Below are 53,781 nucleotides of genomic sequence, written 5' to 3' on the forward strand. Positions count from 1 at the left end.
GGGCAGGGATATGAGCGTCATACCCTCCGATTCCAGTCAGCTGGTCCATTTGCTCGTTGCCGCGTGCCCGTGAGCCAGCGAGAATTGGAGCCGCGACAGCGAGCCGGGTCGCTGCGCTCCCCGGCCGCTCCCGCTCCGCGTGAGCGGATGCGGCTCGCTCCGCTCACCGCCAGGCGGCACGCGCTCCGCGCCCGCCACCTAACCGCAGGGCAGGCGGCCCGCGTTGCGGGCCGGGGCCGGCCTCCGGCCGACCCGTGGCCTCCGCTGCGCTCCAGCCACACCAGGCGCACCCCGCTCCCCCGTGCGGGCCAGGCGTGCCACGCTCCGCGCGGCCCACCCACGGGCCTGCGGCCCGAGCAGCAGCAAGAGGAAGGGGAGGTGACAGGCAGTCGGGCGGGTGACGAGCCGAACAGAGGTAGGAGAGGGCGGAGGTGGGCGATCCGGGCGCGTGCTTCAAAGATACCAGCTAGCTTAAGACTGGAATGGTCCCGCACCACCCTTGACCAGGAAAAAGGGGGCGTGAATTACCTGAGATGTACAGGTCGCGAGTAATAGAGAAAGGCTGCTCGAATAGTGAATAGCGGTTGCGGACCCGAGCCACAGAACGGTACCTCAGAAATCGGAAAGGCTGAATTCAGGCATGCGGAGGTGCCGGAGCCGAATGGCCCCCAGGGCCAGGCGGCGGAACCGCCCACCGGCACCGCCCACGCTTCCATGCTTTTGAGCGTCACGGCCGGCACCACCCGAGACTCAGAGCCGCTGCTGCTGTCCACGACTCGCAGGGGGCCAACGTTGCCGCACGCGAAGCCGCGCGCGTCACGACGGGGCCCGGCCGGCGGGCTCTGGTGCTGCTGCTGGTGGGTCGATCCCACGGCGTGGCGGTGCTTGATCACGGCAGAGGGAACCGGTATCACGCGCGCGCACGCTCTAGAGGCAAGAGCCGCGCGTTTCCGCAGGTCAGAGAGTCAAGTTGAGAAAGATATGTCAGCCCTGGACTGACATATCTCGGTCGCGACGTCAGCCGGTCCTGACCGAGCAACATCGTTTCGTGGCACTACTGCCACGAAACGATGCGCGGTGCGTCAGCGGGAGCCTCGGACCCGATTCGGAAGGGAAGGTCAGCCAGGGCTGACGTACGGGTGACTTTCGTGTCGGCGCTGCCGCGTTTTCGTGGCACTACTGCCACGGTTCTCCGCTAGGGTTCTGACACCACAACGATCAAGGAGGCAGCGACCCCATGAGCTCAGGGCCCCTGGACGGCAGCGCAGCGCCGAAGCTGCCCGGCGCCCCGTCCCGTCGTCGGCGCCGCCCGAAGCCGCCGCCCACCGCCTACAACCGGTCCTCCGGCTCCACCATCGAGCTGCCCGCTGGCCATGCTGCCCAGGTCTTCCCGGTCGGCTCCAGCACGGGGTTCATCGGCGAGGCGTTCTCCATGGACAGCCTGGAGTTCATGCGCTGGGCTGCCGTTCGCTACGACGCCGACCGGTTCGTGCTGGTGGTGCTGTTCCACCTGATGGGCTCGCAGAAGCCCGGTGGCCTGATCGAGGCCAAGCACGAGGACGTTGCCGTGGCCCTCGGGTACAGCCGGCCTCACATCAGCCGCGTCTTCAACGTCCTGGAGGCCGACGGCGCGCTGCGCAGGCTCCAGCGGGGCCTCTACCAGCTCAACCCGGCCGCGTCGCTCAGGGGCGGGCTCAGGGAGCCGCAGAAGGGCGAGAAGAAGCGCTCCAAGACGGGTATGAGCGACAGGGTGGAGCAGCTGGACCTGCTGCGCGAGATCATGGAGGACCCGGACGCGCCCGACGCGTTCCGGGCGATGGCCGCTCCCGGCGCGAAACTGGAAGTGCGCAAGGAGTCGGATGGGGAAGGGAAGGCCACGTCATGACGTCCGCTGCCGAGGAATGGGTTCCGCGCCGCAACGTGCTGTGGGGCAGCTTCAACGGTCTCGCGTACGTACCGCGGCTGCCTCCCACCGCCTACACCCTGCTGCTGCACATGATGACCGAGCAGGAGCAGGGCGGCCTGGTCGTCGCCACGCATGACGAACTCGCGGCCGGCCTCGCGATGGAGCGCGGCATGATCAGCCGCGCCATGCAGCATCTGGTCGCCGCCCGGCTCGTCACCGTGGTCCGTCGCGGACGGTTCCAGCTCCACCCGATGATCGCCGCGTTCAACGACCCCCGTGAGCAGCAGCGAGCCGTCAAGGCGCTGCCCCGGGACATGCGACTGGACGACGGCGACTTCGAAGACGAGTACGAGCGCCGCTTCCAGCTCCACCTGGACGAGAAGGCCCGCAAGGCCGAAGCCAAGGCCAAGGGCAACGTCACGCCCATCACCAAGACGACCCACCTGAAGCGCGTCCACTGACCCGGCCGCCCGGCCGGCCGGGCAACACGGCGCTGCACCTCACGGTGCGGCGCCGTTTCTGCGTGCACGGGGGCTGCTGCGGGGCCCCGTGAACATCGTTCCCCTGGAGGGGAAGCTGGGCCCCGGGCCGGAAGCTGGCCAGCGTCCCGCACGCGGGACGCGTATGTCAGATACGCGCACACGGTTCCCGCAGGCGGGAAACGCGCAGGTCGCAACCCCGCAAAAGAATCATGAGCGACCCCCTTGCGCCCCCTCCCTTGTATGAACTTCAATACATGTATTGAAGTTCATACAGGCCGAGAAGGAGCCCACCGTGTTAGTCACCCTCGTCACCGCCGCCCTCGCCATCGTCGGCACGCTGCTCGGCTCGATCGTCAGCGGGCGCTTCCAGGAGCGGGCCGCCGAACGGTCCGTCCGCGTCAGCCACGGCGAGGCGATCCGCCGCGACCGCCTGGAGGCCGTCACCGCGCTCGCCTGCGCCGTCAGTGACCACCGCCGGGCGATGTGGATGCGCGGCGACGAAACCCTCAAGGGCGCCAGCACCGAGCGGATCGAGGCCCTGCGCGGCGAGAGCCACATGACCCGGTCCGCCGTCACCCGCCCGCTGGTCGCGCTGCGGGTGCTCATCGAGGACCAGGCGGTGCGCGCCGCGGCCGACGAGATGGTCACGCTGACGTACGCGCTGCGCGACGCCTACGCCACCACCGAGGCCCTGACCGCCGCCCGCGAGGCCGCGAAGGTCGCCCACGACGCCTTCGTCGACGTCGCCGCCGGCTACCTCAGCCGGACCGCCTGAACCCCGCCAGCCGAGACAGGAGTCCCGTCATGGAGCGCACGTCCACGGAGATCGTGAAGGCCGCCGAGATCACCGCCATCGAGACCCGCGCCGACCGGGGCGCCGTCGACAGCGAGCTGGCGTACCTGGCCCCGGCGGCGGCCGCCGCGCTGGGGCTGCTCGCCGACGCCATCAAGCGGGGCACCGCCGACCGCAAGTCCGTCGTGCAGGCCCTGAAGGAGGCGGCCGTCCACGAGCGGTTCGCCGACGTCCTGGCGGCCGCGTCCGAGGACGTCATGGAGGAGACGGAGGACCCGTTCGACTTCGACGCGCGCCTGGACGCCGACAACCTCTCGGGCGCGGCCTCCCAGGTTCGCGACCTCTTCCGCTGGCTGTAGACCACCCGCCCGCCGACTCCGGCGCCCGCATCCACGAGGGAGACACCGTGTTCAACGGAACCGCCGAAGAACTCCGCGCCCGCCAGGCGCAGGCCCGCGAGCTCGCGGAGCAGGCCGCCGCGCTGCTGGACCAGATCGACGCGCTGGGCCTGGGCGCGGGCGGCGGGCAGCTCCACACTCCCGGCGGCATCATCCGTATCCGGCCCGGCGAGGGCTGGACCGTCGCCGACCGCTGACCGACCCACCCGAGGAAGGAGACCGCGGTGAGCACCGACCCCGCGTCCGACAACCACCGCCAGGAGCAGCTCCTGGTCCCGCTCGCCGCCGAGGACGTCGCCGCGCTCGGCAGCGACGGCGAGCAGCTGGCCGCGCTGTTCGCCGCCGCGCTGCACGGCCTGGCACTGCTGCGTACGGGCGGTGCGAGCGCCGCGGAGCTCGCGGCCGCCATCGAGGGCACCACCGGGCTGCTGGAGCGCCTGGAGGCCGTACGGGACGCCTCGCTGCGCCAGCCCGCCGCCAAGGACGTCTCGCACGCCGACCTGGCGAAGGCGATGCACCTGGAGAGCCGCGCGACCGCGCAGTCCCGCCGTCGCACCCTGCTGAAGAAGGCGGTGAGCGACCTGGAGCGGTGGGCCACCGGCACCACCGGCTGAGGGTCGCAGCACGCCGTGCAGCAGCCGAACGACCGTTTGCTGCACGGCGTGCTACCCCCGGGGCAGCACGGCCTGCTACCCGAGCAGCACCCTTGCGGCGCCCGGGGCCGGCCTTCGGAATGTCATCACTCTCCGGCACCCCCAACCACCACCAGCAGCAACCGAGCAGCAGACACAGCAGCGCCCCGGACCCAAGCGGATCCGGGGCGCTGCTACATGTCGATCAGGCTTCGACGTACGCGACGATCGTGATCTGTCGAAGGGCCGTGACGTAGTAGATGACGCGGACCCCGTCGACGTCGTCGACGTAGTCGCGCAGCAGGGTGTCGGGCACCGGGGTGCCCAGCTCGGGGTTGACGCTGATCGCGACGATCGCGCGGTCCAGGCGGTGCGTCTCGCTGGCCGTGAGCTTCGCCAGCTGGCTCAGCGCGGGCTCCACCAGGACGACCTGGGAGCGGCGCGGGGCGTGGTCAGGCGACACGGGGCTGCTCACCGGCGAGGCGGTCCAGGTGGGCGTCGCGGGCTTCCTCCCACAGCACGCCCGTCTCCGGGGACGGGTAGCCGTTGGCGGCGATGTCCTCCAGCACCGAGGCGAGGACGTCGACTCGCGCGCGCTGGTCGGCCGCGTAGGCGCGGGCGGAAGCGGCGGCGTGCTCATCGAGGGGCTGGCGGTCGGGCACGAGGGCCGGCTGCTCGCTCATCCGGGGGCTCCTGGCTGTCATCTGGCGTGTGTCACCACGGTAGCGCCGGGGCGGGGCGCGGGAGCCGGGTACGGACGAACCGGCCCTTTGGTCAGTGCCCGTGCTCCCCGCTGTCACCAGTGCCCAGTCCGGGGTCGTCGGACATGGCACGCAGAATCGCGGCGGTCTGGGCATCGGTAAGCGCGGTACCGGTGGACCGGCGGCGCGCGTCATCGGCGAGGCCGAGTTCGGCTTCGAGCGCGAGCATCGCAGCGGGTGTATCGGTGGAGGGTGTGCCGTCGGGTTTGTGGCCGAGGCAGAGGAGCGGCTCCGGCAGGTCACCGCAGCGAGGGCAGCGCAGATCGTCGGGGATGGGCTCGGACATCGCGTCTCCTTGGCCTGCGGTGCTCAACCTTCGCCGACACTAACTCGCACTCGTCAGGCTTCGTTGGCAAACAGAGTGTGATCACCCGCCGGAGGGGTGTCACGCTGTCGCGCTCCTGTCACGCGGAAACGGCCCGGAGAGGGGTATCCGGGCCGTTTCCACGCCCGTATGTCCGAATTGAAAGATTTTCGAGCGTGGGCTGTCACGCGGTCTTCCGGCAACGTGACAGCGGGCGTGACAGGGGGCGTGACAACCGATTGTCACCCTCGGTGAGCGTGACAATCGGTTGTCAGGTCTGGAGTGGGGGCCAGACGTGCGGGCCGGTGCACTGCCCGCAGGCGGCGCAGCCGGCGCACTCCAGGCAGAACTGGCGCGGGATGCGCGGGCAGTCGCAGATCGGGTTGTAGTCGGGGTCGTCGTCGCCGGGGTAGAGGCTCTCGCCGAACGGCGGCTCGGTCCAGGCGATGACCGAGCCGCCGGCGAGCAGGTCCTCGTAGTGGTGCCCGATCTCGCTGTGCTCGCTCCAGGTGGCCACCACCACCTCGTCCGCCGCGCTCACGCCGGGCCGCCCTTCACTGCGGCTGCGGTCTCCAGCCACGCGGCGAGCGCGTTCGTGGCGTCCGGGTCGGCCTGGGCGAGACGCCCGACGAACTCGAGGTCGCCGTCGACCGGGGCGCCGGTGCGGGCGAGGGCGGCGAGCAGCGCGGCACGGGCGCGTACCGGAACGGGCAGGGAGCCGACGGCGGCCGCGCGGGCGGCCGGGTCGGCGTAGTGCCCGGACTGGTCGGCGAGTGCGTGGGCGAGCCAGGCGTCGACCTTCGGGGCGCGGTAGTCGCGGTTCTCGTCCAGGAGGTCGCGGGCGGCTTCGTCCCCGGCCTGGCTCGGCACGCTGCGATCGAGTCGGCCGGCCCCGCCCAGCCGGGCGAGTTCTTCGGCGCGGTCGGCTACCCGCTGCTGCTCCTGGCGGCGCTGCTGCTCGGCTTCCTCGCGGCGCCGGTCTTCGGCGAGCTCCTCCTGGACGACCGCGTCGGCGTCCGGGTCGTAGGGGCCGCCGGTCGCGGCGAGCAGCTGCACGACGCGCTGCCACTCCGCGAGCTCGGCTTCACGGCGGCCGCCGTCGTCGGCCGCGGCTTCGTCGCGGCGGTCCAGGTGTGCCTGCTGCTCCGCCCCTTCGAGCGCGGCCACCGCCTCGCTGTGCGTCATGCCCCGCGCCCGTCGCCGTACCGAGGACCGGCCGACCTTCGCGTAGTCGAACGGCGTGCGCGGGGCGCCGACGCGGCCGCGGGCCTCGGGGACACGGCGCGGCCGCCACCCGTCGGACGTGTTCATCAGGACTCGCTTTCAGCTCGGATACGGAAGTGAGGGCCCGGCCGGTAATGCGACTCGGTGGGCCGGTCACACAGGTCTACCGCACGCCCGAATTACGCGCTGCTAAAACGCTATGTTCAACCACTCCACGTCCGCGAATTTCACCTCCAGGCCCGCGCGACCGCCACCGCCTTGACGGAAATAGGCGTCCGCGATGGCCTCCGCGACCGCGTCATGCAGATCGCTCTCCGTCGCACCCTCCTCCCGCGCGGCGATGATGGCGGCCGCGTGGGAGGGGCTGACGGCCACGCTGATGTCCCGTACGCGGCCCGCGTCCGAGGTGCCGTCCGGACCGAGTCCGAAGTACGCCCGGCAGGAGATGACCAGCCCGCCCGAGGACGCCGCGCGCTGCCTCGCCTGCGCTCTGACCTGCGGTTGCCACTCCGACTCGGTCTCTTGCACCAGCGCCTCCTGGAGGCGCTTGTTCGGCTTGGTGGAGGCCCCCGAGAGGTAGCGCTGCACCGTCTTGCGGGAGACGCCCAGCCGCTTCGCCAGGGACTTGGTGGAGCCCTTCTCCCGCGTGCGAAGGAATTTCATCTGGGCTCGCGCGGATTTCGGCGCGGGCCGGGTGAACAGGACCCGCTCCGCGCGGGCGAAGGCGTCCAGGATCTTGGCGCGGGTCTTGGCCGCGCGCGTCACGTCGTCAGCAGTCATGTGATCATCAGGCCCGATCGGGCCTGTGGACAGAGGCCGGCGCCCGGCGGACCGCCGGGTCGCGGCCGGGTCTGCCTACCGTGGTCGGCATGACGACGACGCCCTCGGACGGCCCGGCCGCCCCCGTGCCGGTGCTGGTGGTCCTGCCGGACGGCCAGGAGCTCACCGCCCGGCTGTGGGCCCGACGCGAGACGCCGCGCGGCTGGCTGTACGAGGTGGGGCTGCCCGCGTACCGCAACACCGCCGACGGCGACGTCCAGGCCGCGGAGTACCGGGTGTGGGTGCGCGCCCCCGAGCACGTCCGGCCGGTCGACGGCGTCTCCTACGACGCCGTGCCCACCGAGCGGCTGCCGCCGCCGTCGACGGTGCGCGAGGTGCTGGGGCCCCGCCGGCCTTCGGGCTGGGTGCTGCAGAAGACGGGCGGCGGCCGCGGGCCCGGCCGCGCCGTACTGCACGCCGTCGACTGCGCCGAGGCCCCGCAGGGCGCGCCGCTGCTGCCCTTGGAGCGGGCGCTGAACGTCGCGGAGCAGCTCGGCACCCGCCTGTGCTCCCTGTGCGGCGCAGCGCAGGAGCTGGACCCCGTGCTGCGCGGCTTCGACCACATCGAAGGCGGCTGATCTCCACCCCTTCGAGTGAGGGCGCCCTGGTGGGCGAGGCCGGCCCACCAGTACGTTCCCCCTGACTTGATGACCGAGGGGGGAGACGTGGGGATGGGCGAGCAGCGGGGCGCGTTACGAGGGCTGCGCATCTTGATGTGGGTGGTGATCGCCGTCGAAGTGCCGGTGTACCTGGTGTGGCTGGTCCAGGTCGGCTACCAGGCCGGGCAGCAGCTGCCCCGCGGCGACGTCGCCCGGTGGGCGCCGCCCGTGCTGCTGCCGCCGGCGGCCGTGCTGTTCTGCGTGGCGGCGGGATGGGTGTGGTGGGGCGCGGTGGTGGCCGGCACCCGCTCGCCGCTGAAGGATCGGTGGATCCTCGCCTCACTGGCGTTCGTGGCCGCCAGCTCGGTGTTCTGCGGAGTGGCCTCGGTCGAGGACCCGTCGGTGTCGGTGGGCCTGCTGAGCGCCACCGTGACCGCGCTCGGCATGACTGGGCTGTTCTTCATCCCGGCCGCCGCCTCCCGCCAGCTGCCCGACGTCATCCGCCGGCGCTCCCGCCGAACGGCGGCCGCGCCCGGCGAGGCGGACCCCCAGTAGTCCGGCCGTCCGATTGCCCGGGGCGCCGCGCGGCAGGCATGCTGCGCGTTCTGCGAGGAGAAGGGGAGAGCGTGTCCGAACATGACGACGCAACGGCGGCGGAAGCGGCGCTCAGGAAGGCCGTGGAGCAGCTGAGCGGCGACGGGCCGGGCGACGGCAGCGAAGCCGTCCAGGAGGCCGTCCAGGCGCTTGCTGACGGCTCTGGGAAGGCATGGACGCCCGAGCAGGAGACGCAGATCAGGGCCATGGTGGAGCAGATCCGCAAGCTGCGGGATCTGAACCGGCCGGGCGGGAGCTGGTGGCGTCGGCGCCGGGAGTGGAGGGCCCGGGAGCGGCTGGTCGACATGATGGAGGCCGGCGGTCCGGAGCTGCTGAACGAGGCGGAACTGCGCACCTGGAAGAGCCACGCGATGGTGGAGCTGTTCCTGAAGTTCATGGACACCGCGATGAAGCAGGACGACATGGTGGAGACCCTCGCCCGGATCGAGGCGCTGAACGCCGTGACGTACGAGGACTACCAGCAGGCCAAGAAGGCGCTCGCCGAAGAGAAGGCCGCCGCCGGCTGACCCGGCGGCGGCATATGGAAGGGGCCCCGAACCGGCGCGGCGAATTCGGGGCCCCTTGCCGTGGACGGGCGTTCACAGCTCGATGTCGAGCCGCTCCACGTCGGTGAACTCCACGCCCAGGCCGTGGGCGCGGGAGTTGTTCGCGCGGAAGTACATCCGGGCCAGGCCGTCGGCGGCGATCTGCCGGAGCTGGTCCTCGCTTTGGCCCTGCTCCCGTGCGCTGAACAGCTTGTCGGCGTACTCGGGCGGCAGGGCCTGGGTGATGTCCCGGATCCGAGCATCGTCGGTCGTGCCCCCGGAGGCTTCGAACCCGAAGCGGGCGCGGGTGGAGACGACGATGCCGCCGGTGGTCGCGGCCTTCTTCTTCGCCTTCGCCCTCACCTGGGGCTGCCACCTCTTCTTGACCTCGCGCTCCAGGCGGGCGCGCAGCTCCTGCCGGGGCCGCTTGAGCTTGCCCGTCACGTACCGCTCCACGGTGCGCTGGGAGATCCCGAGCGCCTGGGCGGCGGCCTTGGTGCCCTTGAGCTGCTTGACCAGGTACTTCATCTGCGCCTGAGCGGACTGCGGGATGCGGCGGGTGAACGCCCCCTCCAGCGCGCGGTCCAGGCTGTCCCCGAGCGAATCGACCATGACCTGCTACTCCCCTTCTCCAGCGCTCTGGTCGGTCTTGATGAGGTTGGAGATGTTGAAGACACCGCCGCGCTCCTCGAACTGCTGCTCCGCCCACAGGACGGTCTGGGTGCCCTGATGCTTCACCATCCCCGGTGAGACCCCGAGCCGGAAGCCGCCCGGCACCGGCTTGCCCTCGGGCGTGGTCGGCAGGACGTCCAGCGGGGACGGACCCGGCGAGGGGTAGACGATCGCGTCGGTGCCGATCGCGACCGGGTACAGGTCGGCGGCGGCCGCCGTCTTCATCAGCTTGCGGTGCAGGCCGGTCCGCTGGTTCGCGAGCACGGCGGCCCGGATGTCCGGGCGCCACGTCCACCGGTCCAGCGCCGGGTACGGCTCGTAGTACGGCACCTGGCCCCGGCTGCGCTGGCGCAGCTTCCCGATCGCGCCCTTCGCCGTCGCCTTGATCGCGGTCTCCAGCAGCTTCATGGTCGGGTCGACCTGCTTGCGCCGGGCCATCGCCTCGAGGAACTCCTGGCCCTGGAGGTCGGTGGTGACGCCCATGTCGGCCATCGTCTCCACGTACGCGTCGCGCAGCCGCTTGTACCAGGAGTCGAGGTAGCGGCCGGTCTGGGTGCGCACGTACGCCTCGATCGGCGCGACGTCGAACCCGAGCTCCACCGCGTACTGCACGGTGGGCGTGGCGTACCAGGCCGGGCCTTCGGGGTGGTCGCCCTTCGGCGTGAACGGGGACGGCAGCCGGGAGCCGTCGACCGTGCGGCCGTTGACCCGCACACGGGACAGGTCGACGTGGCTCAGGTCGACCAGCCACGAGCCGGGCAGCGCCGGATCGAACGTCGGGTAGTTCTCCAGATGGGTCGGCCCGTTCAGCCCGACCGTGAGACCGTTCGCGGCCGCGGCGAACGACATGTTGATGTCGACGACGACCAGGTACGGGTTGACGCACTCCTCATCGGTCAGCGGCCGGCACCAGTCGTAGGGCTCCTCCATCAGCATCTCTGCCGGGGTGCGCATGTGGTGCCGCTCGAACTTGCCCTTCAGCTTCGGGTGTTCGTCGGGGACCTCGCACGGGACGACGTCGTACTTGGCGGTGATCGCGTCGTCGTTGAACGCGGGCTCGAACGCGCCGGTCGCCGGGTTCTTCTCCGCGCGGGTCGGCGGGCGCAGCGCGGTCATCAGCTCCAGGCCGGTCGTCGCGGTGCTGCCGCGCGGCGTGATCACCCGCGCCGCGTACAGACCGAGGTACTGGACGAGGTCGGCCGGGTGCATCGTCGGCAGCTGCGGGTTGTCCTTCTCGTCCCACTCGCGGGCCTCCAGGGCGTTCCAGGGCAGGATGCACAGCTGGACGCAGCGCCGCTTCGAGCCCTCGGGGTCGCGGAAGACCCGGGCCCACGGGCCGAAGCCACGCTGGCTCATCTTGAGCCCGGCCTTCTCGATCTGCTTGACCACCTTGTGGCCGGAGGGGAGTCGGCCCGCGTGCCGCTCCTGCTCCGACAGGGCGACCGGCAGGCCGAAGCGCTCCAGCGCGGACGCGGTGAGGACGAGGATCGGGTCGGCGTCGCGGCCGTTGCGGTGCAGCCGGGCCTGCCCGAGGCGGCCCTCAGTCAGCGTCCAGTCGACCAGCGCCGGGATCGTCTTGGCGGGCACGTCCAGGACCAGGCCGCCGACGCAGTACGCCGACACCTGCCCGTCGGCGTCGGCGTCGATGACCGCGAGCGGACCGTTCTCGAAGCGCGGGTCGACGGCGGCCGCCGACGCCGTGGTCTTCTTCGCCACCGCCTTCTTCGCACCCGGGCGCCGCGACGACGCGGGGGGTTTCGCGGCGGGCGCCGGTCGTACGGCAGCAGCCGGGGGCGCCAGCGCTTCGGCCGCCGGGGCGGGAACGGGCGCGGGACCGGTGAACGACTCCGGGACCACGGGCGCCGGGGTAGTGGTGGGCGCGTCGTCGGCCGGGGCGGGAAAGCGGGCGGCGAGGCCCTCCAGCAGCCGGGCGTACGCGGCGCGCTTCGGCGGCCGCGGCTCGGTCTTGCCGGTCTCCCAGTTCCCCACGGCTTCCCGGCGGGCGTCCAGCGCCGTGGCGATCTGCGCCTGGCTCAGGCCCGCCGCCTCCCGCAGACGCTTGCGCTCCGCGGGGACTGGCAGGTCGTCCTGCGCGACTTGCTCCAGCAGCGCATCGACGGCGCTGAACAGCTCGTTCTCAGTGGACACAGAGGTCACCTCCAATAGACATCATAGCGGATCGCGCATTGATTCGCGCATCCAATCGCGCATTAATCGCGCGATGGGCAGGATTGCAACACGGGGGCGGGTAAGCAACGCAACGGGCGTTCTTGCAGGTCAGGGCTGCAACACGGGGTGTGTTGCAGCCCTCTGTTGCACCGCGTGTTGCACCTTCAGCGGCGGAAGGTACCGAGACGGCATGGCGACGTTGCAGAACGGGAGCCGGCTGCCAGGCTGAGTGCGTCCGGCCCGCAGGGTGATTGGGAGATCTACCGTGTCCGTCCCGTTCCGCATCAGGTGCTGCCGGTGCGGCAAGAACATCCCGCTCGCGCAGGACATGTACGAGCTGGACGCGGAGTGGCAGCGCCGCTTCCCCGACATGGTGGGAACCCTCGCCTGCCACAAGTGCGCCCTGCGCACGTACTGGAGCTGCACCGGCCGCAACGGCGCCTACGTCGACGGACACATCCCCGCCAACATCCCCGTTCAGTGCATCGACGCCTGGAGCCACGCCTCGCATCCCGGAACCCACCGGTACTGGGTTGGGTGGTGAAGAGCCCGCGCTCGGGGCTGCTCCAGGGAGCCGAGACGTACCTGCGCAGCGTCGCCACCCGCAAGAGCACCCACCCCGAGATCGCCGCCATGCTGCGCACCGTGATCCAGGAGTGGGACGAGCAGCACAGCACCGTCGGTGCCCCTCAGACCACCGGCTGAGACCGCTGCCATCCTCTCCGGCCACCCCGTCGGGAGCTGGCTGATCATCCCGCTGACACGGCCTCAACCCCCGTGGCAGGGTGCGGTGATCGGATCACCAGACGGCAGGGGGCTCCCGTGGAAGCACGGATGTGGAACGGACTGGTCGGCGTCGCGAAGGAGACGTACACCGCCTCGCTGGGCGAGGGGACCGTGCCGCAGCCGCTCATGATGCCGCTGGTGCGCGGCGAGCTGGTCGGGCTGATCTGGGTCCGCCCGCTCAAGGTCGGCCAGGACGCGGTCGCCGGTATCGCGGAGCTTGCGAACATCGCTGCGGCGGCCGGCGCGGATGAAGTCGTCCTCGCGTGGGAGACGCACGACGTCGCCACCGCCTGCGAGCTGCCGATCGTCGGCCCGGCGCCGTGCCTGAACATGGTGGTCGCCACCCGGGACGGGCACGTCCTGCACCAGTTCCCCTACAGCGAGCAGCTCCTGTCCCGCAGCCCCGAGGGCTGGGCATCGGTCGCCCCGGACTGGAGGCCGGCCCCCGCGCCGCAGCCCGGCGGTGAACTGGTGCCGCCGATCCAGGCCGCGGTGAACTTCTCCTTCACCCAGATCGAGCTGGACCACCCCGACCCGTTCGGCGTCACCGTCGTGCTGATGGAAGAGGACGGCTACCGCATCAGCCTGACCGAAGCCTTCGCCCGCTGAGCCCGTGGCCCGCGACTTCGACGACGACGCGCCCCGCCGCATGCAGGACGCGGACGACCTGATCAACGCCCGCCAGCGGGACGCCGACGAACGGATCTACGTGGTGACCACCAACCTCGTCATCGACGCCCAGGAGCAGCTCGCCCGGCGCCGGCTGCTGGATCGCATCTGGCGCGCGGGGGCGGCCATCAGCTGGCTGTCCTTACTCGCCGCCGTCATCGGCACGGGCATCGCCTGGGGCACCACGGGTGATCCGGCGCGGTTCGTCGTGGGGGACCTGATCTGCGGCGGCCTGCTCCTGATGTCCTTGCTGACGCTGGTCGGCGTCTACTTCGCCGGACGGGACGTGTCCAGCCTCCAGCGCCTGGAGGCGCATCTCGCCTCGCAGCAAGAGTCACTGTGGAAGCAGAAGGCCAGGAACAACCCGAATGTGGACGACCGGCGCAAGCTCTACCGTGAGGAAGTCACGGCGGCGGTCGAGCAGTACCAGGCTGACAGCCGTAAGTACCGGCGCGTCCACAACGGCCTGCAGACGCTCATCATGATCGGCTCAGCGTCCACGACCACGATTGCGGCCCTGGACACCGGCAAGGAGCTGACCTGGCAGAGCGTCACCCTGACGGCCATCAGCTTCGCGATCACGGTGGCCGCGATGTTCACCGGCTACTACAAGTTCCGCGAGCGCAGCTACTTCCTCCAGCAGACTGCCGACGCCATCGAGGAGGAGGTGAACGCCGTTCGTCTCGGCATCGGCCCGTACAGCGAGTACGGGGCCGGCCAGGAGGACGAGGCGCTGAAGAAGTTCACCCAGCGCGTCGAAGACCACCGCAACGAGCAGCGGCGCCGCCAGCAGCAGCTGGACCAGCCCGCCGACCAGGCGACCCCGTCCAGCCAGCCGCCGGCGGCTTGACCCCCGGCTCACCCCCGGCGCCGGCCTCCTCTGCGCTCGGACCGGGCGGGAAGCGGCGGCACGACGGTCGGCCCCCGCGTCCCGCGCCCCCAAGGGAGGAAGAGGGACAGCGCGGCCAGGACCTGGCCCAGGCCGGGAAGGATGTGCGGTAAGTCCTCGGGCCGCGCCTTCGCCACCACCGCCCGCGCCACGATGGCGACCACGGTGAGCAGCACGACGATGACCGCAAGCGCGGCGAGCAGAACGTAGGCGGGTACGGCGGAAGCGAGTTCCGTCACGGGGACCTCCGGATATACGGAAAGCCCCGGCGGCTGCCGGGGCTCTCGGACACGGGACGAGCAGGGCTTGGTGGGGGCGGGGGCATACAAAGAGACCCGCACCCGGAGAGTCCGGGCGCGGGTGTGCCTTCGAGCGGTGACGCCAGCGAGGGATTTGGTGGAGCTATCAACCTTCGCCTTGGTGCTGAGGGAGTTCGATGGCGCTCTCTGAAACCTCAGACGTGGTGCGGGGCACATCCTACGCGGTCTTCGCGAAGCTCTGGGACACCGTCACGCCGGACGCCACGCCCCACCCGCTCGGTGCGCGCGTCCTCGGGGGGAGTCGGTCCGCCGGACGGGCCGCACGCTCGAACGGACTGAGTCCTGTCAGAGCCTTCGAAGGGGGATTCCCGCGCCAACGGCCAGCTGAACGATGCCGGGTAGCGACGAACCTGGAGTGCAGAAGGCGAGGCAGAGCTGCGGGCCTTGCGCGATCAGCGCTCGGTCGCGGGCCCAGCGGGCGCCTTCGCCGTGCGCGGCCTGGTCGGCCGGGTGGACCGTGACGTACACCGGGGGGCTGGTGCCGACGGTGGCGGCCGTGTGTGCTGCAGCCCAGTGCGCAACGCAGTGGTCGAACGCGGACTCGCCCAGCAGCCGCAGGACGACCTGGTGCTCCGGGCCGAACGCCTCGATGACGTCATGGCAGGTCTCCAACAGGACGTCAGCGACCCTCTGCTGGTCCACGAAGTCATCGCTGCCCACGACCAGGACAACGATCCTGGGGCGTACAGAGCCGATCACACTGGTCAGCCGCGCATCCGGCAAGATCTCGTTGATCCGCGCGAGCGCAGCCTTCTCCACGAGCCGCAACTGCGTGCGGGACGCCGGGCTTTCGCAGAGCACGTGTAGCCGCCCTTGGGTATCGACACCCAGCGGTTCCGCTCGTGCGGCGAATTCCTCGGACCGAAGCGCCGGAATCCACCACGCGGCCTTGTCATCGAACCATTCGGGGCGCGCCAGATCGGGCTGTTGAATCTCACTGCCATCCATCACGACGCCTTCCTCACACCGGCCACGTCAGGGCGGGCATCCCGCATTGTCGCCGTCGATCGACACCGCTGAGCACGATCGGCACGAGCACGGCGCAGAGCGGCAGCCTCGGTCACTGCGGCCTGGCGGCGACGCCCGGCGCGGGCCTGCTCGATCGGGGCCGGCGCATCATCCGGGGCGACGTCGGGGTCGGGGAATGCCCGGCGGGACAGCTCGCGCATCGCGGCGGTCTGCCGTTCCACCGCCTCCGCGATGCCCGGGTCCACCTGGCGCGGCGCGGCGGCCTCCTGGTGCGCGGCGAGCGCGCGGCGGTAGCCCTCGGACGCGGTCTCCCTGGTCTTCGCCGGGCCAGTGGGCGCGGCCGGGGTCGAGTCTGCCGGGACAGCATCGGCCGGGTTGGGTACGGGCGCGGCACCGGGCGGCAGGATCCGCAGGGAGTTCACGACGGTGCGGCCCGCCGCCTTGTTAGCGGCCGCGATGACTCGGGTCTGCTCCAGCCGGGCCTTCGTCGCCCAGGCCGACGACTCCGGGCACACGGTGAGCCGGCCGGAGTCCGGGTCGAACGCCACGGCGGCGACGTGCCCGGCGAGCTCGGGGACTAGGGCGGCCCACCGCTCCGGCAGCGTCGCGCCGGCGGCCGGGAGCTCCCAGGCCCGCTCGGTGACCAGCGCGCCGATCGCCGCTCCGAGGCCCATCGGCTCGCGCCCGTCACGCCGCACCGTACGCACCGGCCGCGGCTTGGACTTCGCCTTCTGGCCGCTGCCGTTCTTCCGGGCCGCCTCCATCGCGGCCCTCAGCGCGACCCGGGCCAGGTCGACGCCGGACGTCTCGCCGCCGCTCATGCCTGCCCCCAGGTGGCGTAGCCGAGGTCCAGGTGCCCGAGCCGGGAGTGGTGCTGCGCCTGGTCGACCAGCTGATTGCTGAACAGGCGCCGGGCCGACGGCTCGCCGTAGCGGTCGATGTGGTCGAACACCACCTGGTGGTCCTTGAGCGCCCGCACCCGCCAGTTGCGCACCTGGTCGGGGGTGAGGTCCTCGAGGACGAGGTCCTGGTCGTCGTCGTCGACGTCGGCGGGCTCCGGCTGCGGAGCAGGCACGATGACGGCGGCCGGGCGCGGCGCGGGCAGCACGACCGGGGCCACCGGCTCGTCCACGACGACGTCGACCGGCTGCCCGGCTGCGGCTTCGGCGCGGGCCTTGGCGGCGGCGGCCTGCTGCTCGCGGACCTGCTCCCACCGGCGGGCCTTGGCCCACGCTTCGGCCGTCACGTCCTGGTGCAGCTGCTGCGCGATGACGGCGCGGCGCTCGCTCTCGGAGGCTCCGGGCATCGCGGCGTCGACGGCGGCCGCGACCGCACGGCGCTGGTCGCGTCGGTCGAGCTGCCGGTCCTCGCAGCGCGGGCAGTCCCGGCCGGAGTCGAGCAGCGCGCCCTCGTCGCACCGGGTCTCCGCGCACAGCTGGCGCTGCGGCAGGCCCCGGCCGATCAGCCAGCCCACCGGGTCCTTGATCGGCCCGGCCAGCCGCATCTGCTCCGCCAGGCGCCGGGCGAGGCGGTCGGCGAGGATCTGCGGCGCGTCCGTACGGCCCGCGAAGCCGACCACCCTGCCCAGCTCGCTACGGGCGGCGGCCTCCACCAGGCGCCGGGCGGCCGGACGCTCCAGCCGGGCCCACACCAGGTCCACCGGGGCCAGGACGGCCCGCAGATCTTCCGGCGGCAGAGGCACCCTCCCCCGCTGCTGCCTGCCCTGACCGGCACCGTCCACGACCCGCACCGAGCCGCCGGCCACCGGCCCGCAGCCGCCCTTGATGCCTTCGATGACCGGGGACTCCTTCGGCTGTTCCCCGCGGAGCGGGCCGCCGTCCTCGCCCGCGCACGCGCGGTCCGGCAGACCGTGGTTCCCACCACGGCCTTCGCCGGAAAAGCCACCAGAGAGCTCAAGAGAACCACCGGGAGTAACCACAGAAGCGTGGAGAGCGTGGTGCTGTGCAGTTGCGGCGAGGTCTGCCGATCCAGCCATCTCGCCCTGCCCCGCCCCCTCGATCCCAGTCGCCCCAAGGGTCTCGCCCGGCTCGCCGGTCTCAAGATCTCCGGATGCAGTACCGGCGAGGTCTGAAAACACGGACTTCGCGACACGGCGGGCCTCCCGCACGGCCAGGCCGTGGGCCTTGGCGACCGGCACCAGTCGCACCCGTGACTGCGCGTTCAGACCCGAGCCGGTCTCCTTGCGCACCACCTCCGCGACGCCGTGCTTCTGGAGCCGCCCCAGCACCTTCGCCCCGGCCGCCGCCGAGCAGCCCAGCAGCCGCGCGATCGTCGCCGCCGGACGACCCCGGGACGTGTCCACCGACCCGGGGCACAGCTGCAGCCAGCCCGCCGACCCCGTCGTCAGCACCATCAGCAGCAGCCCGAGCCGGTCCGTCGCCGCACCCCGGCCCGTACGCCCGGCGAGCAGCCCGGCCGGGATCGGCGCCTTGTCCTTCGGCGCCCACCCCGGACCGAACAGCACCTCGATGAGGCTCAGCAGCACCGCCAGCTCGGAGCGGGACAGCGCCAGGGCGTGCCGCCGGTCGCCGGCCTGCTGGGCCCGGTGCATCGGGATCACCCAGCACTCCAGGCCCGTCGCCCACCCGATGCTGTTGGTCGCGACGTTCGAGTTGAGGAACCCGGCAGCGCGCAGCTCGGGCAGCACGGTGTGCGCGACCGTCGACTGCGACATCCCCAGCCACCGGCCGAGCTCCTCCGCCCAGATCGACGTCTCGAAGTCCTTGCGCGCATCCGCCTTCGCGGTCAGCACCACCGACGCCAGCCGCGTGCTGTCCGACGCCCCGGCCAGCGCCGGAGAGGTCACCAGCGCGCGCACCGCCGCGAGCAGCCGGGCCCGCATCGTCTTCGTCAGCTGGAGCGGGTTGCCCAGCTCCAGCCGCGTGACCGGTCCGGCCTGAGCCGGGACCGACCGCAGTCGACGGCGCGAGGCCCCCCCGACGGGCTTCGTGCGGGGGCGCGGGAGTACGGCGGCCGGTGCCGCCGTGCTGCTCATCGGCCCACCGTCCCGGCCGGGGCGGTGAAGATCGCCTGTGTCGTCATCAGGCTGGTGTACACGCCAAAGCGGACACCCCCCTCAGCAGGCAAAACGCGTGCTTCGTGATCCATCTGACGACCCTGCACGAGTCGGCCTGTGGACAGAGGCCAGCGAGCCCCGATTGCCCCCGGCCCTCCCGCACGGCGGGCAACAACTTCAGATCGCGTCCCGCCACACGGGACGCCGCCCGCGAGGACGCTCCCGTCGACGGAGTTGTGGACGACCTCCGCGAGCGGGTGCACGAGCCGGACGGCCGGCGTCGCGACCCGACCCGGGGAGACCGCTCCGAAAGCCCCGCGCTTGTAGCTTCCTACCGGAAGACCCTCTTCCTGTACGAACAGGAAAAGAGGGGAGGAACCGCACGCCGATCCCGCCACACGGGACGGCCGCCGCGCCTGAACCGGCATGAAACGGACAAGGCCAAGCTGACAGGGGGACACCACTTCGGGCACTATGAGAACGACCTGCCTTCCATGTAGCTGGACGGGCCAGAGCCCCTCGGGGCTGGACCGACCTTCTTGGATGTGTCAGGGGCCGCCCCCTTCGTGAGAAGAGGGCGGACACCGCCCGGGTGGGGGGAGATTTCTCCGTCCCTCCCGGTCCTGCTGAACCGCGTGGCCCCTGTGGTGGGGGCACCGCGGGTGATGCGGATCGGTACTGATCTGGCTGTGGTGGCCGTGGTTAGTGGCCGGTGGTGCAGTGGCCCTGATGAGGGGCCGGGTACAGATGAGCGGCTTGATAAGCCGCAGCTCAGGACCGGCAGCAACCGGGACTTGAGCAGCCGACGCGGGTGGTTAATCCGGTCGGTAGACGGGCCGCGCGAGGCCAGCGGGAGGTTAGTCCGCTTCTTGGCGCGCGCGGCCGATGGCCGTTAGGTCATCCCGATCCCCCTTCGGAGGCCGGCGTCGCGCTGCCCAAATCCAGGACAGCGGCTTGGGGGAAGCGTTTTGCGAGCTGATTGAGCAGGTGGATGTACGCCTGTCGGTGCGGGCGCCGAGGGTTGCTCTTCCCCAGCTCCCAATTCACTACGGAAAGGCGCTTCACGCCCACCGCGTCCGCGATCTCCTGCTGGGTGAGGTTCGCGGCGAGGCGCAGCTGAGCGCGCACCCGCGGCGGCGGCAGGACTTCGTCCAGGCCCTCCAGCAGGGCGTCGACCCGCTTCAAGCGGTCCGGGTCGGACATAGCGCAGGCTCCAATGATCGATTGATCTCCGAAACATACACCATTTGATCTCGGGAACGGTATGCCGCTCGTAGCGGCGACGCGGGAACTTCCGCAGGTACGAGTCAGCAAGGTCACTCCTCCCGTCCGTACAGCGACCACTGGCTAGTCCTGGCACCGAGATGCTCCGGCGGCTGCGCTCGCGCCGGATCGACGGCACTGACTTGGACCATCCGCTCGGGGCAGCCCAGGCAAGGGGCCTCGAGGACAGCGATGTACCGGTTGTCGTACGACACGCCCTCGGAGATCAGGACTGGCGTGCCAAGCCCCGCGTGCGCGCACAGCTCCGGGTCCTTCACCTCCCAGCCGTGCTGGCCGGGGTGCCCATGAAAGAGGCCGCACGGATAAGTGCTGACCTCGTCGCGCGGACCGGACTCAACCGGGCACATGGCCAGCGTCATCAACTCATGCTGGTCCTCATTCCAGCGCAGCCACCAGTGGTCGCCCTCGTAGAGGGACATCACCTCGCTGTGGTGCGGGACGTCGTCATGACCATTCGACAACTCGCACCACTGCACCAACGCGAAGTCATCGACCCCTGAGTCGGCGTACCGCGGGTTCACGCGCCGGAGAAGCTCGACTTGCTCCGCAGTGAGTTCGGTCTTCCCTGCGCAGTGAACGAACCGCTCAGCCATCACCAACCCCTCCCGATCCCGCTCCACGTAATGGACTGACGCACCTCGTGGACACCGGCATGCCGCGCCTCGGTAGGGTCCAGCCCATGCCGCTTGCGCTCTTCGACCTGGACAACAGCCTCGTGGACCGGCAAAGCGCGCTCAACGACGCCATCACCACGTTGTGCCGCACGCACGGATTCGGCGCTGCCATCGAGCAGCAGCTGCGCATTGACCTGGTCGATCGCGCGACAGCTGGCGACTTCACCCGGCTGCGGGCAGCCTTCGCCTTGGATGTGTCGGCCGCGGAGCTGTGGCAGGAGTACGTCAGCCTCATGGCCGCCGCCGTCACCTGCCGACCAGAAGTCCTCGAGGGCCTTGCCCGTATGCGTGAGGCCGCATGGACGATCGGCGTCATCACCAACGGGGCCGGCGACATCCAACGCGCCAAACTCGCCGCGACCGGCCTCGACGCCCTGGTCGACGGCGTCGCCGTCTCGGGCGATCTGGAGATCCGCAAGCCGGACCTGCGCCTCTTCCAACTCGCAGCCTCCCGCTGCGGCGCGAACCTCGCGGATGGCGGCTGGATGATCGGCGACAACCCGACCGGAGACATCGGCGGCGGACACCAGGCCGGCCTGCGCACCATCTGGCTGCGCGGACGCCCCTGGCCTGACGGGCTGCCCGCCGCTCACCACATCGTCGACGACGTCACCGACGCCATCACCATCCTGCTCAACGAGACCTCGGAGTAGCACCGTGGACCAGCCCACCGTCGGCATCCTCCACCCCGGCAGCATGGGCGCCACTGTCGCCGCCTGCGCCGCGACCAACGCGACCGCAGTCCTGTGGTGCGAGACCGGGCGCAGCCCCGCCTCGGTGAAGCGCGCCGCCCAGTTCGGGCTGACGCCCGTGGCCACGATGTCCGAGCTGCTGGACCGCAGCGACATCGTCATCAGCCTCTGCCCGCCAGCCGCAGCCGAGGACCTGGCCCGCGACGTCGCCGGGCACCGCTTCGCCGGGGTGTACGTGGAAGCGAACGCCATCAACCCCGAACGCGTGAAGCGGATCGCCGGGCTGCTCAAACCGACCGCGACCGTCGTGGACGGCGGCATCGTCGGCTCCCCACCGGTGCGCGGCAAGTCGCCGACCTTGTACCTGTCGGGTCCTGCCGCCGCCACCGAGCGCATCGAGGCGCTGTTCGCGGACACCGCCGTCCAGACGGCGGTGCTGGGCACGGAGATCGGGAAGGCGTCCGCGCTGAAGCTGGCGTATGCCAGCTTCCAGAAGACGAGCCGCGTGCTGGTGGCGCTGGCGGTCGGCATGGCGCGCGAGCACGGCGTCGACCAAGAGCTTATCGAGGTCGCCTCGAAGCGCACCGACTCGTACCTGTCCGAGCCGCAATACGTCGCCAAGACCGCTGCCCGAGCCTGGCGCTGGGGCCCGGAGCTCGAGGAAGCCGCCGACACCCTCGCGGCCGCCGGCCTTCCACCGGAGATACTGCGCGCGGCCGCGTCCACGCTGGCCCGGTGGCATGAGGTCAAGGACGACAGCGAGCTCACGCTCACCGACGCCCTGGACCGACTCGCCCACCCGTAGCCCGCGCTCATGCCGACGCCGCCCCCGCCCGCTGCGCCAGCAGCTGGTCGATGAGTCGAGCCGCGTCCTGCGGAGCCGCCGCCGTGGTGTCCACGGTCAGGTCCCAGGTCGTACCCGGGTGCGCGTCCAGGTCTTCGCGGGTCGCGTCCCACGCCGCCAGGCGCGCCGCGGTGTCGCTGTCGCCGCGCCCCGCCGACCGCTGCTCGGTGACCTCGCGCGGGCACCACAGCAGCACCACCGACCAGTCGGCCGGGTAGCCGTCGACCAGCGCGCGGATGCCGTCGATCTGCCCGAGGTGCACCACCGGCACCCCGGCCGCGAACGCCGCGTCGACGCCGGGCCGGTCGATCACGTAGGTGTTGCCGTACCTGGTGTTCGCGTAAACGACGTCGCCCGCGGCCTCCAGCTCGTGCAGCTGCTCCGCGGTGCCCATCCGGTAGCCGACTGACTTGCCGGACCCGACCTTGAGCCGGGCGAACTGCGCGTACTTCGCGTGCAGCCCGGTGAGCACGGCGGTGACGGTGTCCTTGCCCGCCGCCGGCGGGCCGTACAGGATCACGCCCTGACGTCCGGTCACGAGTACATCGCCCCCATCGCCTGCCGAGCCTGGTCCGCGAGCGTCACCGCGGTCCCCAGTCGGTTGTCGACGACCAGGTGCGGCACTGCCGGGCGCAGGTCGAGGTCGATCGTGGCCATGTACTCGTCCCACCGCTGGAGCTTCCACGCGTCCCGGGCCGCGGAACGGAATCCGATGTACTCGCGCATCGACTCCTCGTCGCAGCGGACCCAGACGGGGAAGACGTCGACGCCCATCGAGCCCGCCCGGTTGGTCAGGCGCTGCATCCAGGCCGGGTCGGTCATCTCTGCGATAAACGGGGCGGTCAGCACGGTGGAGATGCCGCACTTGATGTTGGCCATGGCCGACTGCATCAGGCAGTCGTACTCCACCGGCCGGACCTTCTCGCGATAGAGATCGGTGTGCCTATCGTTCGCGTCGCCGCCCAGCGCGACCAGGAGGCGTTCCACGAGCGGGCGGGTGAGCGGGTCCTTGTCGAGCAGGGGCCAGCCGGTGAGCTGAACGAAGAAGCGGGCGAGCTCGGTCTTGCCACTGCCGGCGAAGCCGCCGACCAGGATGAGGACGGGGCGGTGCGGGTCGCCGCCCGTGTGCCGGCGCTTCCACGCGTCGATGATCCGCTGCTGCAGATCGAAGTGGTCGGCCTCGTCGGAGCCCGGCGCGATGCGATGAATGGCGCGCTCAACAGCCAGGACATGTGATCCGTTGAGGCGGTCGTCCAGCGGCGTGAGCTTGAAGGAGGACTCCTCACCGGGCAGGGCATTGCGGAACCCCAAGTCGGGTTCCGTCGCCCGGTAGAGGAGGCAGTAGGCGCGCCGGTAGTGGGGGCCAGGGAAGACCTCGCCCTGTTCGTGCTGCCACAGGGTCTGAGGATTCGCGGCGGGGATGCCCTTGAGCTTGGCCTGCTCGGCAACCGCCCGGAGGCGCTCGCCGGCCTTCTCCAGGGTCAGGCCGTGAGCCTCCCGCTGCTCGCGCAACCGGTCTGGCCGCCACCCCGCTCGCTGCTTCCCCACCCTCTGCCCCTCCGTCATCTTCATGGCCGCGAGCCTAGAGCTCGGGCCCCAAATCCCATGTGTACGTGGATGTTGAAAACCCGTGAACGGAAGTGTGCACGGGCTTCGACAAGCCGCTGTGATGTTCCGTCCGGCTCAGCGCGAGTGTGATGGCCCCCACACGACGAGCAGTCACGAGGGGGGTCGCAGTGGTCAGGTTCGAGGACTTAGGCATCGAACGCGTATTCCAAGACGTATGCCGCGCTGTCCATGGTCATCTCGTTCACTTCGACCGCCCGAAGGTCTGCGTCGTAAGCCGTTCGACACAGCTTGATGACGGGACGCTCCAAGGGCATCGCCAGCCCTTCGGCTTCCTCAGCGACGGGGAGCCGGCAGCGGATCTCCTCGCGGAAGTGCACGGGCCCGTGGCCAAGCTCGGCGAGCCGGGCGTACGTACCGCCCTCTCCGGTGTCGACGCGCATGATCGCGGTGCCTTCTGCCAGCTCAAGGGGCAGGTAGGAAGTTGCGAGCATGACCGGCCTGTCGTCCAGCACAAAGCGACGGGACCGAGCGCATACGGGCTCGCTTTCATCGAGCTCCAGCATCCGGGCGATGTGCGCCGGAACCGGCACGCTGGCAACTCGGACGTCGATCGTGACGGGGCGCTCTTCGTCAGCGGACCAGATGGATTTGCCAGCACCCCATTGCTCTCGGGCGAGCCGTTGGATGCCGTGGCGTCGGATCGGGCGGAACTCGATGACGCGGGCGCCGGCACCCTTCTTCGTTTCCACCAGGCCCTCGATCCGCAGGATCTTGAGCGCCTGGCGCGCGGTAAGAGCCGCAACTTCGTACTGAGCGGCGAGCGCGTTCTCGCCTGGCAGTCGATCACCAGGCCCGTACTCGCCGGACTCGATTGCCGCCTTCAGGTCGTCGGCAATCCGCTGGTACTTGGGCCGCTGCGCGCCCGTCTCACTCGCCATGCATCTCCCTACCTCGTTAGCGATCCTACGGCCGCTGGCTATCGAGGGACCGGCAAGGGCGTCCCGGTGTGGTGTGGGGATGCCGCCGGATCAGCGTACCTCGCTAACGTACTTCTTGACATCGCTAACGAGCAGCGCTGTACTGATGAAGCGCCGAACCTCGCTAACGAGGTAAGGGCGGGGGCGCCGAAGAGGTGCGGCTTCGCCCTGCCCACTCGCCATCGGGACGCCTCCCGAGCTCAGAACGTCCGAGAGGAGCACCACCCCATGAACACCACCAGCCGCCCCGCCGCCAGCCTCGCCACCGAGAACTTCGACGCTGAGACGCTCGCGCTCCTGGAGGCGGTGGAGGTGCCGCTCCCCGACTTCGGCGACCTGGACCTGGACGTCGCCTTCGGTACGCCGCTGGAGATGTTCGAGGCCGGCCCCCTTCCCCACGAGCGGTTGGACGGCCTGGACATCACCGCCGCCGTCGCCGCGATCGAGGCCCGCGAGAACCGAATGCTCGCCGCCCGCGACATCCTCGCCGCCGACCCGACCGCCACCGAGCTGGTGCGCGAGCGCCTGGTCGACGTGCTCCTCCCCTACGCCGCGCAGCTGCGCATCACGCGGCCGGCCGCCGCGGCCCCCCTGCCGATCGCGGCCTGATCCTCCCCGCCCCACCCGCCGGGTCTTCGGACCCGGCTCCCCCACCCGGAACCGCCCCCGCGGGCGGCGCCGGATGAGGGAGCCGGAAGCGCGACTCCCGACAGCATCCGCCCGGACATCCAGCCCTTGGGCTGGCTCTGGAAGGCAGCGGCTGGTCCTTGAGAACTCAACAGCGTGATCCACCACCGCAGTACCGGCCGTGTCCACACCGGCCGGAGGTGAGTGGAAACCCGTCGTGTGGCGCCATTACCGCTGGTGGTGGCAGTCAGCACGTGCGATGACCCGTCAGGCGCTCTGTTCCTGGGGCGGCCCGGTGCAGTACCAACCGGGCGCTCATTACTGATGGAGAGCACGGAGGGCAGACATCCCCACGACGTAAAAGAACGACGCGACACACTCCCAGACCCTCGGCACCCGGTCCCAGCCGAGGCGAGGAGCCGCGTCGGGACTGAGGGAACCTCGTTCTCCCTCTCAGCACACAAGGCGAGCAGGCGCGGCGGCAGAGGCCGCGCCCCCTGTTTTGCAGCCCCGCGCTGCCCAGTCGCCCACCGCCGGCCTTCGGGTCGTTCGGTGGGCGGTGGAGAGCGCGGTGGACACCCGCTCTACCAACCGCGACAGCCCCAGGGATCGGACCCCCGGGGCTGTCCAGGACCTGTATGGAGGCCCTGTTGAACTCCCTCAGCGTCGCACAGAACGACGACACCACCGACCCGATCATCGAAGAGGCCCTGCGCCGGGCCCGCAGCGGGAAGTGACCGCGATGGACTGGCGCCACAACGCGGTCTGCCGCGAAGAGGACCCCGAGCTGTTCTTCCCCATCGGCAACACCGGGCCGGCGCTCCTGCAGATCGAGGAGGCCAAGGCCGTCTGCCGCCGCTGCCCGGTCATGGAGCAGTGCCTGCAGTGGGCGCTGGAGTCCGGCCAGGACGAGGGCGTGTGGGGCGGCCTGTCCGAGGACGAGCGCCGCGCCATGAAGCGCCGCGCGGCCCGCAACCGGGCCCGCTCCGCTGCCTGACCCGTCAACTCCCTCTGGAAGAAGGCGACATGCGGTTCCTCTACCTGCTCGGCATGGCCGGGCCGTTCATCGTCATCGCCGCGGTCCTCCTGGCCCGCTGACCTCGCTCCGCTTCCTGCGTTGCCCAGTCGCCACCGGCCCGCCCCGCGCGGTCCGGTGGCGGTGGAGAGCGAAGGAGCACTCGCTTCCCCCGCTCGGCTCGGCCCTCGCGGCTGGAGAGCACTTCCCCGACTCCCCGTCCTAGGAGGACCTCGTGATTTCCCTGCCCCTCTTCCTGCTCGCCGGTGGCGCCACCTGGCTGTTCTGGCGCTCCGACATGCGAGCGGGCGTCCTGATCGCCGCGCTCATCTGCGGCTACGCCCTGGCCACGTCGCCGCTCGCGGCTGCGATCGACGGCATGGGCCACGGCATCGGTACGGCGATCTCCAACGCCAACGCCGCTGACAGCAAGTGATTCCTGCCGCTTGCCCGTGGCTCCGCACTGCGAGGTGCGGGACCGCGGGGAGGTGACAGCCCCCGACCCGTCCGCACAAACCCCGACCTGGAAGGAACCCACCCCGACATGAGCGACAGCAGCGACAGCGGCGAGAAGCTCGGCTCGAACCTCTCGGAGCTCATCAAGCAGCTGGAGAAGATCGAGTTCACGAGCGACCGCGACCTCTACCAGTACGCCCGGATCCTGCGGGCGATCGGCCTGGAGCTCCACATGCGGATCGGCATGGACGCGGACATGGTCGGCGCCATCCTCGCCCAGTACAAGGGCAAGTGGTGGACCTTCGGTGCCCAGTCCAAGATCCGCGCGAAGCTCGTGTCCGCCCACCTCAAGGGCGGCGCGTCCGCCGCGAAGGTCCTCGGACTGAGCGGCGTGAAGATGTACGCCTCCTTCGTCAAGCACTTCATCCAGCCCGAGATCGAGGCTGAGCGGAAGGCGCGCGAGGGCAAGGGCTCGAAGAAGCCCGGATTCTCCATCGGTGACAAGCCCAAGGGCGCCGCCGGGCGTCCGGGCGAGGCCGGAAGGGCAGCGTGATGGCTCGCCGTATCTCCGCACGAGCGAAGAAGATCGACACCCGTACCGAAGAGGAGCAGGAGTCCTCGAGGAAGGCATGGGTCACCTACGGCGGGCCGTGGGGCATCAACATCGGCGGCTGCATCGTCGCTGAGACCGCCCACGTGCTGCTCGCCACCACCCCGGCCTCCCTGGCGCTCGCCGCGCTCGGTCTGGCCGGCACCGGCGCGGCCCTGTCGAAGTTCATCAACCACATGGACCACAAGGCCAAGCGAGACAAGGACGTGCGCTACCTCCACCAGGTCAACGCCGTCGCCACCACGGCCGGGGTCACCCTGGGCACCGTGATGGGCCTGGAGTCCGGCGCCACGATGGGCGCCTGGATGCTCGCCGGGTCCGGCCTGTGCATCGCCAACCACCTGTGGTCGGCGCTGTACAAGAAGGGCTCGGGCGAGAAGGCCGACGGCAAGTGGGCCAAGCTCGAATCCGAGATCGGCCTGGCCAAGCACGAGCTGAAGGAAGCCCAGTCCAACGGCAAGGGCACGGTCGTCGCCAAGATCGAAGCGAAGGACGGGGCCACGGCGGACGAGTTCGCCCGCCGTATCCCCGCCATGACCTCCGCGCTCAAGCTCGGACAGGGCCGCATCACCCACACCGTCGACGACGACGACGCCTCGCTGATCACCATGCGGGTCCAGGTCGCCGACCTCCTCAAGGAGGGCTTCGCCTGGCCCGGCCCGTCCGCGTTCGGCGCCGGCTTCGGTGACCTGCCGATCAACCTCGGACGGTACGAGGACGGCGAGACGCTCAAGCTCAACCTGCCCGGCATCCTCAACGACCCGCAGGAGGTCGAAGGCGGCCAGAACGTCGAGCACTGCGTCGCCCAGGGCGTCAACGGCGCGGGCAAGACGGTCGGCAACTCGATCATCGTGACCGAGGCCGCCACCCGCACCGAGGTGTCCGTCATCGTCATCAACTGCTCGAAGTTCATGCAGGACTACGGGCACGTCCGGCACGCCGCCGACATGGTGATCACCAACGAGAAGGACGCCCGCCGGTTCTTCAAGCAGATGCACACCGTCATCAAGGCCCGCGGCGAGTACCTCGCGGCCAAGGGCCTGGCGAAGTGGAAGCCGGGCTGCGGCCTGAACTTCCTGCTGATCATCGGTGAGGAGGCCGCCGACTTCGCCGACGGCGAGGCGTACAGCAAGGTGCTGCGGACCCTGCGCTCCACCGGCGGCTGGTTCCTCTCCTCCATCCAGCGCGCCACGCACGACCAGATGGACACCACGGCGCGCTCCAACCACCCCGCCGGTATGGCCTACGGCCTGTCCGACGGCGCGGAAGCCCAGTACGTCCTGCCGCCCGAGGCGATCGACGCCGGCGCCTTCCCCGGCTGGGCGAACAGGAAGCCCGGCTACCTGTACGCGGCCGGGATGGGCATCGCCGAAGACCGCTGGGCGGTCACCGCCCGCACCTACAACGCCGACCGCCCCACCCTGGCGGCCGCCGTCACCGCGGGCATGAACGTGCGCACCCCCATGGACGCCACGACCGCTGACGCGTTCGGCGCGCTGTGGACCAACCGCACCTTCTACACCACCCCGCTCCTGGAGGGCGACGCCGACGGATCCGGCGCCTTCCCCCAGCAGCCGGCCGCCCCCGCCACCCCGGCGGCGGACACGGCCTCCGAGTACGACGCCGACGAGTACGAGGAGGACGAGGACGTGGAGATCGACCCGGACCTGCTCGCGAAGGAGACCGAGGACTTGGACGAGGAACTGCGGAAGATCCTGGAGGCCGACCCCGAGCCCGGCGCGTACGACCACCTCAGCGTCGAGACCGAGATCGAGGCCCCGGCCGCCGACGCCCCGGTCTTCCAGCTGCCCGGCGCGGTGGCCGACGAGGAGAAGCTCTCCCCCGAGGACACCAGGGACGCCATCTTTGCCCGACTGGATTCCTGGGTGCGCGAAGGCAAAGACAACTTCGAGCCCAAGGAGCTCAACGACCTGTGGATGCGGGTCAACAAGAAGGGCGCCCGCGACTGGTGGAACCGCCTGAAGAAGCAGCTCCTGGACGACGGCGTCATCGCCAAGGACGAGTCCGAGGAGGGCTACGGATCGTACGACCTGATCCGCTCCCCGCTCGAAAATGGCAACTGAGAGTCACCATTCCCGGGAGGGGCCGCACAGCGCACACCGCACTGTGCGGCCCCTCCCTCCCCTAGGGAATTTCCAGTGTGCAAGCCCGCACACAGGTGATTGATCCCGGTTTGCACCCTGTGCAGTGTGCGCCGCACACTCCCCCCGCACACTACGGAAGGTAGCCAATGAGCGCCCCGACCGCTCCCCGGCCGAAGCAGGCCGGGCCGCCCAAAATCGCCGCGCCCGTCAGTGCGGACGACGCCAACAAGGCCCGGAAGTCCATCGCCAAGCTGGACGAGGTCCTGGCCATGGTCACCAAGGCGCTGCTGACCCTCGGGGGCGGCGCTTTGATCTTCACTTGTGTGAATGTGACCCGGTTCGGCGTCTCCCACGAGATCCCCTGGTACATCGCCTGGATGCTGGACCCCCTGGCCAGCCTCGCCCTGATCACCGTCCTGTACGTCGACGGTGTCCTCGCAGAACACGGCGGGGACTACAAGCCCGGCGGCTGGCCGTTCCTGCTGCGCTGGACGGCCGGCCTCTCCACCTGGGTGATGAACTGCTGGACGTCGCTCTACCCCGACGGCCACTTCCACTTCATCCCGCAGAAGCCGGACGCCGGCGGCATCCTGCTCCACTCCGTCGCCCCGGCCCTGCTGATCCTGCTCGCGGAAGCCGCCACCGGCTACCGCAAGTACGCGACCCGGCGGCGCGGCGAACTGACCGCGATCATCGCGACGTTCGAGAGCGCGAAGGCCACGGAACGCGAGACCGCCGAAAAGCGAGCCCGCGAGGAAGCAGAACGCGAGGCCGCCGCCAAACGCGAGGAGGCAGAACGCGAGGCCGCCGCGAAGCGCCAGGAGGCACAACGCGAGGCCGACCGCCGCGAACGCGCGGAAAACGCGAGGCTCGAAAACGAGCGTCGGCAGGCAGAAATCGAGGCCGCCTCCCGCACCCGCCGCGAAGAAATCGAGGCAGAACGCGAGCGGCTCGCACTGACCGAGCGCACCGCAGAAATCGAGGCGACGCGTCGCAAGACCGAAGCCGAGATCGAGGACCGCCGCCGCCGCGAGCAGTGGGAGCGGGAACAGGCCGAACGAGACCGTGAGGCCGCCCGCCAGGCGGAGATCGTCAAGGCAGAAGCGCAGGCAGAGGCGCTGCGCAAGGAAGCCGAAGCCCAGGCAGAGGCGCTCCGCAAGGAGGCCGAAGCCGCCGCTGAGGCTGAGCGGATCAGGGCTGAGGCTGAGGCCCGCGCCCTGGAGGAAGCCGAGAAGATCAAGCGGCAGCGCGCCCTGGAGCGGGCCGCCGCCAAGTCTCGCGGAACCTCGGAAAGTGCAGGCGCCCGCGCCTCGATTTCTTCCGGCCGCACCTCGGAAAGTGGGGTCGCGCTCAGCGCGGTGCCCGCCCTGACCGCCTCGGAAAACGGCGGCCGGGTCCCTCGCGAAGTGCGCGAGAAGCAGCGTGACGAAGCCGAGCGGTACATCGCGAAGTGCTCGCTGTCCGGCATCGCGCCGGACCTGGAGCGCCTTGCAAACCAGTACGGCAAGGGCGAGACGTGGGTCGGAGACCGCGTCCGCGCCGCCAAGCGCCGCCTCGCGGAAGAGGACGGATTCGAGGAGTCGGTCATCGCCGACGCCCTGGACGTCTTCGAGGACGACAGCGACAGCGCCGGTGCGGCATGACCCACCGGCCCGAAGAAGAGGAAGAGGACACCGTGGACACGGACTTCGAGTTCGACTTCACCCACCTGGGCACCGAGCCGGTCGCCCTGCTCCCCAAGGCCGGCCCCGAGCACCCGCCCACGATCCTGCTGCGCCGGGACGCGCTGCTGCCCACGCGGTGGCGCCAGCTCACCGACTGACGCAGCCCCCGAGCTTCGACGGCTCCACTGGCCCCGAGATGTTGAAGCCACCTCGGGGGCCGGTGAAGAGGCCGAAGCCTCCCCGGGCGATCTCACGCCAAATGACATTCGCCCGAGCTCCCCAAGCAGAGGAGAGACCCCATCATGCCGTCTCACGGCGAGCAGCCCCAGCCCACCTACTACCCGACGCCGCTGCCGCCCCAGTACGGGCAGCCGCCCGCCCCCGCGTACGGGCAGCACGTCGTCCCGCTCCCCCAGGGCGCGGTCGTCTACCCGCCGACCGCCGGCCTGGACGGCGTCGTCATGATGCCCGGCCCGAACGGCCACCCGGTCGCGTACTACATGCCGCCGCCCGCCCCGGCCCCGCAGCCCTACATCTCCCCGCTCCTGGTGAAGGCCGCACTGGTCGCGTTCATCGTCGGAGTCGCCGGGCTCGGCGTCTACTTCCTGGCCGCCGCCATCCTCGAGCTCGCCAAGGCGCTCGCCATCATCGTCGGCGTCGCCCTGGTCGGCTTCGTCCTGCTGAAGATGCTCGTCGCCGGGCCCGGCGCTGGCCGGTCGATCAACGTCAATGCCCGGGGCCGCGCCAAGGTGCAGGTCCACACCGGCCGCGGGCACAACCGTGGCCACCGCCGCTGACCCTGCGTCCCCGCCGGCCGTCCGGGACGTCGACATCTACGCCGACCCCACCGGCGTCCTCCCCGTACACCGCTGGAGGCAGGCCCCGAAAGGGCTCGCGACCAGACGGCAACTCAGGGAGCGGCGCTTACGGCCCGGCGGCCAGGACCCGGTCGCGGTCATCGAGTGCCGGGGTGGCAAGCGCATGGCCTTCCTGTACGAGATCGCCAAGGCCAAGCCGATCCGGCCGATGACCTTCGCCAAGGAGGTCGCGCTCGACAAGGCGATGGCCGCCCGGCAGACCTGCCCGAAGTGCTTGCGCCGGTACTACCACTGCCTCCCTCTGCGCACCCTCGGCTCGTGCCTGGAGTGCCACGACGGCACCCCGGCCGCGCCAGGCAGCTACATGCGCCCGCCCGGCGAGCACTTCGCCGCCGCGGCCTGAATCTCCCTCCCGCGTCTGCCGGTTGCCTGATCCACCCGCCCGTCGGCGGGTGGTGAAGGGGAGTCGGTGAGCCCGGCCCGCCCACGTACAGCACCACCTCATCCCGCAGCCGTCGACCACCGTGAAGGAGAACCCGGTGAGCGAGCCCGACAAGCACGAGCCCGACCCCGCCATCCCGCCGCTGGACACCATCGACGAAAGCCAGCGCGTCCCGCCGCCCCGGCGGCCGGCCCCGCCCCGGCCGCAGCCGATCAAGGCAGCCGCCGACGTCCCGCCGGGCGCCATCGCCGCCTTCGGCGTCGTCGCCCTGGTCGCCCTGCTGCTCATCCTCAAGTGGGGCATCCCCAAGGGCCTCGACTGGTACCACCACCAGGACTGGGCGTGGTTCACGCAGTGGACCGCCACCGTCGCCGACCCCGTCCACGCCTACCTGAGCGCGCACACGGTCGGCCTGCCGCTGACGGCGACCAGCGCGTTCGTCATCTGGCAGGGCGTCGGCATCGTCTCCCTGGTCCTGTCCTGGATCACCGGCGCGGTCGGTGCCCGGTTGACCTGGACGGCACACGGCGCCTGCTCGGTGTTCATGGTCTGGGACGCCGCCCCCGCCGCCGGCCGCCCCGTGGCCGCCGCCCTCGCGGTCCTGGCCTGGACGATCGGCAGCCTCTTCGCCCTGCGTGGCCTGTCGCTTCGCCCGCTGATCCACCTGCACAACCACAACCACCCGGCTCGCTGAGAGGACGTCGTCATGTTCCGGATCATCAGCACGGCCCGGCTCGCTGAGCTGGACAACCTCGCTTCCGCGTTCCCCATGGTCCGGAGCAAGTGCGACGGCCTGGAGAAGGACCTGGAGACGGCGCAGCGCCACGCCAAGGAGCTCACCGCGAAAGCGGAGCAGGACACCGCCCGCTTCCACCAGGAGCTCGCCGACCTCAACCAGCAGGCCGACGCCCGTGTTGCCGAAGCCAGGGCCTCGGTGCAGCGGGCCCAGCAGCAGGCCACCGCCCTGATCGACGGGGCCGCGAAGCGGGCGAACGACATCGAGCGCCGGGCCGACCAGAAGGTCCGGGAGCTGAACGCGGAGATCGAGCAGCTCAAGGCCAAGCTGCCCCACCCGACACCCAACCCGCAGGGAGTCGTCGCCCGGTACCAGAACCTGGTCGGCGCGCCCATCGACCTGACCCTGTTCGTAACCGAGGACACCAACGCGGCCTCCGGCTACGGCTACTCCTCCAAGTCCGTCGACCTGAAGCTGGTCAGCCTCTGCTCCGGCTGCGGCTACCGCGAGGAGGAGACCCGAGAGCAGGTCTACGACTCCCCCGAGGCCCGCACCAGCTTCCTGGAGAACACCTACGAGGGCGGGAAGCTCAAGCGCTGGGCGCAGGAGCACGCGGAGACATGCCGGGCCGTCGCCCTCCCTCTCCAGCGCGCCGCCTGACCTGGTCTGACGGTTGCCTGATCCACCCGCCCCGCACGCTGCGGGCCGGGTGGTGACGGGGAGCCGGACAGCCCGGCCCGGATGGGAGTCGCACGTGACCACCGCCCCCCTCACCATCAGCGGCGACCGGAACCTGGACGCCGCCTGCGCCACCGTGAGCGGCGAGATCGCCCGCACCGACAGCAAGGCCAGCCTGCTGCTCGCCTTCGACGGCGCGGTCCTCGCGGGTCTGGCCAGCGTCGCCGACAAGGACCTGCCCGTGTTCACGAAGGTCGTCGGCGCCCTGGCCGTCCTCGCCCTCGCCGCCGCTGCGGTCTTACTGCTCCTGGTCGTCCGGCCCTGCCTGACCGTGCCCGGCCGCCCCGCGCCGGGCACCTTCCCGCAGTGGGCGCGCCTGGAGGAGAACGAGCTCCAGGAGGCGATGGGCCAGGATCACCGCCCCGCCCGCGTGAAGGCGCTGTCGATCCTCGCGGTCCGCAAGTTCCGGCGCCTGGCCCTCGCGGTCGACGTCATCCTCGCCGCGCTCGCCCTGCTGACCGCCGCCGCGATCGGAGTGCTGGTGTGAGCACCGCCGCCAGCTTCGTCATCAGCTACGCCAGCATCGCCGGCGCGCTCGCCATCCCCTTCGTGATCGCCGCCGCCCGCCGCACCGCCGCCCGCATCCACGCCCAGGCCGCCCAGAAGGAGCAGTAACCATGACACTCACCCTCTTCCGTACCCGCACCGCCACCGAGCCGGAGTACACCCCCGAGCCGTGGCCGGAGATCGGCGAGACCTGGAAGCCCGAGGGCGTCATCGTCACCCAGCGCTTCCTCGGACTGGCCGGTGCCGTCGTCCTCGTCTACACCGCCGACGCCGGGGTCAACGGCACCTACTACGCGGTGGCCTGCCTGGGCTGCACCTTCCGCACCCGGTCCAGGAAGGCGGGCGACAGGTTCATCTCCTCCGAGAGGGACGCCGGGGAGATCGCCAACCACCATGCGGCGCAGTGCCGGGCCCTGCCCGGGGACCTGCCGATCCGCCCCGACGACGACACCGCCCGCGAGATCGTGCGCCGGCGGCTGCACTCGGAGCGCCGCTCCGACGGCGACGTCACGGTCTACCTCACCGACTTCCACCTGGACCGCCTCGCCCTCCAGCGCTCCACCGAGTGGATCGAGGAGGAACTGCAGCGCCTCGCGGACGAGCAGCCGACGATCCTGACCGCCAAGCCGCGCACCTACGGCACCGGCACCGAGTTCACGATCCTGCGCTTCCCCAAGAGCTGACCGGACGCTCTCCGTACCGGCCCCGCCCGCCGCCCGCCGGCGGCCGGGGCCGGGCGGTGTCCGCCCGGTCAGCCGAGACCGGACGACCGGCCCTCCCCTGGAGGTCACCGTGTCCCTCGCCCGCCGCTCCCTCATGGAAGTCGCCGCCGCCCGCTTCGGCTGGCGCCGCGCCTACGCGGACACCACCGACGTCGACGGCCTGCTGATCGAGCAGACCGAGGCCGCGTACACCGAGGCTGCCGACCACGCGCAGCTGGCGACCGCGAAGAACGGCGACGTCCTCGCCGTGCAGCCCGGCGTCCTGGACGTCCGCGGCCGCATCCTCGCCGACGTCCTCTACCTCGAGGGCGTCCTGGTCGGCGCCCGCAACCGCGGCTTGCCCCCGGAGCTCATCGAGCGCCTGGAGGACGCCGTCGACCACGGCCACGAGCTGACCGTGCTGCTCGCCGACACCGTCCGCACCACCGCCGCTCTCCACGCGGCCAGCTGAGCGCCCGGGGCGGCCGCAGGCATCGAACCCGGCCGCCCCGGAGCAACGCCCCCTCCCCTCCCAGAGCGCACTGACAGAAGAAGGAGCCCCAACATCATGACCGCAACCCTGCGCCAGACGGCCAACACCGTCGCCAACTCGATGATCGAAGGCGCGAGCATGGCGTCCGCGCTGATCGGCGGCGCGGCCGGCGCCTACCTCGGCTACCAGCTCGCCCCCACCACCTGGTCCGACGGAGCCCGCATCGCGTTCGCCGGCGCGGTCGCCGTCGTCGGGGCCGTCGCCATCGACGGGCTCGCCGAACTCGTCCTCGCCCCGATGCGCAGGCTGATGCGGCGCACCCCGTTCAGCGTCACCCGCGCATCGGCCCCGGCCCCGGCCGACAACCTGGACGACGCCCTTGCCCAAGTCGCCACCGCGACCGAGGCCGACGCCGCCCACCGCGCCGCCGGTGCCGCCTTCCGCATCGACCAGGGCGACAACTTCCTGCGAGACGAGGACCGGTGGCGCGGCTACGAGGACGGCGAGGCGTCCTTCTACCTCGCCCCCGGCGTCTGGCTCCACCACCGCGCTGAGATGGGCAAGTACGGCCGCGAGCACCACTTCACGCTGCTGACCGGCGACGGCGAGCAGCCGGTGGCCATCACCGGCATGGAGCAGATCCGCCACCACCTCGCCGCCCGCGCCGCCGGCCTTCCCGCCGTTCCGGCGACCGGCGACACCGAGGACAAGGTCGCGGACACGATCGCCGAACTCGACAACCACCTCAAGGCCCTCGAAGCCTGACGGGCTACCCGTTCCGCCCCGGCCCTTCCCGGCCGGGGCGGTGCGGTGGCCAATCAGCCCACCCCTGCCCCGCCACCGAGAGGACCGACCATGCCCGCGACCAAGAGCAGGCCCTCCCAGCTCAGCGTGCTGCGCTACGGCGCGTTCGTCTCCCGCACCGCCGAACAGCGCGTCACCTCACACGCGCCGACCGTCCGCAAGCTCGTCCACGACCACTTCGGACGCCGCCCGCTGGGCGCGGTCACGATCATCCTGACCAAGCCGCGCCTGCTGCTCTCCCTAGCCAACGAGGCGCAGGGCGAGGCCGCCGGCGTCCCGGAGAACACGTGGAAGTCCGTCGGCGTGCAGCAGAGCATCATCGGCAAGCCCAAGGACTTCCGCGTCGCCACGGTGATCGCCCCCAAGGGCGCGATGTGGATGCTGATCAACGCCCCGAAGATGCGCGACCCCAAGCAGCTCAAGCTGAGCCTGTTGCGCGGCTTCGTCGAGGTCGACCAGCTCATCCGCTCCGGCGCCCGCGAGAACCGCATCGCCTGGGTCCGCCACGAGATGAACGTCAACCCGCTCAGCAAGCGGCAGGCCAACAAGCTCCAGGCGCAGATCCTCGCCGACGGAGCCGAAGCCGAACGCATCACCGCCGACCTCGCCAAGCGCCTGTGATCTGACGCGCCACCGTGCTGCCCCGGCCCTTCCCGGCCGGGACGGCGCGGTGCCCCATCAGCCGCAGTCCCGCAGGAGGCCCCTTGTGATGAACGACCTGCTGAACCTCCCCGACGGCGTCCTCTGCACGCTGGTCGGGCCGCCGGGCAGCGGCAAGTCCACCTTCGCCGCCCGCTACCCGGACAGCTGGCGCGTGTGCCTGGACGTCTACCGGCGCCTGGCCACCGACTCCGAGGCCGACCAGTCCGCAACCCCGGTCGCCGCCGAGATCCAGAACCTTCTCCTGGACGCCCGCCTCTCCCGAGGCTTGAACGTGCTGGTGGACTCCACCAACGTCTTCCCGCACGTCAGGGCCGGTCTGCTCGCCCGCGCCCGCTACTGGCAGCGGCCCGCCGTCGCCGTCCTGTTCGACGTCCCGCTGCCGACGGTGGAAGCCCAGAATGCCGGACGCGACCGCGTGGTCCCGCTGCACATCGTGCGCGAGCACCATCAGCTGCTGCCCGACGCCGACCAGCTCCACCGCGAGGGCTTCACCGCGGTGCACCTGATCTCCGAACTCCTGGCCACGTCCGGTGCCCTGCGCCTGGGCACCCGCCGCTGACCCCACCCACCTGCACGTCCTGACCGACCTGGAGGAACCCATGGCACGCAGCGCCCGCCCCGTCGTCCACTACATGGCGACCCGGCCCGACGGCACCGTCCCGCCCACCGACAACCACCTCGCCCGCTACTACAGCGGCCTGGGGGAGACCATCCCGACCGTCAACCTCGCCGACCACATCGGCGAGACCATCGACCACCCCAGCCCCGGCCAGAAGTGGTACACGGACAAGCCCTTCAGCTACTTCCACATGTACACCCGGCCCGGCGAGATCCTGGAGCGCATCGAGGACGGCTGGCCGGTCCGGCTGTTCGTCGTGGAGCCGCTCGGTGAGACCGGCAACTGGGGCGGCGACTACTACCCGTACTGGCTGATGTCCCAGCAGATCAGCGTCGTCGAGGAGACCGAGGCGTGGCGGGCGTTCGGGCACCGCGGCGCGCAGACCCTGGCCGCCATCGCCCAGCTCCCCGACCTCGCCCGGCGGTGGGCCGAAGAGTGGGCCGCCGACCCCGAGGACACGCGCCGCATTTACGCCGCGTGGAACGAGCGGGTGCACGACACCCACGCCCTGGACTGGTGGGCGCACTACCGGGCGCAGTACTCCCGACGGGAGGCCGGCCTCAAGGCGGCCGACCAGCTCGCCGACACCGCCGCCGCCCAGGCCGCGACCGACGCCGGCGCCGACACCGAGGCACTCGCCGCGATCCGCCTGCGAGCCCGCTGCCTGGTCGCCGGTCAGCTCATGTTCGACCGGATCCGCACCGGCGAGTACGAGCAGTCGATCCGCGCCCTGCTGCTCGGTGCCGCACTCGACACCCCCGCCCCCGTCCCGGCCTGACGCTGCTGCCCGCCCCGGCCACCAGGGCCGGGGCCCCGATCCGAAACCAGGAGACACCTCTTGAGCACCGACACCACCACCGTCACCACCGACGAGACGATCCGCTACACCGCCGACGTCGTCCTGCTCGCCGCCGGGCACGTCCTGCTGATCGAGCGGGGCTGGGACCCGTTCAAGGGCAGCTGGGCGCTGCCCGGCGGCCATGTGGACAAGGGAGAGACCAGCCTGGCCGCAGGGTCGCGAGAGCTTGAGGAAGAGACAGGCATCAGCGTCCCGGCCGCCGACCTGCGGCAGGTGGGCGCCTACGACGCTCCCGGCCGTGACCCGCGCGGCCGCTACGTCAGCGTCGCCTACACCGCCACCCTGCCCGCGCTGGTCGAGCCGACGGCCGGGGACGACGCCACCGCTGCCCGCTGGTGGCCCCTGGCCGCCCTCCCGGACCTCGCGTTCGACCACGCCGAGATCGTCGCGGAGGCCGTGAAGCGCTGACCCCTCCGCGCGCACGCGGCGTTCCTCCGTGCCGCCCCGGCCTTCCCGGCCGGGGCGGTCGCGGTGTTCCGCCACGACCAGCGATGGAAGGAGATGGGCGTCATGCCGCTTCGCTACTTCGAGGTTGACGTCCCGATCAAGCACAACGACCAGCCAGGGCAGCGCATCCACATCTTCGTCGGCTTGGCCGACGACCCCCTCGCTGCCTGCGACGCCGCGCACGACGCGTACGACAAGGCGCGGCTGCTGCACCAGGCCGGACAGGAGATCCCGCACGAGTTCGTCAGCGGTTGGGGTGCCCGGGGGTTGCGGCCCGACTGGGACCTCGACTGGAACAAGGCGACGGCCGCGCCCTGGGTGAACCCCCACGGCCTGTTCGGCACGCGCCGCACGTTCTGAATCCGCCCCGGGACGGCCGCCAAAGGCCGGAAAACCAGTCGGCCGCCCCGGGCCACCCATCCCGTACAAGACGAGAGGGAGAGACCAGTATGGCCTCCACCGTGCGCGTACAGGCCCCTTCGGGAAATCGCGCCCTGTTCATCACCACACTCGCCGTGCCGCTGACCGGCTGGACCGTGCACGCGCTCGCGCTGCACCGCAAGCTCGCCGCCGCCCGCCGCGACCCGCTCACCGGGCTGCTCGGACGCGACGGCTACACGGCCAAGGCCCGGCAGATCACCGACCGGTACGGCGACGCCGCCCTGGTCGTCCTGGTGGACCTGGACCACTTCAAGGCCATCAACGACGGACCCGGCGGGCACGCCGCCGGCGACCGCGTCCTGGCCGCGACCGCGACCCGGCTCACCGCCTGGGCGGGCAGCCGCGGGGCGGTCGGCAGGCTCGGAGGGGACGAGTTCGCCGTCGCGGTCCGGATCGGCCCGGCCCGCCGCGAGCTCCGTCTCGCCCAGCTCACGCAGCTGCTCGCGCAGCCCGTCGAGGTCGAGGACGGCGTCCTGGTCGACGTCGCCGCCTCGGTCGGCGCGGCCTGTCCCGACGTCCTTGGCACGACGGACCTGTCCGTGCTCCAGCGGGCCGCTGACGCCGCGATGTACGCGGGCAAGCACACCGGCCGCGCGGTCCTCGCCGGACCGCAGCACGCCACGGTGCCCTCCATCAACGGCCGCCGCGCCGGACGGCCGGGCACCCACACCCTGGGGCGGGCCGCATGAGCGAGACCATCACCGCCGACCCGGGCACCTGGATCCGGGGCATCACGATCCGCCAGCCCTGGACGACGTGCATCCTCGCCGGGAAGGACGTGGAGAACCGTCCGGCCCCCTGGTCCTGGCGCGGCCTGGTGCTGCTGCACGCCGGTCAGGCCACCGAACGGGGCCCGATGCGCGACCCGCTGGTCGCCACCGCGATCCGCGGCCGCGCCCTGCCCACCCGGGCCGTCATCGGCGTCGCCCGCCTCACCGACTGCCACCAGGACGCCGCCGGCACCGCCCCGTGCTCGAAGTGGGCGCAGGCCGACGCGTTCCACCTGGTCCTCGCCGACGTCCAGGAGCTCGCGCTTCCCATCCCGTGGCTGCGCGGACAGCTCGGGCCGTGGCGCCCGCCGCAGGACCTCGTGGACCAGGTCCTCCTCCAGCTCCCCCACCTCGCTCCGGAGGGCACCTCATGAACGGCAACCGCACCGGCGTCGCCAACCCGCCGGCCATGGTCCTCGCCGACGACCGGATCCCCTTCCCCGACACCGACCAGGCCCTGCGCTGCCGTACGAGCCCGGATCTGTTCGCGATCGAGGACATCCACAACACCGACGAAGACCCCCGCGCCCGCGAGAAGGCGCTCGTCAAGGTCAAGCACGCCTGCTCCGGCTGCCCGATCGTCAAGGACTGCCTGAAGTGGGCGCTGGCCAACCCCGGCCTGACCAAGACCGGGGTATGGGCGGCGACCACCGCCCGGGAGCGCACGCAGCTGCGCAAGCAGCTCGTGGCGCGGCTCGGGGAGGACTGGGTCGGCGTGGTCGCCGAACAGGACCGGCTCCGCAGGGAGCGGCAGCGCGCGGCGCGCGTCGTGCCGCCGACCGCCCGCGACATCGCCCTCGCCCGCCTGGAGCTGGAGTCCATCCCCACCCGGCCCGCACCGTACAACCGCTGGAAGGAACCGATCACCCCCGCACAGGCGGCGTCCAACCTGCGAGTGCTGGCCCTGGTCGCCAGCGGCAAGGCCGCGTGATGTTCACCGACTGGACCGAGGCCCTCGAAGCCGAGTCGCTGCCCCTGGACCCGAACCCGGCGCAGCAGCTCGCCGCCGCGGCCCGGGTCGCCGCCCGCAGCTCCCGCGACAAGGACGACATGGCGTTGCTCCTGGACGTCCTCGGGCTGCCCACCGACACCGACACCCTCACCGCCCTGCTCCCCCTCATCCCGGAAACTGGAGACGCACCCACCATGACGAACATCCCCACCGCGGCCCCGGCCCTCTCCGCGTTCGGGGCCATGGCGATCTCGATGCACAACAACGGCGACTGCGAGCAGGCGATCCGCGAGGCCACCGGCCTGAGCGAGACCGAGCTCAGCGACCTCATCGCCAACCAGGTCCTCGGACTGCCCCGCCAGGCCACCGCCCCGGCCGCCATCGACGTCCCCGTCGTCGCGCTGCCCGTCCCCAACGCGCTCCAGGAGCTGATCGACTGGGCGGCCGCGCACCCGGCCGCCGGAGTCCGCAGCCGCGCCGCCCGCATCACCGCCGACCTCTGCGAGCTGTCCGAGCGCCGCGACAGCGAGGCCGCCCAGCGCGAGGCGGAAGAGAAGGTCGCCAAGGCCAAGGCCGAACTGGAGAAGGCGCAGGAGGAGCTGCGCACCGTGAAGGCCGGCACCCGCACCACCACCACGGCGGCCGCCGCGCCCACCCCGATCCGGGCGGGCCTGGGCAGCGGTCGCAGCCGGGAGGAGCTCGCCGCCATCAGGACGTGGGCGCGCGCCAACGGCCACCAGGTCGCCGACGCGGGCATGGTGCCCAAGCGGGTCCTGGCGGCGTACGACGACGCGCACCAGGCGCCGGTCCGGAAGGCCGGCTGACCGTGGCCGACGACGCGATAGCCCTGGACGGATTCCTGGACGAGGAGACCGTGCCCGGCGACCTGCACGGGTCGACGGCGCGGTTCCGCCTCACCGTCTCCCCGACGGACGAGCGCGCGGACGAGATGATCCTGCCCTGCAGCGTCACCGACTCCGAGCTGGCGCACGCGGTCATCCACGACCTGGTCCCCGGCGACAAGCTCCGCGTCACCGGCTACCTCCGGCTGCCTCGCACGCCGGACGAGCCGATGTGGCTGGCCGTCAGCACGCTCGCTGTGCTGGAGACCGCGCCGGAGCTGTCCGACCCGGCCGCCGTCGCCACGGCCGTCATCGAGCGCTACGGCCCGTACGTCTGCTACTTCGACGCCGACACCACCGACGTGGAGGTGTTCACCGAGGACGGCGCATGGGTCGGCACCGCGCCCGAGCCGAACGGGATCGGCGAACTGCTCGAAGCCTTCGAGCAGCGCCAGGCCGCCGGCGGCGAGTAGCGGAGCCGCTGTGCCCATCCGTCCCGAGAACCTGCACCGCTATCCGCGCGACTGGAACGAGATCAGCGCGCGGATCCGGTTCGAGCGGGCAGGCGGCCGCTGCGAGTGCACGGGCCACTGTGGCCTGACGCACCCGGGCGGCCGCTGCCCCGCCGTCCATGAGGAGATCCACCCCGACACCGGGTCCGTGGTCGGCCTCACCACCGCCCACCTCAACCACACCCCGGAAGACGTGCGAGAGATCAACTTGCTCGCCGCCTGCCAGCTCTGCCACCTCCGGATTGATCACGGGCACCACCGGGTCACCCGCTCGATCACCCTCGCCGCCCGCGCGGCCGCCGCCGGACAGCTCGGACTCCTCCCCGACACCGCGCTCGTCCGCACCGAGCCGCCCACCCCGCCACGCCCCACCCGGGTCCGCGCCCCCGCGGCCGCGCTCCACCAGCTGCCCTTCCCCGAACCCGAACAGGAGAAGAAGCCCATGGCTCGCATCAGCGTGAGGATCACCCCGCTCCACCCCGACGGCACCGAATGCACCCACGCCGTCCGTCCCTCCGGCAAGCCCCGCGACGCCGACTCCGGCTGCACCGGCCGCCGCAACTACGCCGTGGTGTGCAGCTCCTGCGGCCCGGTCGGCGAGCCGCACGGCCTGCGCGTCCTTGCCGAACCGGCGCAGAGCGCGCACCGCGACAGCCACAAGGCCGCCCTCGCCCCGGCCTCCCGCTGACCCCACCCGCTCCGGCCGCCGGGACCACCACGGTCCCGGCGACCCCGTCGAATGTGAGGGCCGATGCCCACCACCGTCTTCGACCAGTTCACCCGCCGCACCGCCGACGTCACCGCCCAGCTCACCACCCTCGGCATCCCGCTCACCGCGCCGGCCCCGCCGCCCGCCGACCTCAACCCGGCCGACCCGTGGGCCAGCAACTACGCGGTGCCGGTCGACCGCTCCAGCCTCGCGTGGTGCACCGCCGTGACGATGCTCGCCGACCACCACCACACCGGCATCGACCGCCAGGTCCTCGCCGCCGACGCCCTGCTGCGCGAGCTCGGGGTCCGCGGCCTCGCCCAGCTCCACTCCGACCTCCACGCGGGCGCTCGCATCGACTACCGCTTCACCCGCTGCCCGTACTGCTCCGGCATCGGCGAGGACCCCACCCAGCCGACCTGTGGCGAAGTCGGCTGCGCGTCGTGGCTTGAGTTCGCCGGACACGACCACGTGTGCCCGGTCTGCCGCGGCGACGACTACCAGCCCCAGTGGTTCGCCGAAGAGCAGATGACCGAGCTCGAGGAACTGCTCGCCGACGCCATCGAGGAGCGCGAGGAGCGCGCCTCCCTCCGCTACCGGATCCGGGCGCGGTTGTACCGCCGGACGGTGCGCTCGTGACGGCCCGCGTGGTCGACGGCAGGCCCTGGACCGGACGCATGCGCACCGCGGCGCTCCGGCGGGGCCTGGTCCAGCCTGCCGAGTTCTCCACGTGGGCCGGTGCTCGCCGATATCACGAGCGGCACGGCCGGGACCGCCAGGTGCTGGAGAAGCTGCGGGCCTCGATCCCCAAGGACGGGATCCGGGAGCCGCTCCTGCTAGGCGTCCGCGCAGCCGACCGGCTCGTCTTCGTCTTCGAGGGGCACCACCGGGCCGTCATCGCCCTCGAACTGGGGGTGCGCTCCTTCCCCTTCCGGTGGTTCTGGGACCCGGACGTCCAGGTCGTGGAGCACGAGCCGTTCCCGCACCACGCCTTGGGGCCGGACGGGCAGGAGTGGCTGTGCCACCAGGAGGCGCGCTCATGACCGCCCGCTTCCGCAGATGCGGACACGGCAGCGGCCCGATGCACCCCGGCGACCAGAAGGCCGTCGCGGAGTTCACCGCCATGCTCGCCGCCCGTCAGCGGCCGGCCCCCTGGACCGGCCGCGGTGACGCCGCCGTACGCATCGGGGAGCGCGGCCTGGAGCGCGGACGCCCGCTCCACGAGCAGCCGGCCGACACCGACCCCGTCGCCCTGGTCCTCATCCACCCCGACACCGAGACCGCCCTCACCGGCACCCTTCACTGCGCCAGGGCGCGAATCCACGGCGCGTGGACCGGGCCCTATCGTCTCCTCACCCACGCCCTCGCCGGGCGGGACCTCCCGGGCGACATCGACCTGAGTACCTGAGCACGCGAAGCGGCCCTCGCCGTCCCGGACTTCGATCCGGGCGGCGGGGGCCGCTTTTTGCGTTCCTGGGGACTGCCTGACGCGCCAAGGTGTCCCGGCCGGGACACTTCAGGACGCTGCGGAAGTGTCCCGGCCGGGACACTTTCTGAGCGTCGTCAGCCCGACTGCGGCTGCTCGGTGTCCTCCAGGTGCTCCAGCTCCGCAAGGATGTCGCGTGCCAGAAGGCGGGCAAATTCGGGGTCGGACCGTACCGCGGTACGTACCGACTCCCGGTCGTAGCGACCAGCCTGGAAACGGACGACGGGGACGCGCTCACTCCCCGACTTGCCAGGCTGACGATCGTCGTCGTCCGGCTCCTCTGCGACAGTCAGCTCCAGCGAGTCACGTGCCTTGAGCAGCGTCTTGCGATCCGTGGCGCCCATCTTCGTCGCCACCTCCCACACCCGACGGCAACGAGCCGCATCATGCTGGCGCAGCACCGGCGCCAGGACGTCCACCTGCTCTGTCGTCAGCTGCCCAGGGTTAAGCGAGCGGAGCGCGTCAGCGACCGGCTCCTCATTGACCATGCGATACGACTGGCTCTTGGAAATGCCTACGTGACGGCACCACGGATTGAAACCGCGGAACGGCTTGTCGGTCGCCGGGTCCAGCTTGTCCTGCCAGGACTTGGTCCGGTGCGCGAGGCGTACGGCCGGCCCGGCGTAGCGGAACAGCGTCTCGTTGCCGTAGTGCTCTATGGCCTTCTGGACCGTGAGGGCCGCGTCGATACGCAACTCACACGCCTGAATGATGGCCGCCGGGTCCGCGTCATCGGCCGGCAGTTCTGCATCGAGCGTCGTACGGATCTGCTGGGGGAGCTGGAAGAGGAGCTTGTCCGGCGCGGGAGCCGTCGCCTTCTTCTCGGGCTGCTTCGAGGGCCCCTGCGCAGTGCTCCGGTTGCCGACGTCCTGGGCACCCACGTTCAGTGCCATTACGCCGTCACCTCGTTCTTCGGCGCCTTCTGCTTCGGGGTCTTCTTGGCCAGCTGAGAGCGGAGCTTCGCCAGCTCGTCCTGGAGCCGGTCGGTGCTGTGAAGGGACAGCTCGTTGGCCAGGGCCATGAAGTCCGAGCGGGCCTGCAGCGCCACCTGGTTGGTCTTGTACTGCGTGCAGACCTGCCCGTTGGCCGACGCGTTGGTGTGGACGCGGTAGCGCCGGATTACGGTCTTGGCGACTGGCCACCCGTTGTCAGCGCAGAAGCTGCGGGTGTCGTCGACGTAGACCTCACCCTCCTGGGGCGGCCAGTTGTTGATGACGACGGTGTAGTCCTTGCCGTACGGCTTGAGTACCAGCTCGATCGTGCGCCAGGTGGCGTTGAACGACTGCGGCTCAGTGATCATCGGCACGACAACGTGGGTGGCCTGGTCGAGGATCGCCCGGAGCATGTCGCCCAGCGGCTCCTCCGACAGCGGGTCCATGCCAGCCTCCACCTGCTCCGGCTTCAGCGGGATGAAGCCGGGGGTGTCGACGTACACGTACCGGTACGGCCAGTCCTTGAGGTCGTTGATCGCCTCCATGTCGTGGGCGATGTTGATGACGTCGAAGGGCTGATCGGCCATGCGGTTCGCCCACCAGAGAGCATCCGACTGGGGGTCCCAGACCGCCACCGCCACCTGCGCGTCACCGTTCTCGTCACGGCCGTACGCCTGAGCATTTATGGCGGCGAGGTTCATCCCGATGAGGGTCTTGCCGACCCCGCCCTTCTGAGCGAACTGCACGCGGACTTCTGCCACGTCGCATCCTTCCGTTTGTTTCCCCACCCGCCGAAGCGTCCGGGTACTGCGGAGCGCCGCCCGCATGGGTTCACCGCTCATCTGGAGCAGCTACTGCGGACGACGGGAACACTCTGTCACGGGGCCCCGCGAGCGCCGAAGAAGAACACCCGGAAGTGTCCCGGCCGGGACACCTGTGTGCTCAGAAAGTGTCCCGGCCGGGACACTTCCCGGCGGGCGACGCAGAGGGCCGGCTTCCCCAATTCGGGAAGCCGGCCCTCGGACGCGATGGTGCCGCCGGTCCGTCAGAAGCCGGGCGGCCGCTGCGTCAGTCCTGGAACTCGCGGCTCTTCACGCCGTAGAAGGTGGGCTTCGCGGGCCGGACCTCGGACTGCTCCATGCTGTCGGCGAGCGGGGCGAAGGTCTCGCTGCGCCGTACGACATCGAGGAACTTGCCCAGCGCTTCCTTGTCCTCCCACAGCGCCGACGCGGTGCTGATGATCAACGACTTCAGGTGCTCCGACTCGGTTACGGCCTCGGTTGCTGCCACGCGGTTCCCCTCCTGATGCTCGGAACGATCAGCCAACCAACTGCCGACCTACGCCCGCAAGACGGCCTTCGGCCAGGGGCCGGTCCAGGATGCTGTGGGTCCCGATCCGGTGCCACACGATGTGGGGGAGCCCGGCGACCACCGTCCGGCCGTACGACCACGTCGCGCGCCCGTCCGGCGCCCAGGTGAGCTCGTAGACGCCCGGCGCGCAGCGCACCCCCTTGATGCGTAAGCCGGGGCGGAACTGGCGGCCGGTGCGCAGGTCGGGAACGAAGGCGTCCAGGACGACGCGACGGAAGCGCCGGCGCTGGGCGGGGGTGAGGTGCTGGAGGTCGGCGGTGAAGCGGGGGAGTGTCTCGAAGGTGGGCACGGTGGGTTCCTCCGGGCAGCACGACGAAGCCCCCGACGGATGCCGGGGGCTGCTGTAGGCGGTGCTTCCTTGGCGGTGCGTCTTCCTTGGCGCGTGGTGATGCTCAGTGGTGCTTGTTGGTGTCGTTCGGGTCGTGGTGCGCGTGCTGCCGGAGAGCGATGACATTCGCGTCCGGCCCGGCGCCGCTTCCCGCCCGGCGGGCACCTGAGAAGAAAGTTCAGCCGCTGCTCCCGCCTGGCGGGACGTGTTGCTGATCGGCCTTTTCTTGCAGGTCAGCGCCGTGTGGCGTGGTCTGTATGACAGTCGACATCAGGGTGATCCGGGCCGGTCAGATGTACCGCTACTACCTGCGCGAGACCGTTGTCGGCGACGGCCGCCGCCCGGCCCGCACGCCGCTGCACGCCGCCCAGGAGCAGGCCGGAGTCCCGGCCGGGCGCTGGATGGGCCGCGGCCTTGCCGTGCTTGGACTCGCGCCGGGTGAGGAGGTCACCGAGGCGCAGCTGCGGAACCTGTTCGGCGAGCGGGGCCGCCACCCGTACGCGGACCGGATCGAGGCCGACCGGCTCGCCGCAGGCGACTCCCCGAAGAAGGCGTATCGGGCCGGCGCCCTCGGACGCCGGGTCACGGTGACGGGTGTCGACTTCGTGTTCCGGCCGCAGCCGACGATCTACCTCCTGTGGGCGTTCGGGGATGACGAGACGCGGCGGGTGATCGAGGCCGCGCACGAGCGGGCGATCGAGTGGGTGCTGGAGTGGATCGAGGACGAGGTCGCGGTGATCCGGTACGGCAAAGACGGCATCTACCGGGTGCGGCCGCCCGGCGGTCTGGTCGCCGCCCGCTTCCGCCACTACGAGGCGCGTTCCGGACGACCACTGCTCCATGACCATCTGATGGTGTCGGTGAAGGGGCAGCGCCTGGACGGGAAGTGGGGCTCGATCCACACCACGGCCCTGCACGAGAACACGGTCGCGGCGTCCGCGCTCTACAACGAGCTGGTCGCCTCCGAGGTCTGCGAGGCGCTGGGGCTGGCGACCGAGCCGCGCACCGTCACCCCGGGACGCCGCCCCGTGATGGAGATCGCCGGGGTGCCGCACGAGCTGATCCGCTGGACCTCCCGGCGCAGCGACCAGATCGCCGCCTGCCTGACCGAGCTGGAGCACGAGTACGTCACCGCCGTCGACGACGACGGCGAGCCGCTGTTCCTGCCTGTGGTCTCCGAGCGGGCCCGCGCCAAGCTGAACGCCATCGCCGCCCGCAAGACCCGCCCGCCCAAGCAGTCGGCCCGGCCGCTCGCGCAGCTGCGCGCGTGGTGGAAGGCGAGCGCGATCCTCACCTCCGGTGTCGCCGCCGACGTCATCACCTCTCTCCTCGAGTACGCCCGTGCCGCAGCCGCCGCGATCCGGGCCCGGGTCGCCGCCGTGGTCGACATCGCCCTGGCGGCCGTCGACGTCGCCGCGACCGTGTTCGTGATGAACGACGGCGGCCGCTTCCACCGCCGCCACCTGCTCGCCGAAGCCCGCCGCCACCTCGCGTTCGTCCTGCGCGGCCGCCGCCGCGACCCCGGCCTGGACGACCAAGTCGTGGCCGCCGCCATCTCCACCCACTGCCTGGACATCAGCGAGCCGAAGACCGTGCGCGGCCTGGAGGCCGGCTATCGCCTCTACACCGCCCGGTGGGCCCTGTCCGACCTCCCCGCCCGGCGCCGATCTCCGACCGCCGCGCCCGACCCGGACCGGCACCCCCCGGCCGACCCCGGCGAGCCGGCGGCGCCCCGGCCGCCGGGCCAGGACGTGGGGGAGTGGGAGATCCCCCGCATCCCGCTCCAGTACGACCGTGCCGTCCTCGCCAGAGCGGTGGTGCGGGAGAAGCTGCACACCACCGCGGCCGCCGCCGTGCGGGGCCGGGTGTACGACGTCGTCGCCCACCAGCAGGCGGCGATGCCCGAGCAGCTGCTCGCGCCCGAGCCGGCCGACCCCGAGCACGACGACCAGGAGCAGAAGCCCGGCCGCCGCGAGGCGCTGGACATGACGGCGCTGCGGGCCCTGCGGGAATCCCGCACGGACGTCGAAGCCCTCGATGTCACCGCCGAACGCCTGCGCCACCTCCAGGACGCGTTCAGCGAGGCGGCCGACCGGGCCCACTCCACGATGGATCGCTACACGCGCCGCGACGACACCGAGCCGCCGCACCCGGTGCGCCGGGACGATCAGCAGGCGCACCACCCGCAGGATCCGGGACCGCACCGCGGCCGGGAGGCCGGCCACTGAGTGGACCCGATGGTGCGCACCCGGTGCGGTGGTGCGCACCGACGACGCCCGGCTCCACTCCACTGAGTGGAGTCCACCGTCCGGGAGTGGACGCCATCGATGGGAGTGGGGCCGCGCATCCACCCGGTGCGTTTCTCCTTGACCTCGGCTCAGGTCAAGGAGAAACGCACCGCCTCCACCCGGGCCCACTTCACCGCACCACTGTCCACCCGGTGCGCACCACTCCCGCGCGCCGGCCGCACCGGTGCGCGCACCGCCCACCGAGTGGAGCGCACCGGATGGGCCCGCCACCGCGCCAGTGCGCACCGGGTGGGTGCGCTCCACCGCACCCGGTGCGCATCGACGTGGCTACGGGCGCGCGGTCATGGACTGCACGGCGCGGGCCCACTCCAGGTGTTCGTCGCGCATGGTCTCCAGGGTGGCTCGGGTGTCTCCGTGGTCGTCGGGGTCGGGGATGACATTCTCGACGAAGCGGATGATGCTGCGGGCGATGCCCAGCACGGCCGTGGTGGGGGAGTCACGCGTCCAGTCCCGCAGGGCGGACAGCAAGATGCATCCGACCTCGTCCAGGGCGAAGGAGTCCGCGTGTGGCTCCCCGTCGCCCAGGACTCCCGTGACGGGGAAGACGATGTTCTCGGCGAGTCGCAGCAGCAGGAAGGCCAGCTCTGGAGAGGCCGGCGTGCGGCTGGAGACGTAGTTCCCGCCGCCCATCTGGAGCGTCAGGAGGTAGTCGAAGCCCTGCTCCACCTGGTCGGGCGTCAGCGGCGTGCGGGACGGTGTCGGCGTACTTCTGTGAGTGCTCCACCAAGTACAGGCATACGTGCGCCAGTTGTTAGGCCGCGTGGTCCTGTTCCCGTTCGATGGCGGCGAGCCGGTTCTTGAGCCGGTAGCTGGGGCCGTTGATGGAGACGACACCGCAGTGGTGCAGGAGACGGTCGAGGATGGCGGTGGCCAGGACCTCATCGCCGAAGAACTCTCCCCACTCGCTGAACGCCTTGTTCGAGGTGAGGATGATCGAGCCCCGCTCGTATCGCTTGGAGATCACCTGAAAGACCAGGTTGGCCTCGTCGCGGTTGAGGGGTTGGTAGCCCCACCTCGTCCAGCACGAGAACTGCGGGCCGCAGATAGCTGCCGAGCTTGCTGGTCAGCCGCCCCGCCGCCTCGGCAGCCTTGAGATTGCGGACCATGTCGTCGAGGCTGGTGAAGTAGATCGAGTAGCCGGCCCGGCAGGCCGCGACCGCCAAGGCAACGGCGATATGCGTCTTGCCCACTCCGGGCGGCCCGAGCAGGGCCGCGTTGGCCTTGGCCTCGACGAAGGAGAGAGTGGCGAGGTCTTTGACCTTGCGCGGGTCGAGCTCGGGCTGGAAGGAGAAGTCGTAGTCCTCAAGGGTTTTGTGGTGCGGCAGCTTCGAGGTCCGCAGGCCGGTGCGGAAGCGGCGGTCCTCACGGACGGCGAGTTCTTCGGACAGGACCAGGTCGATGAAGTCGAGGTAGCCGAGTTTGGCCTCGTCGGCCCGCTGCGCGTACTGGGCCAGGGTCTCGGCCAGGTGGGGCAGGCCCAGCTTGCCGGCCGTGTTGCGGATGCGGGTGGAGACCAGCTCGCTCAAGACGTTTCCTCCGTGCTCGGGTGGGTGGTGAAGGGGCGGGTGCCGGTCAACTCGTCATAGACCGACAGCGGTCGGCGGCCGACCTCGACCTGGGTGGCCGCGGACCGGTTCAGCAACGCCATCAGCGCCCCCGTCCCGGGACCCTGGCCTCCCTTCCGGTGGGCTGCGGGCAGTTCTCCGCCTGCTGTGACGCGGCGTCCGGCCCCCGTGGGAAGGCCGTTCCAGTGCGTCTCGTCCACGACCCGGGCACCGCGGCCCACCGCCCGAGGATGCGTGGCCAGCAGGGTCTCGCCCCGGTGGTCAGTGGCGGTGGAATACAGGCTGACCTGGGACTTCGTAGCTCGGATCTCGACCAGCTGGCGGGGACGGACCCGCAGGGCCGGCACCGAGTAGAGGTTCGCCTCGAACGCGACGAGGCAGTCCTTGCCGACGTAGCGCAGATACCGCTGGGCCACGACATAAGGAATCTGCGGCAGCGGACGGAGGGCCATGTGGTCGCGGACCGCCCGCAGGCCGATGACCTCGCCGTGGGTGCCGTGGACCTTCGCCCGCCGCAGCGGAACCCACGCGGTGAACGCGGAGTTCATCTCCTCGGTCGAGGAGAAGGCCCGCCCGGCCAGCACATGATCACGGACGATCAGCACTTGCCGCTCGACCCGGCCCTTCCCGGTGGGCCGGTAGGCAGCCAGGACGTCAGGATCGAAGTCGTAGTGCCCGGCGAACGCGACCGCCTCCGGATGCAGCGGAACGGCCTCACCAGGGGCGACATGACGGCGGACCACGGTCTTGGTGCGGTCGTAGACGATCGACATCGGCACCCCGCCGAAGTGCGCGAACGCCTGCCGGTGGCAGTCGAAGAACGTCGCCAGGTCCTGGCTCGTGGTGAAGCAGCAGAACGGATCACGCGAGTAGGACAAAGTCATGTGGAAGGAGTAGACCTTCGGGATCCCCACATGGGCGAGAATCTTGCCCTCGTCACCCCAGTCCACCTGGGCCTGGGCCCCGGGAACCACCTCGAACCGGCGGTGCAGCCCGGCCAGTTGCCCCGGGCTGATACCCAGCTCCTCCGCGATCCGCGGCCGGGCCTCCTGCAAATACATCTTCACGCGCTGGTAGTTGATCGCGAACCCGTACTCCGCCACCAGGCGCTCGTGGACCACCGCCCCCTTCAGGAGGATCTCGGCCCGCAGCATCGCGTCGATCAGCGGCGCGACCTCGTCCACCGCCCGCCGACGCGGCTGACCGTTCGCCGCCCGTTTCGGAGGCGCGACCGGCGTCCCGCCCGACAGGTACTTGGCGACCGTGCGCCGGTTCAGCCCGGTCTCCTTCGCGATCTCCCGCAGACTCAACGCGCCGGACTCGTACAGACCACGAAAACGCCGCAACTCCAGCCAGCGATGCGGATCCAAGACCACCTTCGCCGCCCTCCGCCGTCCCCGAACAAGACGACAGCAGACTCCCGGACCCCACCCCTCACCGCATCAACTTTGGTGCACTCTCATCCGTACGAGGTGGTGCACGTCCACTTGTACGCCGACAGACGGGAACGGGTACAGCATCAAGCTCTCCTCACGATGGCCGCCGCGCGACTCGCGGCGTGCTCATCGCATGGTTGGCGGGCGGGCCTGTGGACAGAGACCAGAGATTTCTCCCCGCTCAAGAAAAACCGGCAAATCGGGGCTGCAAGGGCCAAACCGGGCCCCCTTGTCCAGGGTGGTCGGCCCGACCGCGAACCCGACCCTGACCCCTTGTCCACCTCTGCTACCGCCCGCCCATGGCCGCGTTTCTCCTTGACCTGGCCACGGTTAGACCGCGGACAAGGGGGTCCCCTGCACGCTGCTCCTTCACCCCGACCACCCCGGCCGGGGCAGCGAAGGAGACGAGACGATGGCGACCACCCACCCGAGGGCCGGACAGCGGCACCGCTCGGGCCGATCACACCGGAAGGCCGGCCCGTGGCGGGCAAGCCCAAGGGGGCTCCCTGGGTGCCCACTTCGAAGGCCCCTCGGGAACCCCCTTTGGTGCCCGGCACCCGGGGCCGGAGGAAAACCCCTTGTCAGGGCCGCAATCGGCGCGAAAACTGCGCCGTCACAACCCTCTTATCTACTCCTAATGTCCGTAGTGGAGGAGATCATCGGGTTCCGGGAGGGGGGCCGGACGCCCTCCCAGGCCGGGCGCGGCCAGCAGCGCCGGTCGGCCGGCGGCCGGTCGCGGACAACGAGGGAGCAGAGCTGATGGCGGGGAAGCGGAAGAACAACCCGGCGGGGTCGACGAACAGCTACCGCGGCGACGTGCTGCGCGTGCTCGGAGCGCTGAAGGTCGCCACGGCCGATCAGAGCGTGTTTTTGAACTCTGGCCGTGAGGTGCGTGCGGCTGGATGATCTGGGTTGTGGCGTCTGGTGGGGTGGGCCGGCGGTACTGCCAGGAGTGTGGTGATCTGCTTGTGTCGTCGATGGCGGCGGAGGCGATGTTCTGCTCGGGTCGGTGCAGGTCGAGGCGGTGGCGGAGACTTCGGCGGGCTCGGCAGCGGGTGGCGTTGATGCAGCGTGGCGATCAGGCCGAGTGCCCGGTGTGCGGCCGGTCTTGGACGGTGGGGGTCGAGCGGTCACGGTCGGCGGTCTACTGCTCGTCGCGGTGCCGGGTCCGTGCCTGCCGTCAGCGGCAGGCGTCGCGCGACGGTGTTTCGGAAAC

Annotated in this window: 70 protein-coding genes and 1 pseudogene; 47 read left to right on the top strand and 24 right to left on the bottom strand. The window is 71.1% G+C overall.

Features of this window, described 5'->3' with window-relative positions:
* Positions 1-1,237: 1,237 nt before the first annotated feature.
* From ABZ404_RS35770 to ABZ404_RS35795, 6 genes are all read left to right on the top strand, one after another.
* The gene (locus tag ABZ404_RS35770) at positions 1,238-1,885 is read left to right on the top strand and encodes a helix-turn-helix domain-containing protein (RefSeq protein ID WP_358832372.1); all 648 of its coding nucleotides are present in this window, start codon (positions 1,238-1,240) and stop codon (positions 1,883-1,885) included.
* Positions 1,882-2,367 carry a hypothetical protein gene (locus tag ABZ404_RS35775; RefSeq protein WP_358832371.1) on the top strand — a complete coding sequence of 162 codons (486 nt, stop codon included), beginning with the start codon at positions 1,882-1,884 and terminating at the stop codon, positions 2,365-2,367. The genes ABZ404_RS35770 and ABZ404_RS35775 overlap by 4 nt, the downstream gene beginning before the upstream one ends.
* A gap of 313 nt (positions 2,368-2,680) precedes the next feature.
* Positions 2,681-3,163, top strand: a complete 483-nt coding sequence (locus ABZ404_RS35780; protein ID WP_358832370.1) for a hypothetical protein — start codon at positions 2,681-2,683, stop codon at positions 3,161-3,163.
* A 29-nt stretch (positions 3,164-3,192) separates the two neighbouring features.
* Positions 3,193-3,540, top strand: a complete 348-nt coding sequence (locus tag ABZ404_RS35785) for a hypothetical protein (protein WP_358832369.1) — start codon at positions 3,193-3,195, stop codon at positions 3,538-3,540.
* A gap of 47 nt (positions 3,541-3,587) precedes the next feature.
* Positions 3,588-3,776, top strand: coding sequence for a hypothetical protein (locus ABZ404_RS35790; protein ID WP_358832368.1), 189 nt, complete (start codon positions 3,588-3,590; stop codon positions 3,774-3,776).
* Positions 3,777-3,803: 27 nt separating this feature from the next.
* Entirely contained in the window at positions 3,804-4,193 is a 390-nt protein-coding gene (locus ABZ404_RS35795; RefSeq protein ID WP_358832367.1) for a hypothetical protein, read from the top strand.
* 223 nt (positions 4,194-4,416) lie between these two features.
* On the opposite strand, the gene ABZ404_RS35800 is transcribed toward ABZ404_RS35795, so the two are convergent.
* The 6 genes from ABZ404_RS35800 to ABZ404_RS35825 all read right to left on the bottom strand — a co-directional run bounded on the left by ABZ404_RS35800 (position 4,417) and on the right by ABZ404_RS35825 (position 7,280).
* Positions 4,417-4,674 carry a hypothetical protein gene (locus ABZ404_RS35800; protein ID WP_182854133.1) on the bottom strand — a complete coding sequence of 86 codons (258 nt, stop codon included), beginning with the start codon at positions 4,672-4,674 and terminating at the stop codon, positions 4,417-4,419.
* On the bottom strand, positions 4,664-4,894 hold the full coding sequence (locus ABZ404_RS35805; RefSeq protein WP_182854134.1) for a hypothetical protein: 231 nt from the start codon (positions 4,892-4,894) through the stop codon (positions 4,664-4,666). Before ABZ404_RS35805 ends, ABZ404_RS35800 begins: the two co-directional genes overlap by 11 nt.
* A 91-nt stretch (positions 4,895-4,985) precedes the next feature.
* The gene (locus tag ABZ404_RS35810; protein WP_358832366.1) at positions 4,986-5,258 is read right to left on the bottom strand and encodes a hypothetical protein; all 273 of its coding nucleotides are present in this window, start codon (positions 5,256-5,258) and stop codon (positions 4,986-4,988) included.
* A gap of 289 nt (positions 5,259-5,547) precedes the next feature.
* Complete coding sequence (locus tag ABZ404_RS35815) at positions 5,548-5,817, bottom strand: hypothetical protein (RefSeq protein WP_358832365.1); 270 nt, start codon at positions 5,815-5,817, stop codon at positions 5,548-5,550.
* Complete coding sequence (locus ABZ404_RS35820) at positions 5,814-6,587, bottom strand: hypothetical protein (protein ID WP_358832364.1); 774 nt, start codon at positions 6,585-6,587, stop codon at positions 5,814-5,816. The genes ABZ404_RS35815 and ABZ404_RS35820 overlap by 4 nt, the downstream gene beginning before the upstream one ends.
* A 102-nt stretch (positions 6,588-6,689) precedes the next feature.
* Positions 6,690-7,280: an HTH domain-containing protein gene (locus ABZ404_RS35825; protein ID WP_358832363.1), complete on the bottom strand. Its 591-nt coding sequence runs from the start codon at positions 7,278-7,280 to the stop codon at positions 6,690-6,692.
* Positions 7,281-7,369: 89 nt separating this feature from the next.
* On the opposite strand from ABZ404_RS35825, the gene ABZ404_RS35830 reads away from it, so the two are divergent.
* The 3 genes from ABZ404_RS35830 to ABZ404_RS35840 all read left to right on the top strand — a co-directional run bounded on the left by ABZ404_RS35830 (position 7,370) and on the right by ABZ404_RS35840 (position 9,039).
* Positions 7,370-7,897, top strand: coding sequence for a DUF6233 domain-containing protein (locus ABZ404_RS35830; RefSeq protein ID WP_358832362.1), 528 nt, complete (start codon positions 7,370-7,372; stop codon positions 7,895-7,897).
* Between the two features lie 69 nt (positions 7,898-7,966).
* The gene (locus tag ABZ404_RS35835; protein ID WP_358832361.1) at positions 7,967-8,473 is read left to right on the top strand and encodes a hypothetical protein; all 507 of its coding nucleotides are present in this window, start codon (positions 7,967-7,969) and stop codon (positions 8,471-8,473) included.
* Between the two features lie 71 nt (positions 8,474-8,544).
* Positions 8,545-9,039, top strand: coding sequence for a hypothetical protein (locus ABZ404_RS35840; RefSeq protein WP_358832360.1), 495 nt, complete (start codon positions 8,545-8,547; stop codon positions 9,037-9,039).
* A 72-nt stretch (positions 9,040-9,111) separates the two neighbouring features.
* Here ABZ404_RS35840 and ABZ404_RS35845 read toward each other — a convergent pair whose 3' ends face one another.
* Positions 9,112-9,669, bottom strand: a complete 558-nt coding sequence (locus tag ABZ404_RS35845; protein ID WP_358832359.1) for an XRE family transcriptional regulator — start codon at positions 9,667-9,669, stop codon at positions 9,112-9,114.
* A gap of 6 nt (positions 9,670-9,675) precedes the next feature.
* Entirely contained in the window at positions 9,676-11,877 is a 2,202-nt protein-coding gene (locus ABZ404_RS35850; RefSeq protein WP_358832358.1) for a helix-turn-helix transcriptional regulator, read from the bottom strand.
* A 286-nt stretch (positions 11,878-12,163) separates the two neighbouring features.
* Here ABZ404_RS35850 and ABZ404_RS35855 point away from each other — a divergent pair, with 286 nt between their 5' ends.
* The 4 genes from ABZ404_RS35855 (at position 12,164) to ABZ404_RS35870 (ending at position 14,203) form a co-directional block, all read left to right on the top strand.
* A complete protein-coding gene (locus ABZ404_RS35855; RefSeq protein ID WP_358832357.1) occupies positions 12,164-12,442 on the top strand; it encodes a hypothetical protein in 279 nt (92 codons plus the stop codon).
* Complete coding sequence (locus tag ABZ404_RS35860; protein ID WP_358832356.1) at positions 12,436-12,603, top strand: hypothetical protein; 168 nt, start codon at positions 12,436-12,438, stop codon at positions 12,601-12,603. Before ABZ404_RS35855 ends, ABZ404_RS35860 begins: the two co-directional genes overlap by 7 nt.
* Before the next feature lie 129 nt (positions 12,604-12,732).
* A complete protein-coding gene (locus ABZ404_RS35865; RefSeq protein WP_358832375.1) occupies positions 12,733-13,293 on the top strand; it encodes a hypothetical protein in 561 nt (186 codons plus the stop codon).
* A 4-nt stretch (positions 13,294-13,297) separates the two neighbouring features.
* Complete coding sequence (locus tag ABZ404_RS35870; protein ID WP_358832355.1) at positions 13,298-14,203, top strand: DUF4231 domain-containing protein; 906 nt, start codon at positions 13,298-13,300, stop codon at positions 14,201-14,203.
* An 8-nt stretch (positions 14,204-14,211) separates the two neighbouring features.
* Here the strand turns inward: ABZ404_RS35870 and ABZ404_RS35875 are convergent, their stop codons facing one another.
* The 6 genes from ABZ404_RS35875 to ABZ404_RS35900 form a co-directional block, all read right to left on the bottom strand.
* Positions 14,212-14,481: a hypothetical protein gene (locus tag ABZ404_RS35875; RefSeq protein ID WP_358832354.1), complete on the bottom strand. Its 270-nt coding sequence runs from the start codon at positions 14,479-14,481 to the stop codon at positions 14,212-14,214.
* 366 nt (positions 14,482-14,847) lie between these two features.
* A complete protein-coding gene (locus tag ABZ404_RS35880) occupies positions 14,848-15,510 on the bottom strand; it encodes a DciA family protein (RefSeq protein WP_358832374.1) in 663 nt (220 codons plus the stop codon).
* Entirely contained in the window at positions 15,510-16,352 is an 843-nt protein-coding gene (locus tag ABZ404_RS35885) for a DciA family protein (protein WP_358832353.1), read from the bottom strand. Before ABZ404_RS35885 ends, ABZ404_RS35880 begins: the two co-directional genes overlap by 1 nt.
* Positions 16,349-18,547 carry a hypothetical protein gene (locus tag ABZ404_RS35890; RefSeq protein WP_358832352.1) on the bottom strand — a complete coding sequence of 733 codons (2,199 nt, stop codon included), beginning with the start codon at positions 18,545-18,547 and terminating at the stop codon, positions 16,349-16,351. The genes ABZ404_RS35885 and ABZ404_RS35890 overlap by 4 nt, the downstream gene beginning before the upstream one ends.
* Before the next feature lie 918 nt (positions 18,548-19,465).
* Positions 19,466-19,771, bottom strand: coding sequence for a helix-turn-helix transcriptional regulator (locus ABZ404_RS35895; protein WP_358832351.1), 306 nt, complete (start codon positions 19,769-19,771; stop codon positions 19,466-19,468).
* A gap of 113 nt (positions 19,772-19,884) precedes the next feature.
* Positions 19,885-20,445 (bottom strand): hypothetical protein, encoded by a 561-nt coding sequence (locus ABZ404_RS35900; protein WP_358832350.1) that lies wholly within the window; start codon positions 20,443-20,445, stop codon positions 19,885-19,887.
* 86 nt (positions 20,446-20,531) lie between these two features.
* Here ABZ404_RS35900 and ABZ404_RS35905 point away from each other — a divergent pair, with 86 nt between their 5' ends.
* Positions 20,532-21,179: an HAD family hydrolase gene (locus ABZ404_RS35905; RefSeq protein ID WP_358832349.1), complete on the top strand. Its 648-nt coding sequence runs from the start codon at positions 20,532-20,534 to the stop codon at positions 21,177-21,179.
* Between the two features lie 4 nt (positions 21,180-21,183).
* On the top strand, positions 21,184-22,023 hold the full coding sequence (locus ABZ404_RS35910) for a DUF1932 domain-containing protein (protein WP_358832348.1): 840 nt from the start codon (positions 21,184-21,186) through the stop codon (positions 22,021-22,023).
* A 7-nt stretch (positions 22,024-22,030) separates the two neighbouring features.
* On the opposite strand, the gene ABZ404_RS35915 is transcribed toward ABZ404_RS35910, so the two are convergent.
* The 3 genes from ABZ404_RS35915 to ABZ404_RS35925 form a co-directional block, all read right to left on the bottom strand.
* Positions 22,031-22,600: a guanylate kinase gene (locus tag ABZ404_RS35915; RefSeq protein WP_358832347.1), complete on the bottom strand. Its 570-nt coding sequence runs from the start codon at positions 22,598-22,600 to the stop codon at positions 22,031-22,033.
* Complete coding sequence (locus tag ABZ404_RS35920; RefSeq protein WP_358832346.1) at positions 22,597-23,634, bottom strand: AAA family ATPase; 1,038 nt, start codon at positions 23,632-23,634, stop codon at positions 22,597-22,599. The genes ABZ404_RS35915 and ABZ404_RS35920 overlap by 4 nt, the downstream gene beginning before the upstream one ends.
* A 182-nt stretch (positions 23,635-23,816) precedes the next feature.
* On the bottom strand, positions 23,817-24,569 hold the full coding sequence (locus ABZ404_RS35925; RefSeq protein WP_358832345.1) for a GntR family transcriptional regulator: 753 nt from the start codon (positions 24,567-24,569) through the stop codon (positions 23,817-23,819).
* Positions 24,570-24,836: 267 nt separating this feature from the next.
* Here ABZ404_RS35925 and ABZ404_RS35930 point away from each other — a divergent pair, with 267 nt between their 5' ends.
* The 30 genes from ABZ404_RS35930 to ABZ404_RS36075 all read left to right on the top strand — a co-directional run bounded on the left by ABZ404_RS35930 (position 24,837) and on the right by ABZ404_RS36075 (position 44,546).
* On the top strand, positions 24,837-25,217 hold the full coding sequence (locus tag ABZ404_RS35930) for a hypothetical protein (protein WP_358832344.1): 381 nt from the start codon (positions 24,837-24,839) through the stop codon (positions 25,215-25,217).
* A 760-nt stretch (positions 25,218-25,977) separates the two neighbouring features.
* Positions 25,978-26,232, top strand: a complete 255-nt coding sequence (locus tag ABZ404_RS35935) for a WhiB family transcriptional regulator (protein WP_358832343.1) — start codon at positions 25,978-25,980, stop codon at positions 26,230-26,232.
* A gap of 253 nt (positions 26,233-26,485) precedes the next feature.
* Positions 26,486-26,686: a hypothetical protein gene (locus tag ABZ404_RS35940; protein WP_358832342.1), complete on the top strand. Its 201-nt coding sequence runs from the start codon at positions 26,486-26,488 to the stop codon at positions 26,684-26,686.
* A gap of 108 nt (positions 26,687-26,794) precedes the next feature.
* Entirely contained in the window at positions 26,795-27,259 is a 465-nt protein-coding gene (locus tag ABZ404_RS35945; RefSeq protein WP_358832341.1) for a hypothetical protein, read from the top strand.
* On the top strand, positions 27,259-29,400 hold the full coding sequence (locus ABZ404_RS35950) for a hypothetical protein (RefSeq protein ID WP_358832340.1): 2,142 nt from the start codon (positions 27,259-27,261) through the stop codon (positions 29,398-29,400). Before ABZ404_RS35945 ends, ABZ404_RS35950 begins: the two co-directional genes overlap by 1 nt.
* A gap of 290 nt (positions 29,401-29,690) precedes the next feature.
* Positions 29,691-31,064 carry a hypothetical protein gene (locus ABZ404_RS35955; protein ID WP_358832339.1) on the top strand — a complete coding sequence of 458 codons (1,374 nt, stop codon included), beginning with the start codon at positions 29,691-29,693 and terminating at the stop codon, positions 31,062-31,064.
* Complete coding sequence (locus ABZ404_RS35960) at positions 31,061-31,243, top strand: hypothetical protein (protein ID WP_331737956.1); 183 nt, start codon at positions 31,061-31,063, stop codon at positions 31,241-31,243. The genes ABZ404_RS35955 and ABZ404_RS35960 overlap by 4 nt, the downstream gene beginning before the upstream one ends.
* A 144-nt stretch (positions 31,244-31,387) precedes the next feature.
* Positions 31,388-31,882: a hypothetical protein gene (locus ABZ404_RS35965; RefSeq protein WP_358832338.1), complete on the top strand. Its 495-nt coding sequence runs from the start codon at positions 31,388-31,390 to the stop codon at positions 31,880-31,882.
* Positions 31,866-32,306, top strand: a complete 441-nt coding sequence (locus tag ABZ404_RS35970; RefSeq protein ID WP_358832337.1) for an RRQRL motif-containing zinc-binding protein — start codon at positions 31,866-31,868, stop codon at positions 32,304-32,306. Before ABZ404_RS35965 ends, ABZ404_RS35970 begins: the two co-directional genes overlap by 17 nt.
* Before the next feature lie 136 nt (positions 32,307-32,442).
* The gene (locus ABZ404_RS35975) at positions 32,443-33,039 is read left to right on the top strand and encodes a hypothetical protein (protein ID WP_358832336.1); all 597 of its coding nucleotides are present in this window, start codon (positions 32,443-32,445) and stop codon (positions 33,037-33,039) included.
* A gap of 12 nt (positions 33,040-33,051) precedes the next feature.
* Positions 33,052-33,741 (top strand): hypothetical protein, encoded by a 690-nt coding sequence (locus tag ABZ404_RS35980; RefSeq protein WP_358832335.1) that lies wholly within the window; start codon positions 33,052-33,054, stop codon positions 33,739-33,741.
* Between the two features lie 94 nt (positions 33,742-33,835).
* Complete coding sequence (locus tag ABZ404_RS35985) at positions 33,836-34,306, top strand: Pycsar system effector family protein (RefSeq protein ID WP_358832334.1); 471 nt, start codon at positions 33,836-33,838, stop codon at positions 34,304-34,306.
* Positions 34,303-34,434: a hypothetical protein gene (locus ABZ404_RS35990; RefSeq protein WP_358832333.1), complete on the top strand. Its 132-nt coding sequence runs from the start codon at positions 34,303-34,305 to the stop codon at positions 34,432-34,434. The genes ABZ404_RS35985 and ABZ404_RS35990 overlap by 4 nt, the downstream gene beginning before the upstream one ends.
* Before the next feature lie 2 nt (positions 34,435-34,436).
* Positions 34,437-35,009 carry a hypothetical protein gene (locus ABZ404_RS35995; RefSeq protein WP_358832332.1) on the top strand — a complete coding sequence of 191 codons (573 nt, stop codon included), beginning with the start codon at positions 34,437-34,439 and terminating at the stop codon, positions 35,007-35,009.
* A gap of 109 nt (positions 35,010-35,118) precedes the next feature.
* A complete protein-coding gene (locus ABZ404_RS36000) occupies positions 35,119-35,499 on the top strand; it encodes a hypothetical protein (protein ID WP_358832331.1) in 381 nt (126 codons plus the stop codon).
* A gap of 96 nt (positions 35,500-35,595) precedes the next feature.
* A complete protein-coding gene (locus tag ABZ404_RS36005; protein ID WP_358832330.1) occupies positions 35,596-36,285 on the top strand; it encodes a hypothetical protein in 690 nt (229 codons plus the stop codon).
* Positions 36,286-36,375: 90 nt separating this feature from the next.
* Positions 36,376-36,945 (top strand): hypothetical protein, encoded by a 570-nt coding sequence (locus ABZ404_RS36010; protein ID WP_358832329.1) that lies wholly within the window; start codon positions 36,376-36,378, stop codon positions 36,943-36,945.
* Between the two features lie 88 nt (positions 36,946-37,033).
* Positions 37,034-37,546 carry an ATP-binding protein gene (locus tag ABZ404_RS36015; protein ID WP_358832328.1) on the top strand — a complete coding sequence of 171 codons (513 nt, stop codon included), beginning with the start codon at positions 37,034-37,036 and terminating at the stop codon, positions 37,544-37,546.
* A gap of 40 nt (positions 37,547-37,586) precedes the next feature.
* Positions 37,587-38,384, top strand: a complete 798-nt coding sequence (locus ABZ404_RS36020) for a hypothetical protein (RefSeq protein WP_358832327.1) — start codon at positions 37,587-37,589, stop codon at positions 38,382-38,384.
* Positions 38,385-38,444: 60 nt separating this feature from the next.
* Positions 38,445-38,873 (top strand): NUDIX hydrolase, encoded by a 429-nt coding sequence (locus ABZ404_RS36025; RefSeq protein ID WP_358832326.1) that lies wholly within the window; start codon positions 38,445-38,447, stop codon positions 38,871-38,873.
* 102 nt (positions 38,874-38,975) lie between these two features.
* The gene (locus ABZ404_RS36030; protein ID WP_358832325.1) at positions 38,976-39,272 is read left to right on the top strand and encodes a hypothetical protein; all 297 of its coding nucleotides are present in this window, start codon (positions 38,976-38,978) and stop codon (positions 39,270-39,272) included.
* Positions 39,273-39,361: 89 nt separating this feature from the next.
* Entirely contained in the window at positions 39,362-40,042 is a 681-nt protein-coding gene (locus ABZ404_RS36035) for a GGDEF domain-containing protein (protein WP_358832324.1), read from the top strand.
* Positions 40,039-40,497, top strand: coding sequence for a hypothetical protein (locus ABZ404_RS36040; protein WP_358832323.1), 459 nt, complete (start codon positions 40,039-40,041; stop codon positions 40,495-40,497). The genes ABZ404_RS36035 and ABZ404_RS36040 overlap by 4 nt, the downstream gene beginning before the upstream one ends.
* Complete coding sequence (locus tag ABZ404_RS36045; RefSeq protein ID WP_358832322.1) at positions 40,494-41,054, top strand: WhiB family transcriptional regulator; 561 nt, start codon at positions 40,494-40,496, stop codon at positions 41,052-41,054. The genes ABZ404_RS36040 and ABZ404_RS36045 overlap by 4 nt, the downstream gene beginning before the upstream one ends.
* The gene (locus ABZ404_RS36050; RefSeq protein ID WP_358832321.1) at positions 41,054-41,899 is read left to right on the top strand and encodes a histone-like nucleoid-structuring protein Lsr2; all 846 of its coding nucleotides are present in this window, start codon (positions 41,054-41,056) and stop codon (positions 41,897-41,899) included. The genes ABZ404_RS36045 and ABZ404_RS36050 overlap by 1 nt, the downstream gene beginning before the upstream one ends.
* Before the next feature lie 2 nt (positions 41,900-41,901).
* A complete protein-coding gene (locus ABZ404_RS36055) occupies positions 41,902-42,390 on the top strand; it encodes a hypothetical protein (RefSeq protein ID WP_358832320.1) in 489 nt (162 codons plus the stop codon).
* 10 nt (positions 42,391-42,400) lie between these two features.
* A complete protein-coding gene (locus ABZ404_RS36060; RefSeq protein ID WP_358832319.1) occupies positions 42,401-43,117 on the top strand; it encodes a hypothetical protein in 717 nt (238 codons plus the stop codon).
* A gap of 63 nt (positions 43,118-43,180) precedes the next feature.
* Positions 43,181-43,777 (top strand): hypothetical protein, encoded by a 597-nt coding sequence (locus ABZ404_RS36065; RefSeq protein WP_358832819.1) that lies wholly within the window; start codon positions 43,181-43,183, stop codon positions 43,775-43,777.
* Positions 43,774-44,181, top strand: a complete 408-nt coding sequence (locus ABZ404_RS36070; RefSeq protein ID WP_358832818.1) for a ParB N-terminal domain-containing protein — start codon at positions 43,774-43,776, stop codon at positions 44,179-44,181. The genes ABZ404_RS36065 and ABZ404_RS36070 overlap by 4 nt, the downstream gene beginning before the upstream one ends.
* Complete coding sequence (locus ABZ404_RS36075; RefSeq protein ID WP_358832817.1) at positions 44,178-44,546, top strand: hypothetical protein; 369 nt, start codon at positions 44,178-44,180, stop codon at positions 44,544-44,546. Before ABZ404_RS36070 ends, ABZ404_RS36075 begins: the two co-directional genes overlap by 4 nt.
* Positions 44,547-44,701: 155 nt before the next feature.
* Here ABZ404_RS36075 and ABZ404_RS36080 read toward each other — a convergent pair whose 3' ends face one another.
* The 4 genes from ABZ404_RS36080 to ABZ404_RS36095 form a co-directional block, all read right to left on the bottom strand.
* Positions 44,702-45,517 (bottom strand): hypothetical protein, encoded by an 816-nt coding sequence (locus ABZ404_RS36080; RefSeq protein ID WP_358832816.1) that lies wholly within the window; start codon positions 45,515-45,517, stop codon positions 44,702-44,704.
* A complete protein-coding gene (locus ABZ404_RS36085) occupies positions 45,517-46,317 on the bottom strand; it encodes a ParA family protein (protein ID WP_358832815.1) in 801 nt (266 codons plus the stop codon). Before ABZ404_RS36085 ends, ABZ404_RS36080 begins: the two co-directional genes overlap by 1 nt.
* Positions 46,318-46,624: 307 nt before the next feature.
* Positions 46,625-46,846: a hypothetical protein gene (locus ABZ404_RS36090; protein WP_358832814.1), complete on the bottom strand. Its 222-nt coding sequence runs from the start codon at positions 46,844-46,846 to the stop codon at positions 46,625-46,627.
* A gap of 28 nt (positions 46,847-46,874) precedes the next feature.
* On the bottom strand, positions 46,875-47,216 hold the full coding sequence (locus tag ABZ404_RS36095) for a hypothetical protein (protein ID WP_358832813.1): 342 nt from the start codon (positions 47,214-47,216) through the stop codon (positions 46,875-46,877).
* Between the two features lie 296 nt (positions 47,217-47,512).
* Here ABZ404_RS36095 and mobF point away from each other — a divergent pair, with 296 nt between their 5' ends.
* Entirely contained in the window at positions 47,513-49,483 is a 1,971-nt protein-coding gene (gene mobF / locus ABZ404_RS36100; protein ID WP_358832812.1) for a MobF family relaxase, read from the top strand.
* A gap of 348 nt (positions 49,484-49,831) precedes the next feature.
* On the opposite strand, the gene ABZ404_RS36105 is transcribed toward mobF, so the two are convergent.
* The 3 genes and pseudogenes from ABZ404_RS36105 to istA all read right to left on the bottom strand — a co-directional run bounded on the left by ABZ404_RS36105 (position 49,832) and on the right by istA (position 52,505).
* A complete protein-coding gene (locus ABZ404_RS36105) occupies positions 49,832-50,230 on the bottom strand; it encodes a hypothetical protein (RefSeq protein ID WP_358832811.1) in 399 nt (132 codons plus the stop codon).
* Between the two features lie 85 nt (positions 50,231-50,315).
* Positions 50,316-51,090, bottom strand: a pseudogene (gene istB, locus ABZ404_RS36110) (IS21-like element helper ATPase IstB).
* Positions 51,087-52,505: an IS21 family transposase gene (gene istA, locus ABZ404_RS36115; RefSeq protein ID WP_358832810.1), complete on the bottom strand. Its 1,419-nt coding sequence runs from the start codon at positions 52,503-52,505 to the stop codon at positions 51,087-51,089. The pseudogene istB and the gene istA overlap by 4 nt, the downstream one beginning before the upstream one ends.
* 819 nt (positions 52,506-53,324) lie before the next feature.
* Here istA and ABZ404_RS36120 point away from each other — a divergent pair.
* Complete coding sequence (locus tag ABZ404_RS36120) at positions 53,325-53,471, top strand: hypothetical protein (protein ID WP_358832809.1); 147 nt, start codon at positions 53,325-53,327, stop codon at positions 53,469-53,471.
* Positions 53,472-53,781: the final 310 nt, after the last annotated feature.

This window comes from Streptomyces sp. NPDC005878, from assembly GCF_040629815.1.
GTDB lineage: Bacteria > Actinomycetota > Actinomycetes > Streptomycetales > Streptomycetaceae > Streptomyces.

Coding starts and splice junctions, on each gene's coding strand:
- ABZ404_RS35770 (WP_358832372.1), top strand. CDS start 1,238: ATGAGCTCAGGGCCCCTGGACGGCAGCGCAGCGCCGAAGCTGCCCGGC.
- ABZ404_RS35775 (WP_358832371.1), top strand. CDS start 1,882: ATGACGTCCGCTGCCGAGGAATGGGTTCCGCGCCGCAACGTGCTGTGG.
- ABZ404_RS35785 (WP_358832369.1), top strand. CDS start 3,193: ATGGAGCGCACGTCCACGGAGATCGTGAAGGCCGCCGAGATCACCGCC.
- ABZ404_RS35805 (WP_182854134.1), bottom strand. CDS start 4,894: ATGAGCGAGCAGCCGGCCCTCGTGCCCGACCGCCAGCCCCTCGATGAG.
- ABZ404_RS35810 (WP_358832366.1), bottom strand. CDS start 5,258: ATGTCCGAGCCCATCCCCGACGATCTGCGCTGCCCTCGCTGCGGTGAC.
- ABZ404_RS35820 (WP_358832364.1), bottom strand. CDS start 6,587: ATGAACACGTCCGACGGGTGGCGGCCGCGCCGTGTCCCCGAGGCCCGC.
- ABZ404_RS35825 (WP_358832363.1), bottom strand. CDS start 7,280: ATGACTGCTGACGACGTGACGCGCGCGGCCAAGACCCGCGCCAAGATC.
- ABZ404_RS35830 (WP_358832362.1), top strand. CDS start 7,370: ATGACGACGACGCCCTCGGACGGCCCGGCCGCCCCCGTGCCGGTGCTG.
- ABZ404_RS35835 (WP_358832361.1), top strand. CDS start 7,967: ATGACCGAGGGGGGAGACGTGGGGATGGGCGAGCAGCGGGGCGCGTTA.
- ABZ404_RS35845 (WP_358832359.1), bottom strand. CDS start 9,669: ATGGTCGATTCGCTCGGGGACAGCCTGGACCGCGCGCTGGAGGGGGCG.
- ABZ404_RS35865 (WP_358832375.1), top strand. CDS start 12,733: ATGTGGAACGGACTGGTCGGCGTCGCGAAGGAGACGTACACCGCCTCG.
- ABZ404_RS35880 (WP_358832374.1), bottom strand. CDS start 15,510: ATGGATGGCAGTGAGATTCAACAGCCCGATCTGGCGCGCCCCGAATGG.
- ABZ404_RS35885 (WP_358832353.1), bottom strand. CDS start 16,352: ATGAGCGGCGGCGAGACGTCCGGCGTCGACCTGGCCCGGGTCGCGCTG.
- ABZ404_RS35890 (WP_358832352.1), bottom strand. CDS start 18,547: ATGAGCAGCACGGCGGCACCGGCCGCCGTACTCCCGCGCCCCCGCACG.
- ABZ404_RS35895 (WP_358832351.1), bottom strand. CDS start 19,771: ATGTCCGACCCGGACCGCTTGAAGCGGGTCGACGCCCTGCTGGAGGGC.
- ABZ404_RS35900 (WP_358832350.1), bottom strand. CDS start 20,445: ATGGCTGAGCGGTTCGTTCACTGCGCAGGGAAGACCGAACTCACTGCG.
- ABZ404_RS35905 (WP_358832349.1), top strand. CDS start 20,532: ATGCCGCTTGCGCTCTTCGACCTGGACAACAGCCTCGTGGACCGGCAA.
- ABZ404_RS35920 (WP_358832346.1), bottom strand. CDS start 23,634: ATGAAGATGACGGAGGGGCAGAGGGTGGGGAAGCAGCGAGCGGGGTGG.
- ABZ404_RS35925 (WP_358832345.1), bottom strand. CDS start 24,569: ATGGCGAGTGAGACGGGCGCGCAGCGGCCCAAGTACCAGCGGATTGCC.
- ABZ404_RS35930 (WP_358832344.1), top strand. CDS start 24,837: ATGAACACCACCAGCCGCCCCGCCGCCAGCCTCGCCACCGAGAACTTC.
- ABZ404_RS35935 (WP_358832343.1), top strand. CDS start 25,978: ATGGACTGGCGCCACAACGCGGTCTGCCGCGAAGAGGACCCCGAGCTG.
- ABZ404_RS35945 (WP_358832341.1), top strand. CDS start 26,795: ATGAGCGACAGCAGCGACAGCGGCGAGAAGCTCGGCTCGAACCTCTCG.
- ABZ404_RS35950 (WP_358832340.1), top strand. CDS start 27,259: ATGGCTCGCCGTATCTCCGCACGAGCGAAGAAGATCGACACCCGTACC.
- ABZ404_RS35955 (WP_358832339.1), top strand. CDS start 29,691: ATGGTCACCAAGGCGCTGCTGACCCTCGGGGGCGGCGCTTTGATCTTC.
- ABZ404_RS35960 (WP_331737956.1), top strand. CDS start 31,061: ATGACCCACCGGCCCGAAGAAGAGGAAGAGGACACCGTGGACACGGAC.
- ABZ404_RS35965 (WP_358832338.1), top strand. CDS start 31,388: ATGCCGTCTCACGGCGAGCAGCCCCAGCCCACCTACTACCCGACGCCG.
- ABZ404_RS35980 (WP_358832335.1), top strand. CDS start 33,052: ATGTTCCGGATCATCAGCACGGCCCGGCTCGCTGAGCTGGACAACCTC.
- ABZ404_RS35995 (WP_358832332.1), top strand. CDS start 34,437: ATGACACTCACCCTCTTCCGTACCCGCACCGCCACCGAGCCGGAGTAC.
- ABZ404_RS36005 (WP_358832330.1), top strand. CDS start 35,596: ATGACCGCAACCCTGCGCCAGACGGCCAACACCGTCGCCAACTCGATG.
- ABZ404_RS36010 (WP_358832329.1), top strand. CDS start 36,376: ATGCCCGCGACCAAGAGCAGGCCCTCCCAGCTCAGCGTGCTGCGCTAC.
- ABZ404_RS36015 (WP_358832328.1), top strand. CDS start 37,034: ATGAACGACCTGCTGAACCTCCCCGACGGCGTCCTCTGCACGCTGGTC.
- ABZ404_RS36020 (WP_358832327.1), top strand. CDS start 37,587: ATGGCACGCAGCGCCCGCCCCGTCGTCCACTACATGGCGACCCGGCCC.
- ABZ404_RS36030 (WP_358832325.1), top strand. CDS start 38,976: ATGCCGCTTCGCTACTTCGAGGTTGACGTCCCGATCAAGCACAACGAC.
- ABZ404_RS36035 (WP_358832324.1), top strand. CDS start 39,362: ATGGCCTCCACCGTGCGCGTACAGGCCCCTTCGGGAAATCGCGCCCTG.
- ABZ404_RS36040 (WP_358832323.1), top strand. CDS start 40,039: ATGAGCGAGACCATCACCGCCGACCCGGGCACCTGGATCCGGGGCATC.
- ABZ404_RS36045 (WP_358832322.1), top strand. CDS start 40,494: ATGAACGGCAACCGCACCGGCGTCGCCAACCCGCCGGCCATGGTCCTC.
- ABZ404_RS36050 (WP_358832321.1), top strand. CDS start 41,054: ATGTTCACCGACTGGACCGAGGCCCTCGAAGCCGAGTCGCTGCCCCTG.
- ABZ404_RS36065 (WP_358832819.1), top strand. CDS start 43,181: ATGCCCACCACCGTCTTCGACCAGTTCACCCGCCGCACCGCCGACGTC.
- ABZ404_RS36075 (WP_358832817.1), top strand. CDS start 44,178: ATGACCGCCCGCTTCCGCAGATGCGGACACGGCAGCGGCCCGATGCAC.
- ABZ404_RS36080 (WP_358832816.1), bottom strand. CDS start 45,517: ATGGCACTGAACGTGGGTGCCCAGGACGTCGGCAACCGGAGCACTGCG.
- mobF (WP_358832812.1), top strand. CDS start 47,513: ATGACAGTCGACATCAGGGTGATCCGGGCCGGTCAGATGTACCGCTAC.
- ABZ404_RS36120 (WP_358832809.1), top strand. CDS start 53,325: ATGGCGGGGAAGCGGAAGAACAACCCGGCGGGGTCGACGAACAGCTAC.